General features: G+C 35.0%; 50 protein-coding genes and 4 pseudogenes (1 of these 54 cut by a window edge). 35 read left to right on the top strand and 19 right to left on the bottom strand.

All coding sequences use genetic code 11. The features are described 5' to 3' along the window. Positions 1 to 447 precede the first annotated feature (447 nt). Both ACQKMI_RS11830 and ACQKMI_RS11825 read right to left on the bottom strand, forming a co-directional pair. On the bottom strand, positions 448 to 2001 hold the full coding sequence (locus tag ACQKMI_RS11830; protein ID WP_427489072.1) for a solute symporter family protein: 1554 nt from the start codon (positions 1999 to 2001) through the stop codon (positions 448 to 450). After that, positions 2002 to 2337, bottom strand: a complete 336-nt coding sequence (locus tag ACQKMI_RS11825; protein ID WP_427489070.1) for a DUF485 domain-containing protein — start codon at positions 2335 to 2337, stop codon at positions 2002 to 2004. A gap of 591 nt (positions 2338 to 2928) precedes the next feature. Between ACQKMI_RS11825 and ACQKMI_RS11820 the strand changes: the two genes are divergently transcribed. Beyond that, positions 2929 to 3516, top strand: coding sequence for an SCO family protein (locus ACQKMI_RS11820; RefSeq protein WP_427489068.1), 588 nt, complete (start codon positions 2929 to 2931; stop codon positions 3514 to 3516). 93 nt (positions 3517 to 3609) lie between these two features. Here the strand turns inward: ACQKMI_RS11820 and ACQKMI_RS11815 are convergent, their stop codons facing one another. Then, entirely contained in the window at positions 3610 to 4455 is an 846-nt protein-coding gene (locus ACQKMI_RS11815) for an MBL fold metallo-hydrolase (RefSeq protein WP_427489066.1), read from the bottom strand. A gap of 1325 nt (positions 4456 to 5780) precedes the next feature. Between ACQKMI_RS11815 and ACQKMI_RS11810 the strand changes: the two genes are divergently transcribed. The 7 genes from ACQKMI_RS11810 to ACQKMI_RS11780 all read left to right on the top strand — a co-directional run bounded on the left by ACQKMI_RS11810 (position 5781) and on the right by ACQKMI_RS11780 (position 12318). Continuing rightward, positions 5781 to 6740 (top strand): 2-hydroxyacid dehydrogenase, encoded by a 960-nt coding sequence (locus ACQKMI_RS11810; protein ID WP_427489064.1) that lies wholly within the window; start codon positions 5781 to 5783, stop codon positions 6738 to 6740. Between the two features lie 109 nt (positions 6741 to 6849). Then, the gene (locus ACQKMI_RS11805) at positions 6850 to 7224 is read left to right on the top strand and encodes a cupin domain-containing protein (RefSeq protein WP_427489063.1); all 375 of its coding nucleotides are present in this window, start codon (positions 6850 to 6852) and stop codon (positions 7222 to 7224) included. A 476-nt stretch (positions 7225 to 7700) separates the two neighbouring features. After that, positions 7701 to 8957, top strand: coding sequence for an MFS transporter (locus ACQKMI_RS11800; protein WP_427489061.1), 1257 nt, complete (start codon positions 7701 to 7703; stop codon positions 8955 to 8957). Between the two features lie 474 nt (positions 8958 to 9431). Then, entirely contained in the window at positions 9432 to 10640 is a 1209-nt protein-coding gene (locus ACQKMI_RS11795) for an MFS transporter (RefSeq protein WP_427489059.1), read from the top strand. Positions 10641 to 11037: 397 nt separating this feature from the next. After that, complete coding sequence (locus ACQKMI_RS11790; protein ID WP_427489057.1) at positions 11038 to 11385, top strand: hypothetical protein; 348 nt, start codon at positions 11038 to 11040, stop codon at positions 11383 to 11385. Between the two features lie 35 nt (positions 11386 to 11420). Then, entirely contained in the window at positions 11421 to 11651 is a 231-nt protein-coding gene (locus tag ACQKMI_RS11785; RefSeq protein WP_427489055.1) for an alpha/beta fold hydrolase, read from the top strand. Between the two features lie 19 nt (positions 11652 to 11670). Next, on the top strand, positions 11671 to 12318 hold the full coding sequence (locus ACQKMI_RS11780) for an alpha/beta fold hydrolase (protein WP_427489053.1): 648 nt from the start codon (positions 11671 to 11673) through the stop codon (positions 12316 to 12318). Positions 12319 to 12669: 351 nt separating this feature from the next. On the opposite strand, the gene ACQKMI_RS11775 is transcribed toward ACQKMI_RS11780, so the two are convergent. Next, entirely contained in the window at positions 12670 to 14283 is a 1614-nt protein-coding gene (locus ACQKMI_RS11775) for a PucR family transcriptional regulator (protein WP_427489051.1), read from the bottom strand. Between the two features lie 308 nt (positions 14284 to 14591). Here ACQKMI_RS11775 and ACQKMI_RS11770 point away from each other — a divergent pair, with 308 nt between their 5' ends. From ACQKMI_RS11770 to ACQKMI_RS11720, 11 genes are all read left to right on the top strand, one after another. Continuing rightward, positions 14592 to 16214, top strand: a complete 1623-nt coding sequence (locus ACQKMI_RS11770; RefSeq protein WP_427489330.1) for a lactate permease LctP family transporter — start codon at positions 14592 to 14594, stop codon at positions 16212 to 16214. Between the two features lie 282 nt (positions 16215 to 16496). Then, the gene (allC, locus tag ACQKMI_RS11765) at positions 16497 to 17726 is read left to right on the top strand and encodes an allantoate deiminase (RefSeq protein WP_427489049.1); all 1230 of its coding nucleotides are present in this window, start codon (positions 16497 to 16499) and stop codon (positions 17724 to 17726) included. 25 nt (positions 17727 to 17751) lie between these two features. After that, complete coding sequence (gene allE, locus ACQKMI_RS11760) at positions 17752 to 18555, top strand: (S)-ureidoglycine aminohydrolase (RefSeq protein WP_427489047.1); 804 nt, start codon at positions 17752 to 17754, stop codon at positions 18553 to 18555. 124 nt (positions 18556 to 18679) lie between these two features. Further along, a complete protein-coding gene (gene allD, locus ACQKMI_RS11755) occupies positions 18680 to 19729 on the top strand; it encodes an ureidoglycolate dehydrogenase (RefSeq protein ID WP_427489044.1) in 1050 nt (349 codons plus the stop codon). Positions 19730 to 19746: 17 nt separating this feature from the next. Next, positions 19747 to 21504, top strand: a complete 1758-nt coding sequence (locus ACQKMI_RS11750; RefSeq protein WP_427489042.1) for an acyl-CoA synthetase FdrA — start codon at positions 19747 to 19749, stop codon at positions 21502 to 21504. Next, a complete protein-coding gene (locus ACQKMI_RS11745) occupies positions 21504 to 22769 on the top strand; it encodes a DUF1116 domain-containing protein (RefSeq protein WP_427489040.1) in 1266 nt (421 codons plus the stop codon). The genes ACQKMI_RS11750 and ACQKMI_RS11745 overlap by 1 nt, the downstream gene beginning before the upstream one ends. Continuing rightward, complete coding sequence (locus ACQKMI_RS11740) at positions 22766 to 23536, top strand: DUF2877 domain-containing protein (RefSeq protein WP_427489038.1); 771 nt, start codon at positions 22766 to 22768, stop codon at positions 23534 to 23536. The genes ACQKMI_RS11745 and ACQKMI_RS11740 overlap by 4 nt, the downstream gene beginning before the upstream one ends. Positions 23537 to 23541: 5 nt before the next feature. Next, positions 23542 to 24474 (top strand): carbamate kinase, encoded by a 933-nt coding sequence (gene arcC, locus ACQKMI_RS11735; RefSeq protein ID WP_427489036.1) that lies wholly within the window; start codon positions 23542 to 23544, stop codon positions 24472 to 24474. A gap of 892 nt (positions 24475 to 25366) precedes the next feature. Beyond that, on the top strand, positions 25367 to 26290 hold the full coding sequence (locus ACQKMI_RS11730; protein WP_427489034.1) for an alpha/beta hydrolase fold domain-containing protein: 924 nt from the start codon (positions 25367 to 25369) through the stop codon (positions 26288 to 26290). 144 nt (positions 26291 to 26434) lie between these two features. Beyond that, positions 26435 to 26905, top strand: a complete 471-nt coding sequence (locus tag ACQKMI_RS11725) for a DinB family protein (protein ID WP_427489032.1) — start codon at positions 26435 to 26437, stop codon at positions 26903 to 26905. Positions 26906 to 27174: 269 nt separating this feature from the next. Beyond that, positions 27175 to 27693 (top strand): GNAT family N-acetyltransferase, encoded by a 519-nt coding sequence (locus tag ACQKMI_RS11720; protein ID WP_427489030.1) that lies wholly within the window; start codon positions 27175 to 27177, stop codon positions 27691 to 27693. A gap of 45 nt (positions 27694 to 27738) precedes the next feature. On the opposite strand, the gene ACQKMI_RS11715 is transcribed toward ACQKMI_RS11720, so the two are convergent. After that, positions 27739 to 28353, bottom strand: coding sequence for an FMN-binding negative transcriptional regulator (locus tag ACQKMI_RS11715; RefSeq protein WP_427489028.1), 615 nt, complete (start codon positions 28351 to 28353; stop codon positions 27739 to 27741). A gap of 169 nt (positions 28354 to 28522) precedes the next feature. Here ACQKMI_RS11715 and ACQKMI_RS11710 point away from each other — a divergent pair, with 169 nt between their 5' ends. The 8 genes and pseudogenes from ACQKMI_RS11710 (at position 28523) to ACQKMI_RS11675 (ending at position 34331) form a co-directional block, all read left to right on the top strand. Next, positions 28523 to 29923 (top strand): PLP-dependent aminotransferase family protein, encoded by a 1401-nt coding sequence (locus ACQKMI_RS11710; RefSeq protein ID WP_427489026.1) that lies wholly within the window; start codon positions 28523 to 28525, stop codon positions 29921 to 29923. A 454-nt stretch (positions 29924 to 30377) separates the two neighbouring features. After that, positions 30378 to 30524 carry a hypothetical protein gene (locus ACQKMI_RS11705; protein ID WP_427489024.1) on the top strand — a complete coding sequence of 49 codons (147 nt, stop codon included), beginning with the start codon at positions 30378 to 30380 and terminating at the stop codon, positions 30522 to 30524. 878 nt (positions 30525 to 31402) lie between these two features. Continuing rightward, positions 31403 to 31652: pseudogene (locus ACQKMI_RS11700) on the top strand (FadR/GntR family transcriptional regulator); the annotation flags it as partial. 221 nt (positions 31653 to 31873) lie between these two features. Continuing rightward, on the top strand, positions 31874 to 32023 hold the full coding sequence (locus tag ACQKMI_RS11695; RefSeq protein WP_245639454.1) for a hypothetical protein: 150 nt from the start codon (positions 31874 to 31876) through the stop codon (positions 32021 to 32023). Continuing rightward, entirely contained in the window at positions 31999 to 32079 is an 81-nt protein-coding gene (locus ACQKMI_RS11690; RefSeq protein ID WP_409351173.1) for a hypothetical protein, read from the top strand. Before ACQKMI_RS11695 ends, ACQKMI_RS11690 begins: the two co-directional genes overlap by 25 nt. A 214-nt stretch (positions 32080 to 32293) precedes the next feature. Next, complete coding sequence (locus tag ACQKMI_RS11685) at positions 32294 to 32521, top strand: hypothetical protein (protein WP_427489022.1); 228 nt, start codon at positions 32294 to 32296, stop codon at positions 32519 to 32521. Positions 32522 to 32533: 12 nt separating this feature from the next. Then, positions 32534 to 33382, top strand: coding sequence for an acetyl-CoA carboxylase, carboxyltransferase subunit beta (accD, locus tag ACQKMI_RS11680; RefSeq protein WP_427489020.1), 849 nt, complete (start codon positions 32534 to 32536; stop codon positions 33380 to 33382). Further along, positions 33375 to 34331, top strand: a complete 957-nt coding sequence (locus tag ACQKMI_RS11675) for an acetyl-CoA carboxylase carboxyltransferase subunit alpha (RefSeq protein WP_427489018.1) — start codon at positions 33375 to 33377, stop codon at positions 34329 to 34331. The genes accD and ACQKMI_RS11675 overlap by 8 nt, the downstream gene beginning before the upstream one ends. Before the next feature lie 648 nt (positions 34332 to 34979). Here the strand turns inward: ACQKMI_RS11675 and ACQKMI_RS11670 are convergent. Both ACQKMI_RS11670 and ACQKMI_RS11665 read right to left on the bottom strand, forming a co-directional pair. After that, on the bottom strand, positions 34980 to 37790 hold the full coding sequence (locus tag ACQKMI_RS11670) for a heavy metal translocating P-type ATPase (RefSeq protein WP_427489016.1): 2811 nt from the start codon (positions 37788 to 37790) through the stop codon (positions 34980 to 34982). A gap of 10 nt (positions 37791 to 37800) precedes the next feature. Then, positions 37801 to 38121, bottom strand: a complete 321-nt coding sequence (locus ACQKMI_RS11665; RefSeq protein WP_427489014.1) for an ArsR/SmtB family transcription factor — start codon at positions 38119 to 38121, stop codon at positions 37801 to 37803. Between the two features lie 78 nt (positions 38122 to 38199). Here ACQKMI_RS11665 and ACQKMI_RS11660 point away from each other — a divergent pair, with 78 nt between their 5' ends. The 6 genes and pseudogenes from ACQKMI_RS11660 (at position 38200) to ACQKMI_RS11635 (ending at position 42380) form a co-directional block, all read left to right on the top strand. After that, positions 38200 to 38745, top strand: a complete 546-nt coding sequence (locus ACQKMI_RS11660) for a copper resistance CopC family protein (protein ID WP_427489012.1) — start codon at positions 38200 to 38202, stop codon at positions 38743 to 38745. Between the two features lie 71 nt (positions 38746 to 38816). Next, positions 38817 to 39845: a copper resistance D family protein gene (locus tag ACQKMI_RS11655; protein ID WP_427489010.1), complete on the top strand. Its 1029-nt coding sequence runs from the start codon at positions 38817 to 38819 to the stop codon at positions 39843 to 39845. Positions 39846 to 39869: 24 nt separating this feature from the next. Then, positions 39870 to 40553, top strand: coding sequence for a DsbA family protein (locus ACQKMI_RS11650; protein ID WP_427489008.1), 684 nt, complete (start codon positions 39870 to 39872; stop codon positions 40551 to 40553). Then, positions 40546 to 40989, top strand: a complete 444-nt coding sequence (locus ACQKMI_RS11645; protein WP_427489007.1) for a disulfide oxidoreductase — start codon at positions 40546 to 40548, stop codon at positions 40987 to 40989. Before ACQKMI_RS11650 ends, ACQKMI_RS11645 begins: the two co-directional genes overlap by 8 nt. A 3-nt stretch (positions 40990 to 40992) precedes the next feature. Next, a pseudogene (locus ACQKMI_RS11640) lies at positions 40993 to 41703 on the top strand (cytochrome c biogenesis CcdA family protein). 47 nt (positions 41704 to 41750) lie between these two features. Further along, positions 41751 to 42380, top strand: a complete 630-nt coding sequence (locus ACQKMI_RS11635; RefSeq protein ID WP_427489005.1) for a class I SAM-dependent methyltransferase — start codon at positions 41751 to 41753, stop codon at positions 42378 to 42380. 97 nt (positions 42381 to 42477) lie between these two features. Here ACQKMI_RS11635 and ACQKMI_RS11630 read toward each other — a convergent pair whose 3' ends face one another. The 8 genes and pseudogenes from ACQKMI_RS11630 to ACQKMI_RS11595 form a co-directional block, all read right to left on the bottom strand. Next, on the bottom strand, positions 42478 to 42966 hold the full coding sequence (locus tag ACQKMI_RS11630) for an N-acetyltransferase family protein (RefSeq protein WP_427489004.1): 489 nt from the start codon (positions 42964 to 42966) through the stop codon (positions 42478 to 42480). Positions 42967 to 43024: 58 nt separating this feature from the next. Further along, a complete protein-coding gene (locus ACQKMI_RS11625; RefSeq protein ID WP_427489328.1) occupies positions 43025 to 44356 on the bottom strand; it encodes an NAD(P)-binding domain-containing protein in 1332 nt (443 codons plus the stop codon). A gap of 101 nt (positions 44357 to 44457) precedes the next feature. Then, positions 44458 to 44679 carry a hypothetical protein gene (locus ACQKMI_RS11620; RefSeq protein ID WP_427489002.1) on the bottom strand — a complete coding sequence of 74 codons (222 nt, stop codon included), beginning with the start codon at positions 44677 to 44679 and terminating at the stop codon, positions 44458 to 44460. A 34-nt stretch (positions 44680 to 44713) separates the two neighbouring features. After that, a pseudogene (locus ACQKMI_RS11615) lies at positions 44714 to 45083 on the bottom strand (arsenate reductase). Positions 45084 to 45094: 11 nt separating this feature from the next. Next, entirely contained in the window at positions 45095 to 46150 is a 1056-nt protein-coding gene (gene arsB / locus ACQKMI_RS11610) for an ACR3 family arsenite efflux transporter (RefSeq protein ID WP_427489000.1), read from the bottom strand. Further along, positions 46143 to 46469, bottom strand: coding sequence for an ArsR/SmtB family transcription factor (locus ACQKMI_RS11605; RefSeq protein ID WP_427488998.1), 327 nt, complete (start codon positions 46467 to 46469; stop codon positions 46143 to 46145). The genes arsB and ACQKMI_RS11605 overlap by 8 nt, the downstream gene beginning before the upstream one ends. Positions 46470 to 46950: 481 nt before the next feature. Further along, positions 46951 to 49980, bottom strand: a complete 3030-nt coding sequence (locus ACQKMI_RS11600) for a DEAD/DEAH box helicase (RefSeq protein WP_427488996.1) — start codon at positions 49978 to 49980, stop codon at positions 46951 to 46953. Positions 49981 to 50530: 550 nt separating this feature from the next. Then, entirely contained in the window at positions 50531 to 51076 is a 546-nt protein-coding gene (locus ACQKMI_RS11595) for a TetR/AcrR family transcriptional regulator (protein WP_107951667.1), read from the bottom strand. Between the two features lie 240 nt (positions 51077 to 51316). Between ACQKMI_RS11595 and ACQKMI_RS11590 the strand changes: the two genes are divergently transcribed. Beyond that, positions 51317 to 53503, top strand: a complete 2187-nt coding sequence (locus ACQKMI_RS11590; protein ID WP_427488994.1) for an MMPL family transporter — start codon at positions 51317 to 51319, stop codon at positions 53501 to 53503. Positions 53504 to 53853: 350 nt separating this feature from the next. On the opposite strand, the gene ACQKMI_RS11585 is transcribed toward ACQKMI_RS11590, so the two are convergent. From ACQKMI_RS11585 to ACQKMI_RS11575, 3 genes and pseudogenes are all read right to left on the bottom strand, one after another. Then, on the bottom strand, positions 53854 to 54558 hold the full coding sequence (locus ACQKMI_RS11585) for a hypothetical protein (protein ID WP_427488992.1): 705 nt from the start codon (positions 54556 to 54558) through the stop codon (positions 53854 to 53856). A gap of 140 nt (positions 54559 to 54698) precedes the next feature. Continuing rightward, positions 54699 to 55469 carry a hypothetical protein gene (locus ACQKMI_RS11580; RefSeq protein WP_427488991.1) on the bottom strand — a complete coding sequence of 257 codons (771 nt, stop codon included), beginning with the start codon at positions 55467 to 55469 and terminating at the stop codon, positions 54699 to 54701. A 336-nt stretch (positions 55470 to 55805) separates the two neighbouring features. Beyond that, a pseudogene (locus tag ACQKMI_RS11575) lies at positions 55806 to 56373 on the bottom strand (GNAT family N-acetyltransferase). Positions 56374 to 56520: 147 nt separating this feature from the next. Between ACQKMI_RS11575 and ACQKMI_RS11570 the strand changes: the two are divergent. Next, on the top strand, positions 56521 to 56775 hold the full coding sequence (locus ACQKMI_RS11570; protein WP_390008114.1) for a hypothetical protein: 255 nt from the start codon (positions 56521 to 56523) through the stop codon (positions 56773 to 56775). Between the two features lie 409 nt (positions 56776 to 57184). On the opposite strand, the gene ACQKMI_RS11565 is transcribed toward ACQKMI_RS11570, so the two are convergent. Then, positions 57185 to 57671 carry the 3' portion of a hypothetical protein gene (locus ACQKMI_RS11565; protein WP_427488989.1) on the bottom strand. The gene runs 17 nt beyond the window's last position, so only the last 487 of its 504 coding nucleotides appear in the window; its start codon lies beyond the right edge, outside the window; it ends in the stop codon at positions 57185 to 57187.

The raw sequence follows: 57671 nt of genomic DNA, 5'->3' as shown, positions 1-57671 counted from the left end.
GATTAGTGAATTCACATCTTCATTTTATGAGACAGTTCGCGAAATTGCAATACTTTTCAGAAAAATTATGAAAAAATAATTTTCGGAAAAAATAGTCTTGAAAGAGAATATGCATGACAAAACCAAGAAATAAAGGTGTTTTGGGAAATTCAGATAAGTATATGAGGGTAGGTCAATTCTAGATTTCTGAGCGGGGAAAATGGAAAAAAATCAAAAAAATAAATGGTTTTTTGTAAAAAATAAACACTATTTACTCAGTGGAAATCAGGTTTTTTTTTCATTTTTTTGAAAGAGAATAGTATTGTTCGATAAGTAAATTGGTGAATATTTCAAGATAAAAAGTTAAAAAACCCGATGGAAAATCGGGTTCTTTAACGTGATATTTTTATTAATATAGATAGGGTGATTGATAGATATTTTTTCAATAATTTGAATGGAAAGAAGCGATCAATGTGAGATATCAGAAACGGATACACCAGTGTTTGCTTTAACGCGAATTTCCTTGTAAATACGTTCTGCTTCTTCCTGTGGTACTTTACTAGAAGATAGTACAGAGCCTAAATAACCTGCGATAAAGCCAAGTGGAATCGTAATGATCGCTGGAACTGCTAAAGGTACGATAGGATTACCAACAAAGATTGCCGCACCTTCAACAGGACTCCATACATTTGGTCCCATGGCACCTAAAACTAGACATGATACTAAACCAGTTACCATCGCTGTAATAGCACCTGTTGAATTGAATTTCTTCCAGTAAATTGTGTAAAGAATAACTGGTAAGTTTGCTGAAGCACCGATACAAAATGCAAAGGATACTAAGAATGATACATTCAAGTTTTGTGCAAATAACGCAAGGATAATGGATACGATGGCAATAGAAATCGAGCCAGTACGTGCTGCTACAACTTGTTGCTTTTCTGTTAATTTACCACCTTTAATGATTTCTCCATAAATATCGTGGGAAATGGCAGAAGCTCCTGTTAAAACTAAGCCCGAAACAACGGCTAAAATGGTTGCGAATGCTACTGCACCGATAAATGCCATTAACACATCACCACCTAAGTAATTAGCAAGAAGTGGGGCTGCAGTGTTACCAGCTTTACTTTCAGCAAGAATTGTATCAATCCCTACAAAGTTTAATGCGCCAAAGCCTAAGAAAATAGTTAATGAGAAGAAAATAGCTGTAATCCAAGTTGTCCATGAAATAGAAGAACGGGCAGTTTTAGCATCTTTTACTGTGAAGAAGCGCATTAAAATATGCGGTAATCCAGATGTGCCTAAAACAAGCGCCATCATCATCGAAACTGAATCAATTGAGCTTGTATATTTAATTCCTGGCACAAGGAATTTTTCACCATGATCCGTGGCAATCGTATCAAACATTTTCATAAGAGAGAAGTCGAATTTAATTAATACTAATGTAGCTAATACGCCTGTCCCAAATAAAAGAAGGCTAGCTTTAATAATTTGCACCCAAGACGTAGCTGTCATTCCGCCGAATAAAACATAAGTAGTCATCATAACACCTACGATTAAAACCGCAATCCAATACTCAATACCAAATAATAGTTTAATAAGGGCACCTGCACCTACTAATTGTGCAATCATATAAAGGATGACGATGATAATTGTTCCTGACGCCGCAACGCCACGAATGCGTTTTTCATTAAAACGGGCAGTAAGCATATCTGCTAAAGTATATCGACCTAAGTTACGCATAGGTTCTGCAATTACATAAAGAAGAACTAAGTTGGCTACTACATAGCCTACAGAGAAGAAGAAGCCATCGAAACCAGTTAATGCAATCGCACCGGACACCCCTAGAAATGCGGCTGCAGATAAATAGTCACCAGCGATCGCAAAGCCGTTTTGCCAACCTTTAAGACCACCGCCCGCTGTATAGAAATCAGCCGCAGAAGACGTACGTTTTGCTGCGATAAATGTTACTACAAGAGTTAAACCAACGATTGCTAAAAAGAAACCAACGGATACGAAGTTCATCTATTTTCCACCTTTCGCCTGATATTCAGCAAGTACTGCTGCGGCCGCTTTATCGAATGAAGCTGCTTTTTTTACATACACTGTACAAAGAACAATAGTCATAATGAATAATCCAGCTGAATAAACCCAAACACCCGTAATATTTCCGAAGACTTTTTGTTGTAGTACAGGCTGAAAAGCGAGGATTGGTAACAAAATATAAAGTGTTAAAAAGACTGCTGTGATCGAGAAAAGAAAGGTATTTTTCTTTTTTACGAACATGTTGAACGATTCCATAGCTTCAATTGCATTATAATCAATTGATTCTACATTTTTGTGCCCAGAAATGTTTGCCATTATTATTCCCCCTAAAGTGATATATTTCTGTTTTAGACGACATATTTCTTTTCTGTTCGTCGTTATATTCACTTATTCTATGGGGTAGATTCTTATAATGCAATACTAAATTTTGAGTTTTTATAATTTTTAATCACTTTCAGATTGTGGAAATAACATAGAAATAATAAGGATTTAGTAGAAATAAACCGTATGAAAGAGAATGAGGTTTTCTATAAGAATAATATTCCAGTAATAGTTTAATCATAATAATTTTGAATGTGACAGAAGATTTAAGTATGAAAGAGAATTTTTGAGAGGTTTAATAGAGCGTAGTCCGATGTGAGGGGACCTAAAAAGCAATAAATCTTTGTTATATAACAAACAGTTGGCCCCTTTGGGAAATAACCGAAATAGTAAAAAAACAGCTTTGAAAAATTATTAAAAAAGTGTGAATTGTCTGGAATATAGGTGGTGTTAATTATACTAAAATTTTACAACATTCATGTAATGGACATAAAAAAATGAAAGAATAAACTCATATCTTGTATTCAATAACTATAATTTATACAATAAACAATGATGGTAAATTGAAGGGAAGTGGGCAATAAAATGAAAAAGAAAAGTGTCATGCTCGTTTTGATACTAACATTAAGTACCATACTTACCGCTTGCGGAAGCTATAAATTTGAGCCAGAAATGAACATAGAAGTACAGGAATTTTCGGTTACAAATCAAAAAAATGAACCAGTTAGCCTGAATGATTTAAAAGGCAAGCCATGGTTAGCGATGTTCATCTTTACTAATTGTAATTCCATTTGTCCACCAATGACGTATAACATGACAGAGGTGCAAAAGGCACTTCAGGATAAAGGTGTGGAAGACTATGAAATTGTAGCCTTTAGTGTGGATCCTCAAGTTGATAAGCCAGAAGTGTTAACAAATTATTTAAAAACGTATTCCGTGCCCGATGCAAGTAAATGGCAACTACTAACTGGCTATGATCAAAAGTATATTGAACAGTTTGCTAAGAAATCGTTTAATTCATTAGTCATGAATGATCCGAATTCTGATCAAGTCACACATATGGCAAGTTATTACTTAGTGAATGCTGATGGTATAGTTGTGAAGGATTATAACGGTACTACAGATGTACCAGTTGAGACGATAGTGGCAGATATGAAGGCTTTAACTAAATAAAAAAAATAACTCAGGGGTTCGAAGGAACTTCTGAGTTATTTTTTAGCCACGTCATTTTATTTAAATGAAATGACTACTAATTTTATAGAATCATTATGATTGCACTATATGATCATTAACAAATGCCTGTATGAAAAATAATTCATTATCATTAGGGTCCCTTTTATTTTCTACCTTAAAACACTCAATAGCATTTTCTAGTGAGGTGGATTTTACAGCTCGACTTGCGGTTGTTAACTCTTCCCAATAAATATTCATTTCATCAGAATCACAGATTGATTCATGACCAAGCAGGAACATTTCAGCATCATATTTTTGACTGTCTTTTATCATAGGCAATAACATTGATTGCTTGAAATGAAAAAGAGAATTGGTGGTTGTACCATAGGCAGCATCACCTAAAAAAACAACCTTTTCATCAGGAATATAAATAATTGTAGAGTCGTCTGTATGAGTACTTTTGATTCTTTCAATTATACAAACTTTATTACCTAAATCGATGGTTAATGCATTTTCAAAGATTACATTTGGAGAGTTCAATTTAAAACTATCTCTATTTGGTATTTCAGTTTGTATAATCTCCATACACTTAGCACTCATCTGATTAGTATTCACATACTTCTGAAGGGAATTATCATCGAACCTAAAACTTTGCCATTTTTTTAATTGCTTGTTTGTTTGACTATTAACGATAACAGTTGCATCAAATTCATTCATACCAAGAAAGTGATCCCAATGTGCATGGGTAATGACCAAATACTTGATAGGTGGTACATTTAGTTTCTTGATTTCTTGTAAAAAATCTTTAGCATGTTGAGTTGAATTGCCAGAATCTATAATTAGACTAAAATGCTCACCACACACCAATCCTAATGTTGGTCGTTCTCTATCATCTTGATTTGATAAATAATAAATAGTATCACTTAATTTATTTAACATGTTATTTCTCCTCTACTTTAGATATTCATGCTATGAAAGAGAAAATCTACATGTGTATTTTAAAAAATATAAAATAATTTGAGATTTTCCCATTTTATTTTTTTACCATTGGACTTGTGCCTCCTTTCTTAATAAGGAAAAGTATACCATATTGTTAATTGAATTAACTGTTTTTTGCAAAAATTACAATAGTCTTCTTCGTGTATGATAGTTGTACGAATTGAAGAAAAGTAAACCGCTTCGTGTGACGTAACTAATCGCAATTGGAGTGGCTTTTTTTATGGATAATTTAAAGAAAGAACAGGTAGAACAAGTAAACTGCTTTTAAGACTTTAGGTAAGCTGGTGATGAAAAAGCCACCAACATCGCTCATACATACCTTTTTATATGATAATTTTATTATGTAAACTAAAAAAGAAACGATATAAAGCTTCAATGTAAAAAGTAGGATTTAAAATGTATTTTTTTTCAAACATGTATATATTTGATTCTATCGACTTATATATTATTAGAAAGATGTAACTGCTCTCGGCCGATTTTGGACAAAATTATGCCGAGATATAACGGTATTAATCGCAATGGAAACATCTTTAAGTCGATCATGTTCATCACAAGTGCCATCATACTGTCCTTTGGCGCCATCTATACGATATCTTCCATAAACATCTATGAAAGGAATCGTGAGCTTGCAACGCTTAAGAAGATAACTCACGTCGAATTGCGATCATAATTAGACTTTAAGACTGTAGATACAAACCCCACTCTTATTTTTGAAAGTGGGGTTCTTACTATTTCCTCTCAGGATCGATCTCGTCCAACTCATATCATCAATACTATATTAGCTGAAAGTATGGTGGATATATAAATCTTCATATTGATTTTCTCGAAACTTTAGCACTCCTTTATAGATCGAATCAGTCCGTTAACCTTACAGGTAGGTGGGCTTTTTTATTGTATGTACATACAATAATACCGCGCAGAGAGCGGAAAGAGAAAATACTCATAAGGTAGATAAAGCATGATTTCATCGTTCATTTACTTATTAGCTTTTGTCAAAAATATGTAATGTTGTTTCTGATTTTGTTGAAAGTGAACAATGTTATTTAATAGCACATATTCTACAATTGCATTAAGGAATTACCGTAAAAAAATAAGAAAAAACAGGAGTGTGATAAATGAAAATACCGCATTTTATTGTGCAAAACATACAAAACAATAAACTGAGGTTACATCCGCTTCTTCTTGTGTGAATCTTTCTTTTTTAAAACTATGGAAACTAGTTAATCAACAGACGTATTACAAAATAATAGGAAGGAAATGATTACATGTTAGTAAAATTATTAGAACCATTAAATGTTTCGGATTCGATCATTGAAAAATTAGCGAAACCAATTAAACAGGGCGGTCATGAATTTGTTTATTACAACGAGAAAACAACGGATTGGGCAGAATTAGCAAGACGTAGTGAAGGTGCAGATGTTATTATGATTGCTAATAATCCTTATCCTACAGAAGTCATTGATCAAAATGACCTTGTAAAATTAATCAATGTTGCCTTTACTGGTGTTGATCATGTAGGGATTGCTCAAGCTAAAAACCAGGATATCATGATATGTAATGCTGCTGGATATGCAAATCAAGCAGTTGCTGAATTAACAATTGGTTTAGTATTAGATGTGTATCGTCATATCACTCAGGGAGATAAAGAGATTCGTGTCGCTAATTTCCCAGGAGCATTCCAAGGTAGTGAAATTAAAGGGAAAACAGTTGGTTTAATTGGTACAGGTAAAATTGGCATGATGACGGCTCATTTGTTTAAAGCATTCGGCGCAAAAATAGTGGCTGCAGACCAATCCCGAAGAAATCCAGAAGCTGAAGCTTTAGGCATCGAATATATGGAATTAGATGAGGTATTAACACAATCTGATATTGTGTCATTACATATTCCGTTACTACCAAGCACAAAGGGATTAATCTCTAAAGAAAAATTAGAATTAATGAAGGAATCAGCTATTTTAATCAACTGCGCACGAGGCCCGATTGTTGATAATGATGCATTAGCGGATGCATTAAATGAAGGGCGAATTGCAGGAGCGGGTATTGACGTATTTGATATGGAACCACCTATCCCTGAAGACTACAAACTATTACACGCTAAAAATGTAATTTTATCACCACACGTAGGTTTCCTTACTAATGAAGCGATGGAATTGCGTGCTAGAATTGCATTCGATAACACGATTGCATTTTTAGAGGGTAAACCTCAAAATATTATTAAAAGATAATTCCTTGATATTTTTCTTGCAAATCCGATAAGTTTTTATTCGTTGTCTGATACACGCTAAATCATTTGGGTATGGTAATGTTTGAAATTTGAAACAAGGAGAAAATACAATGACATTAAAAAAAATAGCAAGAAATGATTTGAAAAACCGTATTTTCCATTGGCCAGATATTCAAGAGTTTAGAGAAGAAGAAGCGACAAAACATATTTTCTATGAAACACCTAATACTGTAGGAGCTGTTTGGTGTATGCGTCCAGGACAAGATTTGCCAATTCACTCGCACAAGAAAGCTGATGATATTTGGATTGTTGTAGAAGGAACAGCAGATTTTTATCCAGAGTGTGGTGAAATGGTTCAAATTAAAGCTGGTGATGTTGTTGTTGCACGTGCGGGTGAAAAGCACGGAATGACTAATAATTCTGATAAAGATTTTGTTATGTTAGGGATTGCAGGTCCAACACCAATCGGCTTTATCCCGCATTAACATCATTAAGTTAAATAGCACGTCTGTTGATTAACTAGTTTTCATATTAAAAAAAGAAAGAATCCCCCTTGTAGAAGACATACCTACAAAGGGGAATCTTTCGTGGGATCATTAATAAAGATTGTCACACCTCAGAAAAACTTTATATTACATTAAATAGAATTTGAGATAATGTGTTGCACTGTAGATATAGGTCAGTCCGATAACCTTAAGGGTGTCGGGCTTATTTTTGTTTTTTTGCACCTTCCTTGCTATACAGAGAGTTTTCGAAGGTGCAAAAGTACTAGGTAGAGATCGGCTAGCGAGAATATCATAAGTCATACTTTTATAAATAGTTTAAGTATAAGCTTTTGTCCAAAATGTGCAAATCTGTTTCTGTTTTTGTTAAAAGTGAACAATGTTATTTACTTACTCATAACCTAAAATTAACTTAAGCAATACATAAGTAAAAAAACGAAAAATAGGAGTGTCATATTATGGGACAAACAGTTAAAAATGACCCGAATTATTACAAAAAAATAATTGTTGCACTGTGTTTAGGTTGGGTAGTTATTTGGATTTATCGTACAATACTTACGCCCATATATCCACAAATTCAAGAATCGTTAGGGAATATTAGTGATACACAAGTAGGACTTGTTGCTTCTATTTATTTCTTTGCCTATACAGGTATGCAAATTCCATCAGGAATACTCGTTGATAAATTTGGTCAAAAGCGAGTATTAATCCCTGCGTTTATCATTTTTGCGATAGCAGCATTCGTCATTGGGACAAGCTCGACAATCACTCAAGTTTATATAGGCGCCTTATTGGCAGGTCTTTCGACTGGTTCATACTATGGTGCAGCGTTCTCCTTATCAGCTAAACATATGCCTAAAGATAAGAAAAGCTTTTCAAATGCGATCATCAACAGTGGTGCAGCATTAGGTATGGTCATTGGTCTAGTAGGCTCATCTGTTTTAGTAGGTGGTCTTGAAATCAAATGGAATTACATGCTGTATATTACTTCTGTCTTAATAGTAGCTGTAACATTTGTGTTTGTGTTATTTGTTAAACAAGATAAAAAAACAGCTACAAATGAAACAGCTGAAGATCAGAAAACTACAACGCAAGACACAAAATCTCAAGGCATAGATTTATTCTCGCCAAAAAAATTAGTTGTTTATTTTGTCTATTTTGCAACATGTTATGGTTATTACATGATTGTGACATGGTTACCTTCTTTCCTTGTCGCAGAAAAAGGATTTGAGCAAGGCTCAGTAGGATATGTAGCTGCTTTAGTGGCAGTCACAGCAGTACCTGGTGCATTGATCTTTTCTAAGTATATTGACAATAATGCACATATGCGTCTGAAACTGATTTTCTTCTTATTAATCGGTGCAGCCGTAACCATTAGTTTAACTGTCTTTGCACCTAACCCAGCTGTGCTATATGTTGCACTCATCTTATATGGCTTATTAGGTAAACTTGCCATTGATCCAGTTTTAATCACATATGTAACTGATTCAGTTTCTTCCGACAAAGTTGCTAAAGCACTAGGTTTCTTTAACTTCTTTGGAATGAGTTCATCCGTTGTTGCGCCAACTCTTACTGGTTATATTGGTGATATTACTGGCTCGAAAGTATTAGCATTCTATATTGCAGCAGTACTTCTTGCAGTAGCAGCGATATTATTCTTCCTTGTCGTGATGTTGAAAGAGAAGAAAACAATCAATCCCCTAACTAATGAATAAAGTAAATGGCTACCTATCTGTAGGGATTTAATACATCTCTCGCTGATAGGTAGTTTTGTAATTGCTGTCTAAAGACAGCGGAATTATCGAGGTCTTACACATGAAGAAGCTAATGCTCTAGATTTATATAAAACATGAATTGTACACCCCCTTGCAATCCGAGTTCGATATAACAACTGGATTAGGCAATAGTAACAAGGAACAAATCCTCGTCACTTATTTTCAGAAGAAACTGAATGAAAATAATAGAATCGTAAGGGAAATAATAAATGGATAATAATTACAATGGAAGTGTGATATTTTGAAAAAAATGCTATAATTCAAATAAATATTTATGGATGATACAAAACTTGTGATAAATCTATATCCCCCAGATTTGTCCGATATACGATAGGAGGCAAATTTTTCATGAATAGTCCAATCTGATATTCCCCCATTAAGCCAAAATTCGAATGAAATATCGGGGGATATATAATGAAATTGAATAGAAATTTTTCTATATTACTATTGGGTCAGTCACTCGCTAATATAGGCGATGTATTATATATAGTCAGTGTTATAAGTACAATTTTTTTGTTAACAGGTTCTGCAACTGCTTCATCGTTTGTACCATTTACGATTGCTTCTTCCATGTTTATATCTAGTCTGCTGACACCTCTTTTGGTTGAGAAATTAAATCTTAAATGGTTACTTGCGGGGTCACAAATTGTAAAGACGATTTTACTCTTTATTCTAGGGTTTATGTTAATTGGTTTAACAGCAGCTAATTATTATATTATCTTTTTAATAATAGGATTGATTGCTTTTTTTGACGGATGTGCAAATCCAATAAGACAGACATTGACTCCATACTATGTTAAACCTGAACATCTAATTCAAGCTAATGGCATTTCAGAAACTGTTACGCAGGTCATACAAGCAGGTATGTGGTTCGTAGGAAGTTCATTGCTAATTATTATGAGTTCTCAACAACTTATTTGGTTAGTTGGATGTTTATTTGTAATTGCAAGCATTATACTTTGCCTTTTAGAAAGTGTAAACCATGAAACAACCGAGTTAAAAGGGAAACTAGAAAAGATTAAAGAGGGTTGGAAAACCTTATCTAACACGCCAGTATTAAAAAAGATTGCTTGGATAGAATTTTTGGAAACAATTGCAGCAACTGTTTGGATAGCTGCTATTTTATATGTGTTTGTCAACGATGCATTGAACGTTGATGAAAAATGGTGGGGATTTATCAATGGAGCTAACTTTTTAGGTCTGATTTTAGGAAGTGCTTATTGTATTAAATTTTCGTCTTTTGTTGAAAAGAAAATAGGAACCTTTATTTTTGTCGGTTCTTTCGCAAGTTTCTTATTCACAATATTATTTAGCATCAACAGCATTCCAATGATTTCCTTACTTTTATCATTTTGTGTAGGGCTTTTTGGACAAATTAAAACCATTCCTCAACAAACAGTTATACAAACTAGTGTGTCGAAAGAACAGTTGTCAACTGTTTATACTTCATTAGGTGCTATCGGAACTGGGATTTTTGGCGTTGGTTCTCTTGTTATGGGAGTATTAGCAGATTTGTTAGGGGTTAGAATTGTATTTGTTATTTCGGGGCTATTGCTTGCGATAGTAAGTACAATTGCTCATAAAAATAAGCACTTGTTTGTTCGAAATATTATGGGACAATAAAATTCGTATTATATAGTTCAGCCAGAACTTTCTGGTTGAACTTTTTTATTTAGATTTAATCTATCAGTAGCCAGGGGAGAACGTAAGGGGTGGGACATTGAGCCCGTCACCTAAACTGTTCACCCCCTACTTGTAAAATATGTTTGAGGCTGGTTGGGACTTAGATCTCGTATAACAAGCGAAGCTATAAAACTACTTGGAGGTAATAGGGGTTATTGATGTATTCAATTACATTTTAGCTAGCTTTATAAATTTTATTTTCTCGTTTCTAAGCGATTGAATTTGTTTCAATTGCTTTTTTGCATCACCGCGTCGTTTTAGAAAAAATAAACGTAAATTAAAAACGTTTGATTATTAACAAACGTAATAATATAATGTTTGTTATAGATTGGTAGTTTTGAAATGGATACTATCCGTTTATAATGACAGCGATGACAAGAAACTTGCCGATTACACAGCCCATTCTGAGCTAACGCCGGAGGTCCCAACTAATGGTGCCGAAGCTTTCAACTGCTATATTGAGCACACCTTCCATTTCTGGCGTGAATGCCGAGGTGAAGTGATGTTTCTTGGCGATGTTGGTGAGTATCTTATTGGACCCGAAGACGAAAGATGGGATCTTGTCATGATGATTATTCGCCAGAGCGGCGCGCAGTTGCTTCTTGTTTTTTTAGTCATCAGGATTACATGGCGGGTATCGGTCATCGTACTGCAGCGATTGAAGATTCACGCCGTATGCCTATGACAGAACTTAAGATATCAAAATAAAAGGAGGAGATCATGATTATGAAAATTCTAAAAGTTAACGACGTCGATTTGGCCTATGACAGTTTCGGTAACGAAAATGACGAGGCTATTATTCTAATCGCCGGGCTGGGAACCCAGATGATTCGATGGACGGATTCGTTTTGTCGGATATTAGCGGCGCGGGGCTTTCGCGTAATCCGCTTTGACAATCGCGACGTAGGTTGCTCAACGCACTTTAGCCATTATCCGACGTTGGATTTTTGACGCACTAGCCACTTCTCTCATGTCTGGCCAGCAACCGGACATCCCTTACACTCTCGATGACATGTCCAACGACGCTATCGGACTACTTGACGCCCTGTCAATTGACCAGGCACATTTCGTTGGCAGGTCAATGGGCGGAATGATCGCCCAGATTGCAGCTAGTGAGTACCCTGAACGAGTATTATCGCTCACATCCATTATGTCCAGTTCCGGTAATCCCGCCCTTCCGCCAACTGCCCCAGATGTCATGGCGATGATGACTAAACCGGCGCCGAACCCATTTGAGGATGAAGCAGGATTTTTGACGCACAGTCTATCTTTTGCCAAACGTATCGCCGGCACCGGCTATCCGTTTGAAGAGGATACTTATCGGGCGCTCATACTGGAGGAAGTCCAGCGAGCCTACGATCCAGGTAGTGCCGGACGACAAATTGCTGCTATGGCTGTCTCCGGTGACCGTCGTCCGCGCCTGGCGACCATAAAAGTACCAGTACTTGTCATTCATGGGGTGGAGGATCCTCTGTTCGTCCAGGCATGTGGCGAGGACGCTGCTTCTGCCATCCCGGGCGCCGAGCTTATGTTGGTTGATGGCATGGGGCACGACCTGCCGCACCAACTGTACAAAGTGATCGTTGATGGCATAGAGCGTACGGCTCGTCGAAATTGACACGCGCTTACTGAATGGCAACCAGCCGGAGTCATGCGCATCAGATGGGGCTAAGTAGGCTCAGGTGCGCAGCGCTATCAATTTGCACGACCTGGGTGGAAGCGGTGATGCTTTTGGAACGGTTGTTAAAGCAGCTCCATTTCATCAATTAAAGGGGTTCCTAACAGAGAATTCATTTAAACGTATATGTGGATTCAATCGAATAAGCGCCGGTTTCATGATAACATCGTGAGTAGGACCTACACCATTTGCTTGCTCATAATTGAGGTGGGAAGCAAGTGTTCCGATAAAATAGGCAAAAAGAATCCCGCTAAAAGCATGCATAACAGCTTTTTAGCGGGATTTTTTAGTTTAAAAATTTACTTTCTCTGATGCAAATAATGCTAATCGTAAATCCAGTGAAATGTCAGGCGCTTCGATAGGCTGACCTAAAATCTCTTCACATTTTTTAATCCGATATTTGACCGTATTCCGATGAATAAATATATCCTCTGAAGTTTTCGTAAGATCACAATGGTTCGCCAAATAAATTTTCAATGTATGTTTTAGTTCTTTTTCCTTCGTCGTTTTCGGATAGGCTAATGAACCTAGCGTATACGTGATAAACGGCTTTAATTTATTGGCAGGAATAAGTTGTAATAATTCTTCTACACTTTTAGATTTATAGAGTTCTATAAATTCAACTTTCCCACCTTCTGACTTATGATCAAAAGCTTCATTCGCTTCGAAATAAGAGAGTGGTAACTGTGAGAATTCAGTGACTTCATTCCCTATACCGAAAGAAAGAGTACTATTAAAAAGTTTTTGATACTCTTTTTGGATATATTTGCAGTAATCTAAATAATGTTGATGTTTCGTTTGTAAGAGTATCGTAAACCGATGATTTCCTGGAGACATATAGACACTGATAGAAGGGTCTATATCCGTCAACTTATGCGTTAGCCATTCAAAGGTCATTTGATAGCGTTCATTCAAATAAATATTATTTTCCACATCTCTTTCTTGATCAATCGCACAAACGATCACTTGATAGAAATTGGATGGTTGGATTAGGTGCTTTTTTAAAAACTCAGGGTGCTGCTTGACAGAAATAAGATTATCAGGATGTTCAGACATCAGTGTTTCGAAAAATCGGTTTACATCTTGTTGTTCCGCTTCTTTGATTTTACTATTTTTATAAATGGCGAGACTGAGTGTATTTACAGCTTGTTCTATGGCAAGCAAACTAAATGGATAAGTAAGCGTATTGACATTTGAGACCATCAAATAATACGGAAAATATTTAAATGCTGGAACTTCAAAAATAATATGTTCTTCTTGGAAAGATGCTTTATTATTAGGTGTAATTTGGTTGGAATTAACACATCTTTTGAAGTAACTAAGATTTTTTTGAACTTGCTCTGAGTGTTCGTGGAAGTGATGGCTCATCGATTTAATTTGATGGAAAGGATTTAAGAGCATCACCGGGACTCTGAGGAGTCTGCTCATACGTTCAATCATCATTTCCAAGCTCAAACCTCTCATAAGCATTGTATTTAATTCTTGTTGGATATCTAATGCAAAATATAACTTTTCAGTTTCTTCATCCAATATATAGGATGATATATGATGCGTAATAGATCCAAGATTCCAACTATCTGGGATTCTAATAATTGGAAATTTCAACTCATTTGCAAATTCTATTACTTCATCGTCGATCTTTTCTAAAAAGCGCGATAACTTAACTCCTATGCCGGCTACTTGTATCTCATTTAATTCTCGAATGAGATCTATTAATCCTGATTGGTCGTGTTGATAACACATACCCGTCGTGACGATAAATGAGTGTGGTGCTGTGAAATTTTTAATATCAGGCGTTTCCGTAATATCGACCATTTCTACTTCTCTTTCTAAATCGCCCTCATCATTTAACAATATTAAATCAGAAAATTGTTGGACAGACATAATTTCTTTTAATGTTGTCACAAGAATCATCTCCTTTATCTTTGTTAGAAAAAGCCAAAATATAAATTAAATATGTAAGATGCTACAAGGATAAGCTATCCCCCTGATTGTATACTATTTTAGAAGGTTATTATACGTATAATCCTTTATTTCGAAATAGTAAAGGAGATTCATATGCTTGAACTAGTTCAAAATATTCTATGTAAAGCTTTGTTTTTGAAAAGCGGTTTACAACAAGGATAGCATGCTAAAGTAGCTTGAACAAAGAAATTCACCTTTGCTCCACTAAACCATGATAGAAATAACTACTTTTGAAAGAAGTGACAACGATGTGGGATCAACAATACAATCCACTTGGAAACGAAATAGTGAGTGGGATCATTGCCTTTCTTCCTATACTCCTATTTCTACTTAGTTTAACAATTTTTAAATTAAAAGGGATTTATGCAGCAGCCTTAACTTTAGGTGCTACCATTATTATTACAGTCGGAGTCTTCGATATGCCGATTACTAAAGCGTTTGGAGCCATTCTTCTCGGAACAGGCAAAGCGCTGTGGCCTATTGGTTATATCGTCATTATGGCTGTTTGGTTGTACAAAATTTCTGTGCAAACCGGAAAATTTGAGATCGTACGTGGTAGTATAGCGAATATTACCGAGGATCAACGACTTCAATTATTGCTCATTGGCTTCTGTTTTAATGCCTTCTTGGAAGGAGCGGCAGGATTAGGTGTTCCAATCGCTATATGCGCAGCCTTACTTGTGACGCTTGGTTTTAAACCGATTAAAGCTGCTGGACTTTGTCTTATCGCCAATGCCTCTACAGGTGCATTTGGTACAGTTGGAATTCCAGTCATTACTGGTGCTGAAGTAGGTGGGTTGGAAACGTTAGAACTGTCAAGAATGACAGCCTATCTTTTACCTTTGATTTCATTTGTCGTACCTTTTCTCCTCATCTTTATTTTAGATGGTATCAAAGGAATAAAAGAAATATTCCCAGCTATTTTTGTCGTCAGTAGTGTCTATTCAGTGCTTCATCTTCTGACGATTGCTACGATTGGGCCGGAGCTTGCGAATATTATTCCTTCTTTAGTTAGTATGGTGGTTTTAGCCTTATTCTTAAGGAAGTGGCAACCGAAAACGATTTACCATGAACCTGGGGTAGAACTAACAGGGAAATTAAAAAACTATTCGATGAAAGAGATTTTGGTAGCATGGTCACCATTTTATATACTCACTGGTGTTATTGCCGTTTGGAGCTTGCCTGCATTTAAACAATTATTTGTAGATGGTGGTGCACTTGATTTTACGACTGTCGCTTTGAAAATTCCGGGATTACATGAGCAAATCATGCGTACACCACCAATCGTAACAGAAGCAAATTCGATACAAGCTATCTTAAATATTAATTTTGTTTCGGCAACGGGAACGGCGATTTTATTGGCCATCATTTTAACAAGTGTGCTGTTTCCTGCGTTAAACATTAAACAATCCGTTCATTTGTTAGGTGACACGATTAAAGAACTATGGTTACCGATTTTTACGATTGTACTTGTAATGGCTTTTGCTAATCTTTCTGACTTCTCTGGGCTTAGTACTTCTCTAGGACTTGCGCTTGCCAAAACGGGTGAATTCTTCCCATTTGTTAGTCCAGTATTAGGATGGATCGGTGTCTTTCTCACGGGATCTGTTGTGAATAATAACGCACTATTTGGCAGCTTGCAGGTAGTTACCGGCTCGCAAATCGGAATCTCGCCATCATTGTTAATGGCAGCTAATACGGCTGGAGGAAGCGTAGCAAAATTGATTTCACCACAATCTATCGCGATTGCAGCGGCAGCTGTTAATCAAACCGGTAATGAATCAAAAATCTTTCAATATACAATACGATACAGTTTAGGCTTGCTCCTTCTCGTATGTATCATGACACTCGGGTTATCGTTTATCCTCTAAAGACGTAAATAATGAATATACCACATAGTAAATCTACGCTTTTACATAGATTTACTATGTGGTTTTTGTTTTTCCGTAAACTTTACTCCGCTCAAACGCCTTTTTAGTCCCTTTACATAATCGACAACAAACAGGATTCTTTTTTACCTCACGGCTACTTGCTACTTACTAAATTTTTGTCTAAAGTGCATAAAACGACCCTCCATTATTGTTCGTTGTGTCAATGAATGGTTATGAGGAAGGACCTATAATAAAAGTGTAGAAGGAAGGAGTGAAAGAGGTATGGATATTCAATCGACTTTTGAGTTGTTAGATAAAAAATTCACAAGTTTTGGTGGTTTAGAACAAGGTGGAATTACACGTCTCTTATATTCCCAAGAATGGAATGATGCCGTTCGTGAGCTGGAAACAACATTCAAAGAAGAAGGGTTCGAAGCACGTTTCGACGATATCGGTAACTTATCTGGGCGTCTTGTTGGCAGTAAATATCCGGAAGAAACCATTTTATCGGGATCACATATCGACACAGTAGTTGAAGGTGGTCATCTAGATGGACAATTCGGCATCTTATCTGCACTTGTAGCTGTGAAATATTTAAAAGAAAAGCACGGTCAACCTTTACGATCATTAGAAGTATTATCGCTTGCAGAAGAAGAAGGTAGCCGATTCCCTTACGCATTTTGGGGCAGTAAAAACTTCTTTAACTTAGCGGAAAAATCAGATGTTGACACAATTGAAGATGCAGAAGGTATCAAGTTCGAAGATGCGATGCGTCAATCAGGCTTTGATTATCGTAAAACTACTGACGTACGCAAAGACATCAAAGCATTTGTTGAAATGCATATCGAACAAGGGAAAGTGTTAGAGACAGAAAACAAAACAATCGGTGTTGTCAATGGAATCGTCGGTCAAAAACGCTACACGATCAACTTAAAAGGGGAAGCAAACCATGCCGGCACAACACCAATGGCATTACGTCACGATACAGTTGTTGCCTATAGTGAAATTGTCACTGATTTAACAAAGCGTGCAAGAGAAATTGGAGAACCACTTGTGTTAACGTTCGGCCATGTTGTACCTGTACCAAACACAGTAAATGTAGTTCCTGGTGACATTACATTTTCAATAGACTGTCGTCATATCGATCAGCAACTATTAAATGATTTTGCAACAGAAATCGAAGAGAAAATTAAACAAGTCGCTGAAGCCAATAGCATGACTTATGATATTCATTTATGGATGGATGAAGCGCCAACTTTGATGGATCAACAAATTGTTCAAATTATTGAACAAGCAGCAAAAAACAATGTAGGTGATCAATATAAAGTGATGCCATCTGGTGCAGGACATGACTCACAAATCTTCGCGCAATATATTCCAACGGCGATGTTGTTTGTACCTTCTATTGGTGGAATTAGTCACAATACCACGGAAGAGACGAAGATAGAAGACCTTGTGAAAGGTATTGAAGTATTAGCAGATGTACTTTATGAACTGGCTTATAAAGAATAAACATTGAAAAGGAGCGGACTTACTTATGGGTTACTTAAATCTTAATCAAGGATACAGAGAAGGTTTATTAGAAACACGTTCTGTCATTAAAAAAGATAATTACGCATTAATCACACCAGACGGTTTAGTGAATAATGTTGTTCCTGGCTTTCAAGATTGTGACGTAACAATCTTAGGATCACCACGTTTAGGCGCAAGATTCGTAGATTACTTAGTAACGGTTAAAAACGAAGGTGGAAATAAAACTGGTTTCGCTGGTGATGGTATTCAATCGTTTGTATACGTTATTTATGGCACAATCAACGCTTATGCAGCTGGTGAAAAATACGAATTAACGGCAGGTGGATACTTATATGTACCGCCACACTTACAGTTAACTTTTGAAAATAATAATAACGGTGAAGATAGCCGCTTATTTTTATATAAAAAACGTTATCAACCACTAAAAGGGCATCCACTTAAAGGACATACACCTGATGTAGTGACAGGTAATGTGAACGACATTAAACAAGAAGCTTATGAAGGTATGAAAGAAGTATTAATCCAAGATTTATTACCAAAAGAGATCGGATATGACATGAATATTCATATTCTTTCATTCAAACCAGGTGCTTCACATGGTTACATTGAAACACATGTTCAAGAACACGGTGCGTACGTTTTAAGTGGGCGAGGAATGTATAACTTAGATAACGAATGGATGCCAGTTGATAAAGGCGACTATATCTTTATGGGCGCTTATGTACCACAAGCCACTTATGCAATTGGTTTAGATGAACCATTCTCATACATTTATTCTAAAGATGCAAACCGAGACATTGACCTATAAAGAGGAGGCCTAATGACTCTTTGAAGCTATCGAAAGATTCATTATGTATCTCCGTTACAAAAGAAATTCACTTATGTAGAATCTGACAAAATATTTTAGTGATGTAAGAGAAGGGGCTGACAATATGCGTGTATCGAAGGAAGAACTATTTAATTTAATGAAACAAAAGTTTATAAAAGCAGGATTAAATGAAGGAGCGGCACATGATGTTTCAGATGTTTTAACATTCGCTGATCATAGAGGCATTCACTCACATGGTGCCGTACGTGTTGAATACTATTCTGAACGAATCGCAAAAGGCGGTATTACAGCAAATCCAAATTACACATTTGAACAAACAGGTCCATGCTCTGCTGTTTTTGGTGGAGATAATGGCCCAGGTCACCAAGTGGCGAAACAAGCAATGGAAAAAGCGATTGACATGGCAAAACAATCGGGCGTTGCCGTTGTTGGTATGAAAAATATCTCACATAGTGGTGCGTTAGGTTATTTTGTTGAGATGGCAGCAGAACAAGATATGGTTGCTATTAGTATGTGTCAATCAGATCCTATGGCCGTGCCATTTGGCGGAACTGAACCTTATTTTGGGACAAACCCAATTGCATTTAGTGCACCATCTGCAGATGATCGTATCATTACATTTGATATGGCGACAACTGTCCAGGCTTGGGGCAAAATCCTAGACGCAAGAAGTAAAAATGAATCGATTCCAGACACATGGGCGGTAGATGAAACTGGTGCATCAACTACGAATGCAAGAGATGTTCATGCACTCTTACCAATTTCGGGTGCAAAAGGGTATGGCTTAATGATGATGGTGGATATTTTATCAGGTAGTTTACTAGGAGTCCCTCATGGTATGCATGTGTCTTCCATGTATCAAGACTTAACAAAAGGGCGCGACTTAGGTCAACTTCATATTGTTATTAACCCTGCCTATTTCACAAATTTAGATGCTTTCAAACGACAAATTTCCACGATGCTCGATGAATTAAAGGGGCAACCAGCTGCAGAGGGCTATGGAGAAATTTATTATCCAGGTGAACGCGGTAAATTAAGAAGTGCGAAATATGATAAAGAAGGTATTGAAATCGTAGACGATATTTATAACTACCTTGTGTCAGACGATGTTCATTTCGATCGTTATCACGGAAAAAATAGATTTGCAGAATAATAAATTGGAGGATCATCATGTTATACACAATTATAAAAGAAAACACTTATAAAGACTCCATCGTGTTAATGCTTTTATCCAACAAGTTGTCTGCAATTGATGGTGTAAACAAAGTATCAATCATGATGGGAACACCAGCGAACAAAGACATTTTTAAATCTTCTGGCTTAGGCACGGATGAATTAGAAAAAGCTAAGCCAAATGATATTGTCATCGTTGTAGATACAGATCAAGAAGAAAAAGTAGACGAAGTGAAAGAAGAAGTAGAGATTGCTTTAAAAGGTGAATCAGATTCACAAAATACGTCTAAAGATCAAGAAGCACATAACTGGAAACGTGCAATGGAGCTTGCTAACAATCCGAACTTAGCGTTAATTTCAATTCCTGGTCAATATGCAGCGATGGAAGCGGAAAACGCATTGAACGAAGGCTTACATGTATTCATGTTCAGTGACAATGTTTCGAAAGAAGACGAAGTGAAATTGAAACAAAAAGCGCATGAAAAAGGGTTATTAGTGATGGGTCCAGACTGTGGTACTGCACTTATTCACGGCGTCCCTCTTGCCTTTACAAATAACGTAAACGAAGGCGATATTGGTATTGTTGGGGCATCAGGTACAGGGATCCAAGAAGTAACAACAATTATTGACCGTTATGGTAAAGGTGTGATGAACGCGCTTGGTACAGGTGGACGTGATTTATCGACAGAAGTTGGTGCTATCACGATGTTAGATAGCATTAAAGCGTTAAATCAAGATCCAAAAGTAAAAGTAATTACAGTGATCTCCAAACCACCTGCAGAGGAAGTACAACGTAAAGTATTAAACTTATTAAGAAATATTGATAAACCGATTGTTACACTATTTTTAGGTGACAAACCATCCTATCAAGAAGAGAACATCTATCATGCTTATACACTAGAAGAAGCTGCAGTTGTAGCTGTCCAATTATCAAATGGGGACAAACCGAATTTCGAACCGACAACAGCTGAACATGTAAACGTTTTATTAAAAGAATCACAAGTTGGTATTAAAGGTTATTACTCAGGCGGTACATTAGCATCTGAAGCAGCGATGCTAGTAAGAGATGCTTTCAAAGATACATTAACGGAAGAACAGAACGATAGCTATGTGTTAAAAACAAAAAATCATGAAATTATCGATTTAGGTGATGATGTTTATACAAAAGGTAAACCACACCCGATGATTGATCCTGAAAAACGTATCGAAATGCTTGAAAAATCCGTCAATGACCCTGAAACAGCGGTCATTATGATTGATAACGTGATCGGTAACGGTGGGCATGAAGATATGGCCAGTGAACTAGCACCAACAATTAAACGTATTTTGGATAGTGCACGTCAAGATAGTCGTCAACTAGCAGTGCTTGCAACGGTTGTAGGTACAGCACAGGACATCCAAGGTTATGAGAAACAAATTGAGATCTTAAAAGAGAGCGGTGCAATTATTTGTAAGACAAACGACCAAATGGTTCGCACAGCTATCCAACTTGTAGGCGGTACAGTGGAACAACCAATCGTTGATGTACAAAAATTTGATTATACAGAAGAAAACTTGGCAGTCGATGAGAAAATTATGTCCTTCATTAATATGAAACCAAGTGTCATCAATATTGGGCTAAAAAGCTTTACGGAAGCTGTTCAAAACAGTGGCTCTGAGTGTGTTCAATTTAACTGGCGTCCAATTGCTGGTGGCGATGAGAAGTTAATGAAAGTACTTCAATTCTTAAACTATTATGAAGGAGGTACAATCTAATGGGTTACAAAACAATAAATGAAGCGAACGAAGCCGTTATCCAGAAGATCATAGCAGCGGCACCATTTTTAACGGATGTTGTACCTGCTAAATCTGTGATTCCTGAATTAGAAGAGTACGTGTTATTACATGCTGGACCTCCAATTAAATATGAAAACATGACAGATCCTATGCAAGGTTCCTGTGTTGGCGCTATCCTTTTTGAAGGTTGGGCGAAAAACGAAAAGGATGCACGTGAATTACTTGAAAACGATAAGATTACATTCATTCCATGTCACCATGTGAATGCAGTTGGACCAATGGGTGGTATTACGTCACCTAACATGCCAGTACTTGTCGTTATTAACAAAGAAAGTGGTAACGAAGCGTACTGTCAAATGAACGAAGGGATAGGAGCAGTGTTACGCTTTGGCGCTTACAATGGGCAAGTCATCAATCGTTTACACTGGATGAAAGATGTATTAGGTCCAGTATTAAGTAAAGCCTTAAAAACATTTGATGGAGGCTTGAACGTCAACGTATTGATTGCTAAAGCTATTGCAATGGGTGATGAGTTCCACCAGCGTAATATTGCAGCGTCTCTTGCATTTTTAAAAGAACTATCTCCAGTCATTGCATCATTAGAAGACGTTGAAAAAGATCAACGTACAGAAGTAATCCAATTCTTAGCTGACACAGACCAATTTTTCTTAAATATTGCTATGGCGACTGGCAAAGCGATGATGGATGCAGCACGTACAATCGAACACGGTACAGTTGTTACCGCAATGTGCCGAAACGGTGAAAACTTTGGTATCCGTATTGCGGGCATGGGAAACGAATGGTTTACTGGTCCTGTTAATACCCCTCAAGGATTATATTTCACTGGTTACTCAGCAGAAGATGCAAACACAGATATCGGTGATTCAGCGATTACAGAAACAATCGGTGTCGGAGGTATGGCGATGATTGCAGCACCTGCAGTAACACGCTTTGTTGGTTCGGGCGGTTTTAATGATGCGCTTGAAACAAGTAATCAAATGACAGAAATTTGTATTAGCGAAAACCCGAACTTTGTCATCCCAACTTGGGACTTTAAAGGCGCATGTTTAGGCATTGATGCACGGAAAGTTGTTGAAACAGGGATCACTCCAGTCATTAACACAGGTATTGCGCACAAAATTGCGGGTTACGGACAAATTGGTGCCGGTACAGTCCATCCGCCAATCGAATGTTTTGAGAAAGCTATCACAGCATATGCTGAAAAGCTAGGCTTTAAAGGATGATTTTACAAGCAAGTGCGGTTGGTTCAATCGCACTTCAATTATTGAATGAAGAAAAAACCTTTACCGTGCACAGTATGTTTGAAAAAGGTTTAAATATGGTTGATCAAGATGGAGAATTGATATTTGCTGGTACCGATGAAAATGGGACATTTCCGTTTGGTATATTGCTTGATCCACAAACGAAACAAATGTTAAAGACCAATATTCAAGTAGGAGATACGTTAACAGTTCGTCATAATCGTCTTTCTCATAAGCATTTTGACATGCTATTGAATTCTAAAACACTCCCTTTAAATATGGATTTTGAACGTGCAAATATCACTCAATTAAAAGAAAATCTTCAATACATTTCATTTGAATCCTATGAATCAACAGATTTTCAACGTGCACGTATGTTGTCTTTGATCAATCGTTTACATGATCCAACCCAAAATCTTGAGAAGACATTTCGTTATTTTATTGGACGTGGACAAGGTTTGACACCAACTGGTGACGATATACTGGTCGGCATATTGTACGGACATTTTATTAATCATTTTATAGAACATAAACATCTCGAAACGTTAAAAGCTTTAATGGAGGAACCGTTAACAACCATTGTTAGTAAGCGTTTTATAACATGTGCTTTAGATGGTCTATTTAGTTCGAAGATTACAGCTTTGCAGCATGATCCATCTTCAGAAAGCATGAACAGGCTTATTGATGTAGGATCATCATCCGGGATGGATACGTTATATGGCATTTACATGTCATTAACTAAGGAGTGAAAGAAATGGGGAAAAGTGTAGTTATTGCTTTGGGTGGTAATGCCATTTTACAGCCAAAACAAGAAGCAACTTATGATAATCAATTCAAAAACGTAGTGTCGGCAACAGGCCATATGGTGGAAATTCGAGAAGCGGGTCATAACATCGTCATTACACACGGCAATGGTCCGCAAGTAGGAAATATCATTGCCCAAAATGAAGCAGCTAAAAATGTTATAGAACCACTACCAATCCATGTTTGTAACGCAGAATCACAAGGTTTCATTGGTTATATGATGGAGACAGCTTTAAAAAACCATATGAAAGAACGAGGCATTGCTACAAATGTGGTGACATTGCTAACAATGGTTGAAGTGGACAAGGGAGATCAAGCTTTTAAAAATCCGACTAAACCAATCGGTGTATTTTTCTCGGAAGAAGAAGCGCAACGTTTAGAAGAACAAGGCTTTACTATGGCAGAAGATGCAGGTCGGGGATATAGACGCGTTGTCCCTTCACCAGAACCAAAAGTGATTCATGGTATAGATGAAATTAAACGTTTAATTGATGAAACGATTGTTATTTCATCTGGTGGTGGCGGTATACCTGTATATCGTGAAGACAGTGGTCAACTACAAGGTATTGAAGCAGTCATTGATAAAGATCGTTCAGGATTAAAACTTGCGCAACAAGTGAATGCGGATGTTTTCATGATGTTAACAGATGTACCAAATGTCTATATTAATTTTGGGAAAGAAAATGAGCAAAAGCTAAGCCACATTACAGTAGCAGAAGCTGAACAGTATGTTGCAGAAGGACAATTCCCAGCAGGTAGTATGTTACCAAAAATGCAAGCAGCTATAGAATTTGCAAAATTAGGGAAAGAGTCAATCATTTGTTCAATCGATCAAGCAGTAGCTGCATTAGACGGAAAAGCAGGTACACGTATAACACAATAAGTTTAAAATATGGTTCAAGGATCGTCATCCGTTAAGTTTGCAACGTCATGAAGTGAGTAATCACAGACTATAGACGTTGCAAACTTTTTGACGTTACTTTTGTTATAGTTCATAAATCTGCTTGTTTATAGCGGAAGATAAGACATTAGGGCATAAATGAAACAATAAATCGAGGCTATCATTATAAAAACGGATAATCGTTTTGAGTAGATGGTTAGAGGCGAAGAAATTCGTCTCTTTTTTTATTGTACACTCGGCATACGTAATAACTATAGGGGGGAAGCTTCAGAAGCGATGAGACAGAAGCATTGGTTAGCTGATAGCAAAGGCGTCTGTGGTACTTGGAATCAGAAGGAAAAGCACAGGCCTTAAGAACATGAATCTCGGTATGATGAGGGGAGTGCGCACACACTTTCTGTACAAAAAGTAACTTAGCACGTTGTCTTTTTAAAATGTTTTCAAGAAAAATGCTAATTCCACGAGCAAAGAACGTATGTTCTCTACTTAAACTTTATAAAAATTCGAGCTAAAGGGGAAGTAAGTCGATTACATACAGGAACGTAAAGAATTTGAGCAACTACTATAAAAAGAAGCATAGCAATCAAGTATTTAATAGGAAGGTTTTGGTAAATCATCTGTTATAATAATTGAAATGGAAGCCCATGTTCACTTTTTTTATGAGATAGAAAAGGTTTTTTATTTTGACCTTGAAACATCATTCAACCTTTATTCTGTAAATATAGATGCAGTATTAACGCCTACGTTCAATGAAGACATTCTATCCAACCTGTTAAAGACTTTTAATAAAGCGATATAAGGCTATTTTAAATCATACCATGTTATGAAAGAACAAGATGAACAATAAAAATGTTATAAGGAGAGAACATTAAAAATGAGTCTAGACATTTATAACGGAGAACGTTCTGAAGAAAGTGTTCAATTTGAAAAATGGTTAACTTCCGAAAGTAATAAAAAGAGTTTTTCTAGTATTGAAAACACTAAACAGTTTGTTGAGTTAATGGGAACTGAAAATAGTAAGCCATATGTTATAGGGGAAGATGTTCAATTTTTAAGTGATGTTAAGGAGGAGGCATTCGAGGACATACAGGTTTTCACATTAAATGACCAAGAGTCTCCGAAACAAAAAGTTATTCTTTATCTACATGGTGGCGCTTGGACTAATCAACCTTTAAATTTTCACTGGTGGTTCTTGGATAAAATGGCGCAATCATTGAATGCGAAAATAATTGCTCCTATTTATCCTAAAGTACCTCATTTTAACTGTAAAGATACGTATCCAAAAATGCTAAACCTCTATAAAGAAATGCTTGCAACTGTTGAAAATTCGAATCAATTAACGATTATGGGAGATTCGGCAGGCGGTAATATAGCACTTGGCCTAGCTCATCTGTTAAAAATGAACAATTTACCTCAACCGAAAGATATTATTTTATTATCAGCATGTGTAGATTTGAGTTTTGAAAATCCTCTTATAGCTGAATATGAAGAAAAGGATCCGATGTTAGCTAGTGAAGGAATGGAAGTCATTACAAAGATTTGGGCAGCTGATAAAGATTTAAAAGACTCATTGATCAGTCCAATATACGGTGACTTTAAAGGACTGGGGAAGATTACTCATTTTATTGGAACGCACGAATGTTTATATCCAGATGCAATAAGACTGGATGAAAAACTGACAGAACAGAAAATTGAAATCAATACCTTTGTATATCCTAAAATGAATCATGTGTTTGTTGTTATGCCAATTCCTGAAGCTCAAGATGCTCAACAGAAAATTATTAATATACTAAGTTAATTTAAAGAAATGGAGCTTAACTGTACCTGAAGCGGCCACCAAGAGGGAAATCTTCAGTTAAATAGCTTCTATAATACGCCGCAATTGAATATTGACCCAAAAGGATTTTCAATAATAAAAGGATAAAATTGGAGGGAATAGTAAATGGATGTAAAGACACTTTTGTTACAACAATGGGCTAGCTGCTTAGATGAAGAAGACTGGTTTCCGCCACTTGAAAAAGTGCTAGAGGACATTACGTTTGAACAGGCAATTTGGAAACCAGCTGAGGGGGCAATGAATTCCATTTGGGAATTAGTTTGTCATTTAATTTTTTATAAAAAGAGACTTTTGATGCGATTTCTTGGTGAAACAGCGAATGAGCCACAAGCAGAAAATAATGAATCTACATTTCGAATACCAACTGTGACGTTTCAAAATTGGAAGGAAACAAAACAAGAATACATTTATGTTCACCGTGAACTTGAAAAAATACTAGCAAAATCAGAACAAGTAGATTTGTATAGACAGATTCCTGGCGAAAGATCATTAGTGCTTGAACTGAAGAGCTTAGCAATGCACGACGCATATCATATAGGGCAAATAGTATTCCTAAGAAAAATGCAAGGAGCTTAGGCTGATAAACGCAGCATTTAAAGAAGCTTTATTAGTTTTACGGAAAAAGAACGGGAACGTCCGAATCGGGCGTTCCTATATGGATACCCAAAATGTAAAAGGACACCAAAGAGATACGATTAAAATGCCTACCACAGTAAATACATATATCATATTTAAGTCTTTTTTTATTGTAAATACAACAAAAATAAGTTAAATTAAATACAAGTTTTTATGTTGCATTTGCAATATAAAATTTATAGAGAGTTAACTATAAAGGAGTGTAATCAATGACAGTAAAGTTAGGTAAGATTAGAATAGGAGATTTAATAAAACTACAAGAAATCAGTATCGAAACATTTAATGACACATTTAAAGATCAGAATTCACCTGAAAATATGAAAACTTATTTGGAGAAAGCATTTAATACTACACAGCTGGAGAAAGAATTGACCAATCCAAATTCGGAATTTTATTTCATCTATTACGATGAAGAGACTGCTGGCTATTTAAAGGTAAATATCAATGAGGCTCAATCTGAACATATGGGGGATGACTTAATAGAAATTGAAAGAATTTACATTAGAGATAAATATCAAGGAAAAGGACTTGGAAAACATTTAATCAACAAAGCGATGGAAATAGCTGTAGCACAGAACAAAAAAAGCATCTGGTTAGGTGTTTGGGAAAAGAATGATAATGCCATAGGTTTTTACAAGAAAATAGGTTTTATCCAAACTGGAGCTCACTCTTTTTATATGGGTGATGAAGAACAAATTGATATCATCATGACAAAAAATCTTATATAAAAAAGAAGGCAGAAACGTTGATATAACAACATTTCTGCCTTTTAGTCATTTTCTATTTTTCTTCATGGCTTCTGCTATAGCAGAAGCATTAGGATCTTCTTCTTTAGAAAGCTCACTAATAATATTTGCGTAATCCGTAGCATTACGATTTTGACTTAATTTATAGGCAGCTTGAACTTCTTTTATTTTAATTCTAAATCCTTTTATTCCTTTTATCTCTTGTTGTAACATTTCAGGAGAAAGTTTATCCCATAATACAGGATTTTCACGGGATTTCTCATATTTTTCAAGTAAATTAGTTAAATTCTGTTCTAACTCACTTCCTTCCATGAGACTTGCTTTTCCATAAACATGAATTGATTGATAATTCCAGGTTGGCACATTTTCTTTTTCATACCAAGAAGAAGAAATATACGCATGTGGACCATTAAATATAACTAATATTTCATCTATATCCTCAAAAGTCCTCCAAAGAGGATTTCCATATGCAAAGTGACCTGTGAGGTAATATTCATCCTTAATTTTATTCAATAATAATGGTACATGGGATGCTATTGGTTTTCCTTTTCTTATTGAAACAATTGTTGCAAAGGAATTGTCCTTAATAAAATCTTTAATTTCCTCTAAATCATTTATTTTGTAATACTTAGGAATATACATGCAAAATCTCTCCTTTTTTATTAGAAATTATTGCGGGTTTTTAGAATAAACAAAAAATTATTGTTGGATGTGTTTACATTTTCTCTGCCACAATGTAGATTTTATTATAATAACCCTCTGGTACTATTAAAAGTGCCAAGAATGTTATTTCTTAAGGAGCCAAAAATATATGCTAGAAATTACACCAATATTAAATAATGAAGAACCACTATATTTTCAATTATATAAATACATTAAAGTTGAAATTCAAAATGGAAACATTTTAGCTAAAACCAAATTACCATCCCAACGAAGCTTAGCTAAACATTTAAACATTAGTCGCAACACAGTTGATGCTGCATATCAACAGCTCCTTGCAGAAGGGTATGTCGTAAGTAGAGAAAGAGAAGGGATATATGTTGTAGAATTTGAAAAGGATTATTTTCAAATAAATAGTGTAAAATTTGATAATACAATATTAAAGTCTAACCAAGAAAAAGATCCTACTGTAATCGAGTTTGATTTTAATTATGGGGATATAAATTTAAAAGATTTTCCCTATAAAATATGGCGTAAATTGAGTATGCAAAGTCTTAATGAAGAACAAGATCATCTTTTTTTATATGGGGATGCACAAGGTGAGCTTAAATTAAGAGGTTATATTGCAAAATATCTTTATGAAGCAAGAGGGGTTAAATGTTCTGCAGACCAAATTGTAATAGGGGCAGGTTTGCAATATCTTACAGGAATAGTATGTAACTTAATTGGGCGAGAAAAGCTTTTTGGTATGGAAGATCCAGGATATTATAGAGTTCGCTACCTTTTTAAAGATAATGGTATAAGGATAAAACCAATACATCTTGATGATTATGGAATTAGTATCGCCCATTTAAGAAATAGCAAGGTTAAAGCCGTATATGTGACTCCATCTCATCAATTTCCAATAGGAACTGTAATGCCTATCTCAAGAAGACTAGAATTATTAGAGTGGGCAAATAAAGAAAACGCTTATATCATAGAGGACGATTATGATGGTGAGTTTAGATATGCTGGGAAACCAATACCGGCTCTACAAGGATTAGATTCGTATGATAATGTTATTTATATGGGGACATTTTCAAAATCGTTGATTCCTTCCATAAAATTAAGCTATATGGTTTTACCAAGAAAACTAATTAATTTATATATCGAGAACAGCTATTATGTTCAAACTGTGTCGAGATTCCATCAACATACTTTACAATTATTTATGGAAAGTGGTCATTGGGAGAGACATCTGAGTAAATCAAGAAATAGCTATAAAAAGAGGTATGAGGCTTTATTAAAAGCCATTAATCAAATCTTGGGAAGTAAAGTGAAAATATATGGTGCTAGTGGTGGTTTACATATTCTAGTGGAACCAAATAATAGTATGTCCGAAGATGAACTAATAGAAACAGCCAAAATGAAAGGTGTAAAGGTTTATCCAGTATCAATTTTTTATGCGAATCCTCCAGAAAAACAAACGGCAAAAGTTTTGCTTGGATTTGCTAATATAGATGAAGAAAAGATTTATAAGGGAATTGAGCTTTTGAAAAATGCATGGTTTTAATGAACTAATATTATTATTTTACTAGTTAGTAGACCTTGTTTGTTCTTAATAAAGAATATGACAAGATAAACAATTAAAAGAAGACACCAAAGTCTAAACTTTACTTCAACCTTTCAACTTTAAGAGTTACGATTATTATTCTCAAATATTTCCTTATTTCCACTATGAAGATAAATTTCAATCCGATTTTCAATATTTTTATAGAAAGGTGCATTCTTATAGTTTATTAACGAATATTTTTAGTAAATTGTTATTTAGTTATCTTTATGCAAGTTTTCTAGAACTTTATAATGATTATTCTGAGCATAATATCTTAATTAATCCATGTGTGTTTATTATTACAGAAAAGGAAGGAACAGTGAAAAGTATTAAATTTATTTGTGATTACCCTAAAATTAGATGAAAATTTTTAGCTGTAATACCCAAGATTTATGCCTTTTCACTTAAAGTAAAGATGGTGTTTTCGATAGAAGAAGATAAGAATGTGGAAAACATTAAGGACGAACAAGTAGTTGAATTTGTTGATGAAATAGTCGAGGAAATTACGTCTCTTATTTATCGATTATACGATAAGACATTAAGAGATTTAGTTAAACGCTAAAATTTTCTCTACCTTTATTTTCTAGTAGAAAAAAATGGTTTTGAAGTTCTAACAAGAATTACAGGGACAAAGAACTTCCAGATATTCATTTGATAAAGGTGGTAAGCGTATAAAACAGTGAAAAATGGTAACACGAAACTGACAGTTTAGATATTATATGGATTTTTTATATGAAAATTATTTTCAAACAAGCTAGGTTTTTAACCCTGCTTGTTTTTTAATACGGATAGTTTGTTCATATTTATTGGTTTTTTTCGCGATATATACACCTATACTGAAACTCTTGATTTAGTAAAGTGGCGACAATTATAAAAAAGTTACGATTAATAACCCTGGATATTGGCTCAGTGGGCCACGTCCGAACGATGCCAGGTACGTGCTTTCCTTGTAAGTCGCCGTTTACAAATGGCCTTTATTAGCTTCAGGATGAGTTTGGAAGGGTATCTGTAACCTTATTCCCGAAAGTTTCTCATCTTGTTCAAGAGCTGTTACTAGAAGATGAATTGCTTTACAGTGAGAGAACGCTTGAAAAGCGCTTTGGTAGACCTCAAGTGAAAGTAAAACATGCACAAACGACGAAAAGAATATGAAATTGAAGTAATTTTAGAAATTGCATAAATTTTTATACAGTTTCTTCTTTACTTTTAAATAATTTTTTTGTAAGATAAAGCCAACTTCAAAAGTGGCCAGACCACTTTTGAATTCATTCAGTAAGAGACGCCATCATCTGAAGGTGGTGGATTTTGTTTCTTTATAGTAGGTATCCAAACACCTACTGAATGAAGATAAAGCCTTTGGATGCATTGTTTATCTGCGCGAAAGGAAAGCGACAGCGATAATTATTCCAAGGCGAATAGATTGACCGAGGAGTTGATCGTATGGATAAAAAAACCGAACAAAAGAAAGTGTTTTTAGATATCGTCCAACAATTACGACAACTTATTAAAATAGAAAAAATACAGGCTGGTGAAAAGTTACCTTCCGAAAGAGTCCTTTCAGAACGTCTAGGTGTCGGGCGATCCTCTGTGAGAGAGGCATTGCGAAGTTTAGAGTTATTAGGTCTTATTGAAACGAGACATGGGGAAGGTACGTTTCTAGCTTCTACAAAAGCATCAGCTCGTAGAAATTTAGTAAGATAAAGCCAACTTCAAAAGTGGCCAGACCACTTTTGAATTCATTCAGTAAGAGACGCCATCATCTGAAGGTGGTGGATTTTGTTTCTTTATAGTAGGTATCCAAACACCTACTGAATGAAGATAAAGCCTTTGGATGCATTGTTTATCTGCGCGAAAGGAAAGCGACAGCAATAATTATTCCAAGGCGAATAGATTGACCGAGGAGTTGATCGTATGGATAAAAAAACCGAACAAAAGAAAGTGTTTTTAGATATCGTCCAACAATTACGACAACTTATAAAAATGGAAAAAATACAGGCTGGTGAAAAGTACCTTCCGAACGAGCCCTTTCAGAACGTCTGGGTGTCGGGCGATCCTCTGTGAGAGAGGCATTGCGAAGTTTAGAGTTGTTAGGTCTTATTAAAACGAGACATAGGTGAGGTACGTTTCTAGCTTCTACACAAAAGCATCAGCTCGTAGAAATTTTGTCGATGTTTATATTAGAAGATTAAAAAAATCAAAAAAAGGATGTCGAATTAACGCGACAAATTCATGAAATGGAAGCCATTCGCGTTATAAGTTGTACAGTGACTCTGCGAACACTACCTATGTGGGACAGTTTTTTTGTAAAGCTAGAGATAGAGGTACGATTAATTGTCTGGATGTTTTACGAGAAATAGTCATCACGTCAGAAATCGTTTTTTACTAAAAGTCTGGTTTCAATTAGCAGTTTATGCCGGTGACCGTTTAAATCGAAACTCAACAGAAGAAGAAAAATTAATCATTCAAACTATGTTGAAATCGATGCAGCTTGGCTATGAAAAAGAAGCATTAAAAGCTCTTACGAACCAAATGCTGAACAAGGCATTTAGACAAACATAGGGGGAGTAAAACATGGCAATACGTAGCTTATTTAGTAAAAAGAAAGAGGACGGACAGGAAAAGGGATTTCCGGAAGGACTTATGACAAAATGTCCAGAATGCCGTCACATTCAGTTAACAAAGGAATTAGAAAAAAATCATAAAGTGTGTACAAAATGCGACCATCATTTCAAAATGACTGCACAGGAGCGCGTAGCATATTTCTTAGATGAAGGTTCATTTGTTTCAATGGATGATCATTTACAAACAAGTAATCCACTTAATTTCCCTGATTATGTAGAAAAAATTTCAGTGGCTAAACAACAAACGGGATTAAGCGAAGCTGTACTGACTGGGGTAGGTACTCTTGATGGAGAAGAAATTGTTGTAGCAATTATGGATTCTCATTTCCGTATGGGCTCAATGGGCTCCGTTGTAGGAGAAAAAATCACACGTGCCGTTGAAAAAGCTATTGAATTACGTGTACCGGTTATTATCTTTACTGCTAGTGGTGGAGCGCGCATGCAAGAAGGTATTCTATCATTAATGCAAATGGTAAAAACGAGTGTGGCATTAAAACGTCATAGTGAAGAAGGACTATTATTTATTTCGATCATGACGCACCCTACATACGGTGGCGTTTCAGCAAGCTTTGCTTCTGTTGGAGATATTAATATTGCAGAACCGCAAGCATTGATTGGCTTTGCTGGTCGCCGTGTAATCGAAGAAACATTAAGAGAGAAATTACCAAATGATTTCCAAAAGTCAGAGTTTTTACTAGCGCATGGTCAGCTTGATGCAGTTTTCCATAGGAAGGATTTACGAAACCAAGTAGCAATACTTGTAAAAATGCATACAAAAGGCGGTGTGCAACATGTCTAAAAATTTAGCTTTTGAAGAACCAGTAGTACAATTACGAGAAAAAATTGATGAATTAAAAACGATTGCTACAGAGGCAAATGTAGACATGACAGGCGAAATCGAAAAGCTTGAAACACGTCTAACACAGCTAGAACAATCTATTTATGCCAATATGAAGCCATGGGATCGTGTACAGGTTGCTAGACATCCAGAACGACCAACAACTTTACAATATATAGAAGCTATGTGTGAAAACTTTATTGAGTTACATGGAGATCGTAAATTTGGTGATGATGCAGCTATTCTTGGAGGAATTGCTCTCTTTGAAGGACAGCCCGTAACAATTGTTGGACATCAGCGCGGAAAATCAACTAAAGAAAATATTCGACGAAATTTTGGTATGCCACACCCTGAAGGATATCGTAAGGCATTACGCTTAATGAAGCAAGCTGAGAAATTTAAGCGCCCAATTATTTGTTTTATTGATACAAAAGGAGCCTATCCGGGTAAGGCAGCCGAGGAACGCGGCCCAAGTGAAGCCATTGCTAGAACTCTCTCTGAAATGGCGATTCTAACAGTACCAGTTATTAGTATTGTTATTGGGGAAGGCGGAAGTGGGGGTGCAATTGCATTAGGGGTAGCTAATCGCGTCTTTATGTTAGAGAACTCAACGTATTCGGTTATCTCGCCTGAAGGGGCTGCATCGATCTTATGGCGAGATGGTAGCCTAGGGAAGCAAGCTGCAGAAGCAATGCGGATAACAGCACCTGACTTAAAAGAGCTTGACGTTATTGATGGAATAATCCCTGAAATAACGGGTGGAGCACACCGCAATGTTGTGAAGCAAGCATTTTATATAAAAGAATGTATAAGCGTCACACTAAAAGCATTGAATTCCCTAAATGGCGAACAATTAATTGAAGATCGCTATAAGAAATTCAGAAAGATTGGACAATATACAGAAGCTTAAATTCATTTTTAGGTTTTTGGACATGTGAATTTGTTCGTAAAGAGAGAAAAATTGTTTCTTAAATAAATTAATATCCCAATGAAAGAAGACACCAAAATCTAAACTTATTTGACAATTAAGTAAAGTTTAGATTTTGGTGTCTTTGTACACCTGTTTCGTCTCACTATTATTAGTATACTTTTCATTGATACGTAACTTCCTATAATTTATATTATGTAAACTAAAATTATTTGGCGTGGAGGAGGGCTTGGATACGTCAACTCCCCATATGTACAAGTGTATATGGACAAGAACTTTTAGACAAATTGGACAAGAACTTTTAGACATTGCCACAAACTCACCTCCTTTTCACGAGGATTTCAAAGCATTTTGATTTTTTGGACAAGAACTTTTGGACACTTTATTTTTTAAGAGGACAAGAACTTTTAGACATTTAAATCTTTGTGATCAAGAATATATAGGACTTTTTTAAATTTGTGGACAAGAACCTTTAGACACTTTATTTTTTTATGGGACAAGAACTTTTAGACATTTTATTTTAAGTACAGATGGCGATCTACATGGACATCAAATTTTATACTATAAAGAAAGACACCAAAGTTTAATACATTTTAAACTTTGGTGTCTTATGTGATTTCTCAAATAGAATTATTTTATACGAAGTAAGCGTAGAGAGTTTAGAATAACAATTAATGCAGCCCCAGTATCGCTTAAAACTGCTAGCCATAGAGTAAGCCATCCAGGGAAAATCAACACTAGCGCAATAACCTTAATGATAATTGAAAAGATAATGTTTTGTTTGATAATCATTAAAGCTTTCTTACTTAGTTTAATCGTATGTGGTAATTTATCAAGGTTATCGGCCATTAATACAATATCTGCGGTTTCCATTGCTGTATCGGTACCTGCACCACCCATTGCAATGCCTATATTGGCTGTCGCAAGAGCTGGGGCATCATTTATACCGTCTCCTACCATTGCGACCGTGTAGCCTTCATTTTGGAGCTTCTGAATGGCGCTCACTTTATCTTCAGGTAATAGATTTGCAAAATAACGACCAACATTTGCTTCAGCAGCTATCATTTTAGCAGCACCATCATTATCACCAGTTAACATTACTGTTTGATTAACACTGTTTTGTTTTAATAAATTTAAGGTTAAAACAGTTGAGGATCGTATCTTATCTGATACTGAAATCAAGCCTAAAATCTGTTTTTCGGTACCTATGATAACAACTGTTTTACCGTGGTTTTGCATTTCATATATATTTTGCACTAAATTATTTAATGGAACATCAAGTTCCTCAAAAAGTTTCACGTTCCCAGCATAGTAAATCGTATCGCCTATTTTTGCTTGAACGCCCTTGCCTACAATATTTTTGAAATCTTTACCTAGTTTTTTCTTAATATTGCGATCCACTACGTAATTTGTAATAGCTTTAGCAATAGGATGAGTGGAATATTCCTCTAATGTTAGTGCGATGGATAGTAATTCTACTTCAGAGATCTCTTCGACTTGAACATCTGATACTGTAGGTTTCCCTTCTGTTAATGTTCCGGTTTTATCAAAAGCAACGGCATCGATCTTTCCGGCAATCTCCAGGAATGTACCACCTTTGATAAGAACGCCATTTTTAGCTGCATTTCCGATAGCTGAGACTATGGCTACCGGTGTTGAGATAACTAATGCGCAAGGACAAGCAACCACTAATAGTTCTAGTCCTTTATAAAACCACTCTCCTGCTGTTCCAAAGCCAAGTATAGGTGGAATAATAATCAATGCTAATGCAGAGATAAACACTATAGGTGTATAGATACTTGCAAATTTATCAACAAATGCTTCTGTCGGTGCTTTTTTCTCTTGTGCTTCTTCTACCAGATGAATTATTTTAGCGATAGTAGTATCTGCAACTAGTTTTGTTACTTTTACTTCTAATGTGCCATGTTCATTAATCGTACCAGCATAAACAATATCACCAATTTGTTTATCTACTGGTATAGATTCACCCGTTATAGGAGCTTGATTAATACTTGACTCTCCCACTAAAATTTCACCATCTAATGGGATTTTTTCTCCTGGTTTAATAACAATGGTTTGACCAAGTGCAATTTCTTCAACAGCTTTCTTTTCAATAGTTGTACCTACTTTAACCCAAGCTTCTGGTGGAGCTAAATCCATTAAATTTGAAATTGAATCTCGAGTGCGTTCTATTGATTTTGTTTGTAGATACGTACCAATAGCAAATAGCCAAACAACCGTCGCGCCTTCAAGCCATTCTCCTATCAGCATTGCACCTATTGCTGCACCAGACATTAGAACATTCATATCGAGCGCTCGGCTTTTAATTGCATAAAACGCACTTCGCACTGGTTTGTATCCACTAATTACCAGTGCGATCCCATAAAAAAGATTACTTAGCCATTCAGGGAGAGCGGTATATGATCCAATAAGCCCTAATGCTATTAAAACTCCTGAAAAAATGATGATGTTATTTTCTGTTTTCGACTTCTTTTGTTTTGTACTTGAAGATTTATTTTCTACAAGAGAAGCTTTAAAGCCAATTTTTGAGACTTCAGAAATAATTTTATCCGATGGTCCATCGTGTTCAACTTTCATTTTTCCAGTAGAAAAATTGACGTTTGCCACTGATACTGTTTGTAAACTCATTAAGTGCTTTTCAATACTTTTAGCACAGCTACTGCAATCCATTCCAACTACATCATACGTTTTTACATGATTATGTTGTTGGATGGGCTCTGCAGTAAATCCTAATTTTTGTACAGTACGTTCAATAGGCAATAGTGCTTCGGAAGAATCAGCACTTACCTGCATTTTTGCAGTACTAAAATTTACTTGAACTGTACTAATATCAGGGAGAGTAACTAACCCTTTTTCTATGGTCTTCGCACACGCTGCACAGTCCATTCCGAAAATTCGATACGACATTTTAAATTTATCAGGTTCTTTTTGATTTGAGTTGATTGGATTTGTTGAAATATCTTCAAGTGGGATAAATGTCTGTTTTGAACCACCACTACAACATGTGTTGTTATTGTTTTCATTAGTTTTTGAAGTTGTGGTTGAATCACAACAACTCTTACCTACCTGTTCATCTTTAGCATCATGATTTTTTGAATCACAGCAACTCTTACTTACCTGTTCATCTTTAGCATCATGATTTTTTGAATCACAGCAGCTCTTACTTAGCTGTTCATCTTTAGCATCATGATTTTTTGAATCACAGCAGCTCTTACTTACCTGCTCATTTTTATCATCATGATTTTTTGAATCACAGCAGCTCTTACTTAGCTGTTCATCTTTAGCATCATGATTTTTTGAATCACAACAACTCTTACTTACCTGCTCATCATTGGCATCATGATTTGAATCACAACAGCTCTTACTTACTTTTACATCTTTAACATCATGACTATTTGAACTACAACATTTATCTGCCATATCAATCCCTCTAATCTATATGGTTTGCACAGCATGCAACATCAGTTTGAACATCTTCTAAAACAGTATCAAACATTTCAAGAAGTTCGCGGATTCGCTCATTTCTCAAGCTGTAGTAGCAATACTTCCCTTCATTACGACCAACGATAATGCCACAACCTTTTAAACAGGCTAAGTGTTGTGAGATGTTAGATTGATTGCCGTTTAATTCCTCAACGATTTGAGATACTGTTTTTTCCTTCTCTTTAATACACTCTAAAATTTGAAGTCTTACCTTATTTGAAAATCCATGAATTAATTTAATTTTTAAATCAGTATTTTTTTCTGTCACAAAATCTCCTCCAATTCATATTAGACTTTGCTAATATGTCTGTCAAAAATTTTAAAAATGTGATTATAGGAGGTCAGAATGATTAGAAAAATTTTCTTTGCGGTATTATTTATCAGCTTTTTATTTAGCGCTCAAGTGAAAGCGCATACACCAATTGAGGATTCAAATCCTAGGGATGGAGAAGTGATTACGGAAGAATTACACGAGGTTTCTTTAATGTTTGGAACTAAAATTGAACAAACGAGCAAATTTGATGTATTTAAAACAACCGGAGAAAAGATTGAACAAGCAAATTTCACCCTTCAGGATAATGTTATGAAAGCTTCTTTTTTCGAACCATTGGAAAATGGATCCTATCAAGTAAAATGGTCAATTATTGGTGAAGATGGCCATCCGATTGAGGGAATCATTGCATTTACTGTCGATCAGGCAATCACAGAACTACAGAGCGAAGAAGTAGACGAATCTAAACAGCAAGTTAACGAAAATATTGTCACAACAACAAATGAACCAAATGACAATAATCAAGTGAATACTCCTAGTTACCTACTTCCATCTATTATTGGATTATTGGCTCTCATTGCAATTGTGAGTACGTTTGTATTATTGCGGAGGAAAAAATAATAGTGCTTTCTATTTCGATTTTTAGTGAACCATTTCTATATCTATGTTTTTCAATATTAATTGGCAGCTTTTTGCTACAGCTTATACCAAGTACACATCGTCCAGGATTTTCTGTGCAAAAAGGTGTTTTAATGACTGCAACAGCAGGTATTGCAATCTTTTCATTTTTTCCTGTTTTGCAAACCATTTTATATCTTTACGAAGATATTGGCTTATTAAGCACACTCCAATCTGTCCTTTTAGGCTTTACAATAGGCAAGGCTTGGATTGTTACATATCTCGTGTCCAACGTTTTATTTATTTATATTATTTGGTTTGATTATAGAAAACGACCTATTAATTCATTGGTAGGTTTAATTTTAACCTTTATTTTAATCTTAATACTAGGTTGGTCAAGTCATGCGGCATCCATTGATGACTGGAAAGGATTTCTTATCCATTCTGCTCACTTTACAGCTATCTCTGTCTGGGTAGGTATATTAATAGTTGTAAGTTGGTTCCCTACTAACTATTCCAATTGGTTAAAGTTTTTAAAATGGTTTACACCAGTAGCTGCGGGTTGTTTTATGGTAACTATAGCAACGGGTTTATTGTTAATGAACGTTGTAATAGATTATTCCGATTATGCTAATTCATGGATACTACCATACGGTCAATCCCTATTAATAAAACATTTATTAATTATTCCCCTAATTTTATATGCATTTATCAATAGTATATTGATTAGAAGGAATATCTTAAAAGATTCTTCTTTTAATCCAATTCCTTGGACAAAAGCAGAAAACCTAGTGATCTTCTTAATTTTTTCTGCAACAGCTGTTTTAGGGCAACAGGAGCCACCACATGAGATAGAGATTACAATTGCATCTTCCGGTATATCCAGTTTATTTGACCTCTTTTATTCAGGCAATATTACGAAAGAATCTATTATTCTTTTAGGCTTTAACCTCAATGCTGTTCTTTTAAGTATATTAGGTGCGTTCTTTTTAATCCTTTCCGTTATGACATATGTTAAACGCGCACCAGCTTTTATTGGCTTTATGATGAATATATTAAGTGTGATTTCTTTCTACTTAGCTTTAATGATGAGCATTCAATAAAATCTAAAAAACGAGGTTATATTTATGAAAAAGAAAAATATAGGCGCTAAACTCGCTGTCATCCTTACATTACTTGTTTTTGTATCTGTTGCGTTGATCGTAGTATTAAATCAAAAAAATGATTCTGTTCCGGAGAAAGCTCCTACAGGACCTCCTTCCATAGAAGAGCAACCTCTATTTGGGGAATCTAATGCTCCTGTTACAATCGTTGAATTTGGTGATTTCAAATGTCCTGCATGTAAAGCTTGGGGAGATACAGTATTTCCTAAATTAATAGAGGAATATATAGAAAGTGGAGATGTAAATTTTGCTTATATTAATGTACCTTTCCATGGTCAAGAATCTATCTTAGCTGCTCTGGCTGCGGAATCTGTTTATAAACAAGACCCAAATGTATATTGGGATTTCCATAAGACGCTTTTCTCCTCTCAACCAGAAACAGCAAAGCATGATGAATTATGGGTTACAACAGAAAAACTATTAGAACTTACAAGCACTATGCCATCCATATCGCCGGAAAAATTAACACAAGACCTAGAACAAGAGTTGACAATGCCACAAGTGGAAACAGATACTGCTTTGTATAAAGAAAATGGAGTCGGTGTAACACCAACGATTATCATTGGTGATAAAAAAATAAGTGATCCATTTGATTATGAAGAAATTCGAAAAATAATTGAAGAAAAATTGAGTGCTGCAAATGAATAAAGAGATAAAAGAAAATTCCAAAGACATTTACCTACTTTACTTTGCCTGGCTTGTCTCATTAGTTGCTACTTTTGGCAGCTTATATTTTAGTGAAATTCGTGAATTTATTCCTTGTGAAAAGTGTTGGTATCAAAGGATTTTCATGTATCCACTTCTTTTTTTTCTCGGGATTGCAATGTTTCAACGTGATGTTACTGTAAGAAAATTCGTTTTACCACTTTCCATTATTGGTGGCTGCATATCATTAATACACTATCTTGAACAGAAGATTCCTGGATTCGGTGGATTTAAACCTTGTGTAAGTGGTGTACCTTGTGATATCCAATATATTAATTGGTTTGGGTTTGTAACCATCCCCTTCCTAGCATTAACAGCCTTTACACTCATATCAATTAGTATGATAGCTATGTCCAAAGCCAAACGAAAGGTGGCGTAATCTTTGCAAAATGAGATTAATTTATTACTAGTCTTCGGTGCAGGATTATTATCCTTCTTATCCCCTTGCTCATTACCGTTGTATCCAGCGTTTCTTTCGTACATAACCGGTGTATCTTTAAATGATTTAAAAGAGAACAAAGGGATTTTAAGCCGACATGCCATAAAAAACACATTATTATTTTTACTTGGTTTCTCCATCATTTTTATAGCACTTGGTCTCTCTACTTCGTTTATAGGGACATTCTTTATACAATATAAAGATTTATTAAGACAAATCGGTGCTATTATTATGGTTTTCTTTGGTCTACTAAGCGTAGGCATCCTTAAATTAGATTTTCTAATCTCTGAAAAGAAATATCAGTTTAAAAATAGGCCAAGTGGCTATATAGGTTCGATATTAATAGGGATAGCTTTTGCAGCCTGATGGACACCTTGTACAGGGCCAATCTTAGCTGGAGTAATGGCTTTAGGGTTAACAAACCCCGATAAAGGCTTATTATACACGCTCATTCTTGTACTTGGTTTTTCAATACCCTTTCTTATTATGTCGCTTTTTATTGGCAAATTACGTTTTTTCCAAAAAAGAAGCCATCAATTTATGATCATTGGCGGATGGATTATGATTTTAATGGGGGTTTTATTATATTTTGACATGATGACAAAAATCATTGCATGGGTCACTCCTATTTTCGGAGGGTTCACAGGATTCTAGAAGTTCAAATTGCTTCAATTTTAACTATTGAAAGATGGGATGACATTTTGAATAATACTTGGAACAAGCTTGTTTACAAAGTTGGCTCTTCCTTCTATGATAAGGTCTTTAATACAGGTATGTTTTTAAAGACTAGAAAAAAGATTTTTCAAGAAGTACCTTTTCAAAGCAAACAAAAAATCTTATATGTAGGTATTGGTACTGGGGTTGATTTAGAATTAATCAACTATGTTGATTATGATATTACAGCAATTGATTATTCTCCTGATATGTTAAATAAAGCTAAAAGTAAATTCGAGCGCTCTGCTATCAAATTTTTAGAAATGGATGCTCAGAAAATGGCTTTTGAAGATGAATCATTTGATTATATTGTAGCGAGTTTAATTCTCTCTGTAGTTCCTGATGAAAATAAGTGCTTTGGAGAGATGATAAGAGTTTTAAAGGAGGATGGTAAAATTCTGATCTTTGATAAATTTGCTCCTAAAAATCAAAAAATAACACTAACAAAAAAACTGTTAAGACCTTTTATAAGCATACTAGGAACCGATATTGGTCGAAGTTTTGAGGAATTGTTTAACCAAAATGAACAAAGGCTCAAAATTATAAAGGATGACCCTGTTATGTTAAGTGGAATGTATAGATATATTGAAGTAATTAAACTGAATAAACTGAAATAAAAACCAAGATGTTAATCAAAAATAGGCAAGGTAGCTTCAATAGTATATTGCCTATTTTTGATTTGATAAAAACCAAATTAAATAAAACTAATTATAATTAATTTGCACTCCTTTTTTCCATTATAACGGTATCATGCCATTTCCCATGTAACTGAGCAACTTTTTCTCTCGTACCAACAATTCTAAATCCCATCTTTTTATGTAATTTAATACTTGAGGTATTGATGGCAAAGATAGAGGATTGAAGTGTCCAAATTCCTGCCTTTTCACTGTCCTCAATTAATACTTTAAAAAGCCTTGAAGCAATACCCTTCCCTCTACTATCACTCGATATATAAACACTAACTTCTCCAACTCCAGAATAAACAGTGCGTGTAGAGACGGGTGAAATGGCAATCCAACCAACCACTTTACTCTGTTCTTCTGCTACAAAACGTAAGGTTGCATGATGTCTTTCATCCCATATCTGTGCACTTGGCACAATTATTTCAAAGGTTGCCATCCCTGTTTCGATTCCCTCTTTATAAATCCTTAATACCTCTTTTAAATCATTCTTTTCCATTTTACGAATAATTAGTGTGTCCATCCCATTTCCCCCCTTAGTATTTTAAAAGGACTGCTAGCTTTAGCTAACAGTCCAATTTTTAACAGCATGAATTTGATTGATTGGCAAGATTAATACCGCATACACCTGTTTCAGGTAACTCCAATTCCACACGTTTTGAAGCTTCTTCATCATTTGATAAATAAGCTGTTATTGAACGAACTTGTTCGTAGCCTGTTGCCATTAAAAATGTTGGTGCGCGTCCATAACTTTTAGCTCCGACTATATAGAAGTCCTTTTCGGGTTGGCGTAGTATTTCTTCTCCATGTGCTCTTACTGTGCCACAACTATGCACATTTGGGTCAATTAGTGGCGCTAATGCATGCACACTTTCTGTTGCTGAATCAATGGAAAGACGTAGTTCGCTGTTAAACGTAAGGTCTGGTCGATTCCCTGCATTGACAATAAGCTCTTCAAATCCCGTTAATACTTTTTGTTCTCCGTTAATAGTACCAACAATATGGATGTCCTCATCTTTCTTCACCTGTGAGATATAGAAAGGTGTTATTACTTCAACCTTACCTGTATCTACTAATTCGTGAATGCGAACACCGAGTGCGCCACGTGCTGCCAATGCATCTTTTTCTTCGCCACCATAGGCTTCTTCTACAGATTTTTTACGCATAATCCACACTAGCTTTGTTGTAGAATGCTCTTCTTGTAATTCCGCAAGTGCCAATAAGGTATTGATAGCTGAATGGCCACCACCAATAACTGCAATCTTTTTATTGGCATATCTCTTAGTATTCGTATTTATATCTGGGATACGATACTCAATGTGATCTGCTAATGCTTTTTCATTTTGTAGCCATACACCTGTAGAATTTGCTGGGTTTGGATTTCCCCATGTACCCGTAGCATCAATAATAGCTCTCGCCTCAATGATACGGATGTCATTCTCTTGCTCAATATAAATAGTAAAGGACTGTTCAACTCGATTTTTTGTCTTCATCTTATCATTAAATTGTCGTGAAATCCCTACTACTTTTGCGTTCAATTGAATGTTAGGCTTTATTTGTATTAACTCAGACAAAGGTTTTAAATAAAGATCAATTAATTCATGTCCTGTTGGTAACGTATCTAAATTAGGTTCTACCCAACCGGAGGCATTTAATAAAGCTTTAGCAGCTTTATTAATATTATATCGCCATGGTGAAAATAATGTAACATGCTCCCAAGTACGAATATTGTGCGCTATTTCACGCCCAGCCTCTAGTAAAATAAATGCTTGCTTTTGTTCCACTAAATGAGCAGCTGCAGCTAATCCAATGGGACCTGCGCCAATTATTACAATTGGTAAATTCAATACTTTAATATCCTTAGTAGTAGTACAACAAGATCCATTTTGGTTGATTACTTTTAGTGTTTTCATCATTAACTTCTTTCTCCTCTTTTTTATTTATATAACCATTCCCTTATATAAAATATATTTTTTACGTCTAGCAAGTTAGCTAGACGTTTTAAAATTTGTAATTAACACATTTCAATTTCACATATTGTTTTATCAATTTCTTTTATAGCTTTTTCAAATTGCACCCATGTAGAAGTGTCGTAATGATCTCTATCTCCTTTAAAAAAGAAATAAAAAGCAAACTCTTTAGCCTGTATCAATGTGTATTCTCTACTATTCATAATTAACTTTAAATAAGCAATAAAATAATCTTTAGTTAATACGCTAGCATGATTTACTGCCATTATTGAATCCTCCATTCAACTGATTGAATAATTGCTAACAGACAGTATTATCCTCAGCTACAAAATGCTCAATTCGTTTTCCAATTGCATCACGTATATTTTGGAATACAGTCCATTTTCCCCCATCTATACCTGTTGCTTTCGCAGGACTTCAAATCCTCACATAACGTAACCACTAGTGTGGCACTGTTTAATGTCTCAAAATCAATTAAATCAGATGTATGATTTGAAATATCAATTCCTACCTCTGCCATCGCTTTAATGGCATTCGGATTTACCCCGTGTGCTTCAATACCAGCACTTTTAACTGTCCAATTGGTTGGTAGTAGCTTTTTTGCCCATCCTTCAGCCATCTGACTGCGGCATGAGTTCCATGTACACAAGAAATAAAGTGTATTTGTCATAATATTCCTCCCTATTTAATAGTTTTAAAGTATTTTTTCTGCCAACGTAAGGCAACCCATACAAGTCCTATGAGTACAGGTACTTCTACAAGTGGACCAATAACAGCGGCGAATGCCACTCCACTGTGAAGGCCAAACACGCCAACTGCCACGGCAATCGCTAACTCAAAGTTGTTACTTGCAGCCGTAAAAGAAAGTGCTGCTGTGACAGGATAAGATGCGCCAGCTTTACGTGAAGAGAAGAATGAAACAACAAACATGATTACAAAGTAAATAAATAATGGAATAGCAATTCGTACTACATCGAATGGTAGTTCAACTAATTGCTCACCTTTTAAGGCAAACATCATCACAATCGTGAACAGCAGTGCAATTAGAGTCAGTGGTGAAATTTTTGGTAAGAACTTTTCCTCATACCACTGTTTCCCTTTTGTTTTAATCCCTATCCAACGTGTGAGGAACCCTGCAGCAAACGGGATACCTAAGTATATAAGTACGCTCCTAGTAATCTCCCACATAGAAATGGATACATGGAAATTCTCTAAACCAAACCAACCTGGTAATACATTTAAGAAAAAGTAAGCAAAAATTGAATAAGTCACGATTTGAAAGATGGAGTTAAACGCAACTAAACCAGCTACATATTCACGGTCTCCACGTGCTAAATCGTTCCATACAATCACCATTGCAATACAACGAGCTAAACCTATCATAATCAGTCCAGCCATATATTCTGGATAATCGTGCAGGAAGATGATGGCTAAAAAGAACATTAAGAACGGTCCGAGTAACCAGTTTTGAAAAAGAGATAGTAAAAGCACTTTCCAATCCTTAAACACACGCCACATCTCTTCATACTTTACTTTCGCTAATGGTGGGTACATCATGACAATTAACCCTATAGCAATCGGTATGGATGTTGTGCCAATAGACATGGCCTCTAATGCTTCTCCAATGTTAGGCATTGTCACACTTAATAAAACACCTATTCCCATAGCAACAAATATCCATAGAGTAAGGTAACGATCTAGAAAAGAAAGCTGCTTGGTTAAAGAATCATTATTCATTATCAGTTCCTCCTACATGGCAACAATCTGTGCCACAGTTGCACCCGTTTAAAGGCTGAATTTGTTCGATGATGCCCTTCATCAATGGCGTTTGATCCTCTACTAAACGGTAATGTTTCCAAGTCCCTACTTTTCGTTGCGTAATAATGCCTGCCTCCTTTAATTTTCGTAAATGTTGACTAACAGCTGGTTGAGATATTCCGAGAACATCTACAAAATCACATACACATACCTCCCCATTCTTCATGCATGCAAGTAATTTAATCCGATTTAAATCTGCAGCTGCTTTTAATTGTTTTTCAATTTGTGTGTTTTCCATTTATCTGCGCTGCTTATATAATCATTTACTTATATATTAATTTAAATAAAATCCCCTCGATAAAGAAAGGTGAAATGATGCATATATAACTATATTCTTATATTATGATTTAATGTTTTGAATTGCAACAGATTTTTAACCAATTTGAATATTTTTTTTATGTAGCTTTGAATTTAGTTTGATCGAAAATATCTTACGAACCAGCATTTTTATAGACAAAAGAGATATTTATTGACCGGTTCTACAAAAAAAGACCAACTTTTTGTTGGTCTTCATCTACGAATTAGTCGTAGTGGGCTAACTGCTATTCTAAAATATAAAAACAAATTATCTTCTATTTACTCAAAAGGGAACTCTGTGAAATAGCTAAGTGCTGCTTTTAACGGGCGTTTCCATTAATAATTGGAGTCCCTTTTTTAATTCGCTAAAGAGTAATAATAGAAATACATATAGATTAGAACAAAGAGTGTAGACTATCCACTTAATTGCTAAAATAACATGTTAAGCGTAAGCCATAAGTATCTTTTAAATAAGCATCAGTTGCCAGGATAATTTGTTTCATTGAATTTGAGAGCTCCAGTATCGATACGCCAGGTTGAACAATTGAAATTCCAAATTCAGTTTCAAAACCAGATTTAACCATCTTTTTCAACATATATAAGGTTTGTAAGTCTCCCTTCTCAAACCTTGTTTCATCAAATTTTTTCTGTCTTGTATTTTCTCGTACAATCATTCTTTGAACAATTTCTAAGATATTATCATTCCACATAATTGACTTTTCTGCTTGACCACATACTTCATATAGGTCCGAAACACGAGCACCGGGGCGCTCTCCTTGAGAATATTTACAATGGTACAGATGAAATACGATTTTTTGACGTTCTGTATCAATTTTGACCGAAACGACATCTGCAATTTCTCCAGATCCATCGTCATCAAAAATAATATCTGATGTCTGATCTACAATATTATGTATCGTAGCATATTGAATTGAATTAGTCTTTCTTTCCCTTCCTTGTGATTCGGATTTAATATCGACTCCTAATTCATTCCAGTCGATAGCATAAAAAGAATCTGGTGGCAATTCAATGTCACTTTTGGGTTTGATAACTGTTTTTAAATTTTCTTGGACTATAATAATAGTTCCATCACTTTGTATGAACGAAATTTCTGGTGAATTTTCGTACAAAAATTCAGTCATTTTAACAGTTTTTTGTCCTGATTTCACTATTAGCTCTTCACCCTCGATTTGTTTGAAACCATATGATATCTCATTAATAAACTGCTCAAAGACAAATTTTCTTTCATTTATCCAAAATTCAAAGCGAAGTTTATCTTTAACTAAACTGGGATTCTTTAAATCTGTTTGAAAGAACGGAAATTCTTTTTGTTCTTTAGAAATATACAACTGCTTTGTAGAAGAATTGGAAACTTCAATTATTTCAGGTAACAATATTTTATAAGGCACACCCTCTGGAAATTCCTTAATAACTTCCAAAGCGAGTGAATTATTTAAAATATTATTCGTATCAATAGAGTGATCCATTACCTTTTCCCCTATTTTTTTACACCAATCTGTCCAAAAGTTTATTCGTTCTACCCAACGCATCCAAACTTTCCCTTTATACGAACAACCAATACTAATTTTTCCACCATCTTGATAGCCATATCCGAACAGATTTGATTTAGTTGAACCAGATGCAATAGCTTCATTTATACCAGACTTAATATCAGTCCCAGCAAACATTCTAAAGCTAATTCTTCCACTAGGCTGCTGCTTCAATCCCAAAGTTCCTAGCATCAATCTATTAATTCCATCTAAGCTTCGATATATTGAATCTCCCTTGATTGCTAACGCTTCCGGAAACATACTTTCCACAAGTCGATTTCCTTTTCCAGCATCGGTTTCGTTAATATGAATGATTCCATTCTCTTTATCAAAAAACAATACAAAAAAATCATAATCATATTGCACTATATCCTTTTGATCAGACCAGACTACTTTTGTTTCAATTTCCTCAATGAAAATGTAAACAGAATCCATTTCATTTATTAATGTAGTAGTTCTATCTTGATCCAAGACTTGTTTCCATCCTTCTACAAAAGTCCTTTTTGAAAGATATCGAAACATTCTTGTACTTATTTTCATCTTTAATTGGGATAAATCTATTTCTTTCACATGGCCTTTTTCAAAATTACCAATGAATTCACTGAGTTCAACTTCTTTATCAATAGCTTGATGTGAATGAATGTTAAGAAGTTGATTCCAATCAGAATCTTGATGATATAATTCTTCAATTGATTCCTTCAAATCGTCCATTGCCACATTTGTAATGAGCTTTGCATTACCCACATTATTGCTACTTGTTCGAGCGAATCGTCCAATGAATTGAAGTGTAATAGGAAGCGACTTATATTTATCGTGAATTGCTGCAATTTTCAGTGTTGGAATATCAATGCCTTCCCCAAACATATCTACACAAACCACAATTTTCGAATTACCATTTTTAACTTGCTTTAAGTATTCGTTTCTCTTCGCTGCTGGAATACCCGTGTGAATTACAACTGGATTATACTTTTTATATTGAGAATATATGTTTTCATATAACTCATCAGCACGCTTATGGGTCTTTGCTCTCGCAAGAAGTACATGCTCGTATCCTTGTTCCACATCTTCCACTAAATGCTGAATTGCAACTTTTGCGATTTCTTCATCAGATTTTTTTTCGTCAAATTCTTGAATTGGATAAAAGTCAATTGGCTTGAAATATCCAGCTTTTTGTGCGAGCGCCAAACCATAATTGAAAATTATTTTACCATCAACTTTTCTGCCATCATTTCTAAATGGAGTTGCAGTAAATTGTAGTATCTTCTTTCCTAAAAATCTTTCTTTTACTGTTCTCCAGTCAGGAGCTGCAAGATGATGCGCTTCATCAAAAATTACAACTTCTACCCTTTCAAATAGTTTATCTAAAACATTTGCAGGCATTTTTTTTATCATACCTGGTGTTGAAACAACTATATTAGCCTCCTCAAGTGCCGCAATCACAGCTATTTCATCTTTATCTTCTACTTTTGATTTATAAAGAAAAGTAGTTGGATAAATAACATTATTAGAAATCATTTTTAATTTTGGAAGTATACCGAAATTCCTAGCACCTTCAAATATCTGTTCCCTCAAGAGATTAGACGGTACAATGATTAGTGTGGAAGATATTCTTTCGGAAATAATCGTAGCATACATTGTTTCAGACTTTCCTGTTCCAGTTGGTAAGACAATTGTTGCTGGAGAATTTGAGATCGCCCAATGTGCACGAATTGCAGAAAGAGCCCCAAATTGAGGCAAACGTAATCCAATCTCACTTTTGTCTCGAGATACTCTCTCCTGGTACGATAATTTCCAACTATCAACAATTTCTTCTCGACTGAAGAGTTTACCATCAGCGTCCGTACAGCGACTTAACTTATTCCCACGACCAATTGTTGAAATTATGTTTTTATATGTTGCCAAACAATCCCTTCTTTCTGCTATGAAATTAATAAGGAAATTTTACTAATTTTATTATAACAGATACAGGAAAAAACTTTCTGGTCCTTACATGAAAACAGTCGTATTTCCTAGAGTAACGCGCACATGTCTCATGACTCACTACATCATAATCTGTTAGCTGTCCCAAGAGAATAATCACATTTTATTAATGTTGCTTTGAAATAAAGTTTGAGCAAAAATGCCTCGCAAACCCCTTATTTTACGTTAAATAAGAAGAATCCCTTTTGAAAAAAGATTGATCAAAAGGGATTCTTCTTTAGCAGTTTTAAGTTAGGTTTTATAAAAAAGTTTGGTTATTTTCTACCTGTGTTGCTCCACAATCGCGCCCGATTGTTGAAGATCGTTATTGAACTAAAGCCCTCCGTTAGTTTAAGTGAAACTCTTCACATTCCCTTGAAAAGTTTACCATCTCTTAAGCTAACTCGATATAGAATAAATTTACGCAAATTATAACTTTTTTATAGAAAATCTCTGAACATATTAATGATAATTATTCAAAATAACAAATCGTTTATTGAGATGACATGACGTTCATACTTTCTAAGATTTGTACAACTTCTTCAGTTGGAATATTCATATCATCATTTATCCATTTTCGAATTACTTTAATGATCCCACCTGTCGAATAAGTGAAAAAATATTCTAAATGAGTCTCATTAGCATTTGGTAACTTTTTTTTAATTTCTGCAATTGTTATATCATGAGCAGAATTCAAAACTGTATTTAGTACATGAGAGCTATTTTTTTCATTAAAAATGATTTTACAGAGATCCTTATTTATAAGTATCAATTTTAAAAGTTCATTTAGTATATTTTCTTCTCCCGAAATATTAATAGTACTCATCATTTTCTCTATCAATTCTTCTTCAATACTCCTCATTAAATCAAAGGGATCATTATAATAAGAATAAAAAGTTCCGCGATTAATATCTGCTACTTTACAAATATTCGTAACAGTAATTTTATTTAAGTTTTTTTCTTGTAGCAGCAGTAAAAAAGCCTCTATAATTACCTTTTTACTATACAGTGTTCTTCGGTTTCCTGGTGTACCAACCACGTTTTTCTCCTCCCTTAGTAACCAATTCACTTTAATATGTTTTTAAACGGACAAAAAATTAATAAATGATTATTTAATAACATCTGTTTTTATTTTGCTTATTGTTACCTTCAATTAGCCTTAATATACTATGTCTATGCCATTAAATCAACAAGGTGTTTAATTAATAACTTTTTGTTTAAGCAATAACTAGTTGTTTTAATGTGTTGTATGTAAAATTAGGATGAAAGGAAGCTGTTAATGGCAAAGTATCTTTATAAATTAGGAAAATTGGCGGCAAACAATAGTAAAAAAATAATTGGAGGCTCAATATTAATTCTCCTTGTGATAGCAATTATTGCAATGAACCTGGGGTCAAATTTCTCTGAGGACATGTCTATACCTGGATCAGAATCAGAAAAAGCCCTTCACCTCATTAAAAAGGAATTCCCCTCTAGTACAAGTCAAGTACAGTTAGTATTTAATGCACCTGAAAATAAAACCCTAGATTCTGAAGAGATTAATAATGTAATTACGGATACATTGAAAGTGATAAAAGAAAAAGATAGTTATATTGTTTCTGTAGCAAGCCCATTAGAGTTAGGGAATATAAATAAAGATAAGAATATTGGTTATGCAATTGTTACTTATAATGTAGCAGCAGACAAGGTATCGGAAAAATCAAAGAAAAATATTATAGAAAACATCGAAAATATACGTGATGCTGGCATTCAAACAGAACTTTCTGGTGATGTTTCATTTTCTGAAATGGAAATTGGAGGAATAACAGAAGTAATTGGGGTAATTGTTGCTTTCGTTATATTGGCAATTACTTTTATTTCCTTATTAGCGGCTGGATTGCCAATTATTACGGCGGTTATTGGACTAGCTACAGGAATTTTTTTAATTATGATTGGAACAAATTATTTGGATATTACCTCAGTTTCAATAACGTTAGCAGCAATGTTGGGACTGGCAGTAGGCATTGATTATGCTCTCTTTATTATGACTCGTTTTAGACAACAAAGGAAAGAAGGATATTCTGTCCAAGAGTCTGTAGCAATTGCAAATGGAACAGCCGGTAGTGCTGTAGTGTTTGCTGGTATAACAGTCATCATTGCGCTCTTAGGTTTATCTGTTGCAAAAATACCATTTTTAACAATGATGGGTCTATCTGCTGCCCTTTGCGTATTATTCGCAATATTTATTGCAATAATTGTGGTTCCAGCTTTTTTAGGTCTGCTGGGACATAAAGTGGGACCAGATAGAAAGAATAGTTTTTTAAGCAAAATTATTAAACGTGATAAAAAACAAACCACTTCCGATAGATGGGGAAATTTCGTAGCAAAACGCCCGTGGGAGGTGGCGATTATTGGAATTACACTTCTATCTATAATTGCTATCCCTATTTCCCATATGGAACTCGCATTACCAGATAACGGTTCGAAAAGTGAAGAGACAACAGAAAGAAGAGCATATGACTTACTTACCAAAGCTTATGGCCCTGGCCATCTTTCAACATTAATTGTAGCTGCTAAAACCTCAAGCGAAACAACCAATCCACAAGTAGCATTAAGCGATATTATAGAAGAGCTAAGTGGGTTAACAAATGTAAAAAATGTTAGTCCAGCAATTCCTGGACCTTCAGGAGAATTGTATCTTATTTCTATAACTCCAGATACAGGAGCTGCCGATTCAGAAACAAAAAATCTTGTAAACGATATTAGAGAAAAGGCAAAGACCTTGGAAAAATCCAATCATATAAAATTAATGGTTACAGGTACTACGGCGGTAAACATTGATATATCACAAAAACTGAGTGATGCATTACCAATATTCGCCTTGTTAATTATTGGATTTTCATTCATCTTATTAGTACTAGTATTCAGGTCTATTCTAGTTCCATTAAAAGCAGTACTAGGATTTGTACTGTCTTTAGGTGCAACATTAGGATTCACTGTATTTGTTATACAAGATGGAAATTTAATTGATTTATTTGGATTCCCCATTGCCTATCCTATATTAAGCTTCTTACCAGTCATTGTGATAGGGATTTTATTTGGGTTAGCAATGGACTATGAGGTTTTTCTAGTTAGTAGAATGCGTGAAGTATTTACACATACCGGTGATGCACGTAAAGCTGTTTTAGCTGGAATGAAAGATAGTGGTGGAGTAGTAACAGCTGCAGGGTTGATTATGATTTCAGTATTTACTGGATTCATGTTAGCTCCAGATCCTATAATTAAAGCAATGGGCTTTTCACTCACATTTGGCGTTATATTTGATGCTTTTGTAGTAAGAATGGCTATTGTACCAGCAATAATGATCTTAATGGGAAAAGCTTCTTGGTACTTGCCAAAGTGGTTAGATAAATTACTACCAAATTTAGATATTGAGGGAGAATCATTTATGAAAGAAAAGAAAGAAATAGAAAGAAAAAGGAATTAAAAGGAGAAAGACGTTAAGTTCGAATAATGCATAATGTTTTTAATTAATGGTGCTTCTTATTTTTTATAAAAAGTTCATCGGTCGTATTAAATAAGAGGGTGTTTTGATCAATCTTTTTTCAAAGCATCCTCTTTCTGTTTGTTCATTTATCAAGGTTATTAATATTAATTTGATCAAACTTTAATCTAAAACAACATCTTCAAATTCCATAAAAACTACATCGCTAAATATGGATATTAAAATACGCTTTAAATTTTGTATAGCTATTTTCTTATTGAACTAAACTGCTTCGTTAGTGAAAAAACAACTGTTCTATTGAAAACAATCGCTTTCGTTAGTTTAACAACACATTATTCATTTGGTTTAAATTCAATTGATTTTGCCTGATACATTTTATCCTTAAACATATACGTAATTTGAATATCACCTATACTTCCACCTGCTGGAGAAATTTGACCTCCGATTTTCGCAATAAGTTGATTGTCGTTTATTTCGAAGTGGATTAGATTGCCAAAGTATATATCAGGAAGTAAATGTTCAGGCTCAATTTTTAAAGGTTTGGTATCAATTGCATATTTCTTTTCGCCAATACTAATATTTGCTTCGTTAGGTAATAACTCGGTCTTTACATTTTTTAACACTATTGCAATTGGGTCATCAACAAGCACTTCAACTGGTACTTCAACAAGCTCCTTATTTATTCTTTGATTTTGGATTTGGAGAACGTGAACTTCTTGTTCTAATATTCCAGTACCAGTACCCTTGGTCAAAATTATGATTAACTCATTTTTTCTATCTTTATTGATGTCCTCATAGATAATTTGAGGGGACCAAATAGGACTTGTTGTATTTATCCAATAAGGTCTTGTAAGGACACCACCTTGAAAATCAATTTTAAAATCTATATATACTCCATTCATCTTTTTAGCATAAAGTGTAGCATCCGCATTATCAGACTTTGCAATTTCATCATATTCATTTATTATTGCCTTAGTTTTTGTTAAAACAGCAAAAAAAGAAATGGCAATAATTAATATAAGAATAATTTTTTTCATATGAAAACACCTCATATTAAGTGTTCTCTATAACTGACTGTTTATTCCACTAAACTGCCTCGCTAGTTGAGGAAGAAAAAAATGGGATTCCACAGGAATCCCATCTTGAAGTAAAGCCCCCGTTAGTTGAAAAAAATCCTTTAACTCTCCCGCCTACATTGTATAGTGCTTTCTTTTTCAGAAATACCCTTTTGTATTGTAACTTTATTTATTTTAACACCATTTTCTGGAGTATCAGTCAACGTGATATGGATTCTATCAAAGGGAGCGTCACCATGATGTGCACTATAATTTAACGCACTTGCATGAACTATATGTCTTCTTGTATCTCCATCCATTCTTTCAACTTTATCTATTTTTGGACACATGATAAAATCTGAATAAGTTTCAGCGAGATAGGAAAAATATCTGGTATATAAAGTTTCTTCAAGCAACTCATCTTTTGGTGCCCCAACACTTTCATATTTCCAGCCAACTAAGAGCCAATCATAAAGGTCTAGTGATTTCAATCGAACCTTTTTGTTATTTCGAGTATATATAACCTCACCATCTGCTATCGTGCATGTTTTTACATGGTTTTCGGACACACAATTATATGCAGGTTCAATAACTGCAACGTCCCCATCTTTCATTTTTATTTTCATTATCGAGACTACGGGAGTTTTATTTAACTCAATTACTCCTTCGGAAGGACTTGCCGTGTCTATCCAGTTAACAACCTTACTGATAATCACTTCCTCATATCCATCATTTTCTTTAAATAAACGAGTTTCCCCATTTAAACGGTTTACTTGAATAAATGAAACAGCCTCTTTTTCTAATTTTGGTTGAAAACTCGCTTTTACTAATAGTAATTGCATCGAGAAAAATAATTCAAAAATCACCGTGACTAGTATGACTAACTTTCTCAAGAATTATCGCCACCTCTATTGTGAATTTTGTAGGTATTTTCCCCTTATATTAAAAATAAATACTTAAAGAACAAAGATGCAAATCAAACAGATTACGATACAAAAAGAAACGTCATTCAATAGCCCTTCTTGTTCAACTAACCTACCCCGTTAGCTTTAGTACACTGTTTCACAAACTCACATCAAGATTAACATAAAATCCTATTTTTAATTTAGAAGTGTTACTCAATTAAATGGCCCTTTTCATGAAGAAAGACGCTTTCCTTATTTATCAGAAAAGCGCCCGATTGTTGAATAGTATTATTGATAAATATGTCATTCATAACTTAGTAATGATTAAAATGATTTTTCAAAACAAACACATTGGTGAATACGTTTATTATTTGTAAATTGGTGAATATCTTTCCCAACGTAATGAGTAAAAGCGTTAACTAAGTATAAATTGGGCATGTTACTTTGAATTCGATGATTCATTTCATTCCCCTCAAAATAAACGTGATAATAGGAATCAACGATATTAAAATTCATTTTTTCATACCAGTTTTGAACCCATAAATCATCTCTTGTCCAAGCCTCAAAACGATTTAATTTCATTCTTCTTGCTTTAGTTTCAGCAGCATAGAGTAATTGTTGTCCTATTCCTCGTCGGGAGAAATCCGGATGAACAGCGATATGCCAAATCATTCCTCCTAACCCTTCTCCTCTGGAGCAAACTGTTCGTTCTTCTATTTCATATTCTACATCAATAAGCCCAACGATTTGACCGTCCAACTCTGCGACTAGCTCGATTCTGGATTTTCATAACGTTCTTTCTTATTTAGTACATTATCAAAATAAGCAGTCTGTAAAAACGCAAGTGTTCGGAACCAGTCTCGTCATCAACTCTATAGTCTCTAATAATCACTTTTCCCCTCCGGATTTTAGGGACCTCGTAGTTTATAGGGGATTTATACGCTCATCCCTTAAAATAGATTCATCCCCAAGGTCGAAACTTAACTACATTATTATTCGTTATATTATAAATAGTCTGAAATCAAAAAGGAGCCTAGCTATGAAACATTTATCAATTTATGTTTTAATCTTTAACTTACTTTTTTATGCACTAACCTTGTTTAATATTGATCTTGTTCCAGGTATAGTATGGCGAAGTGTATTAATTACAGGACCTATAATAGGGATTATCTTAGCTTTGTTGTATTCTAAAGGGAAATTGAAAGTAATAGGATTATCAGGAAATTTGTTCGTTTTTGTCATTGCCATACTTTTGCCGTATATTGTTACAACATTCATTTGGAACCGACCATAGCAAGTTCACTTCTACAGAGCCAATATCTAAGAGATGTGCTTAGATATTGGCTCATTTAATTTGAAATTCATTTGTGGAATATCGTTTTTCAACTATAGCCCCTGTAGTTAATATATAGGAACGATTAAAAAATGCAGGTATACAACGCCAAGAATGCAGCCTTACTCAAAATGCCACTAAACCATTACTGTTAATCGGTTTCTACTCACGTGCATAAATTGCATTCATAAGAAAAGCCAAGAAACGTTGTTTTCACAGCATTTCTTGGCTTTTTGTGTCTTCCCAAATTTTCATTTGGGAACGTTATATCTACTAAGCAATCAAAGATGATAAAAAAGCCGACAAGGTTTTAATAAAACCCATCGGCTAAGCAAGATGATTTGTGGTGTGTTTTCAAAATGAAATTTTATTATAGTTTTTCAGTTACTAATCTACTTCTCTGCTTTGCGTGCAATTTTTTCATTGCAAGTCTTGCTATAGGTTGTGCAACTAGCAACTCAATCCAAAATGCTACACCAAAGTTTCTAAACCAACTGTGAAAGAAGTTTTGGAAAGGTTCTATGCTTATTTGTTTCGTACCAACCCAAGCTCCTATTATAGTCATAAGAATAGATATGACTGTAACATTCAAAAGGGTATTTAATAGAACTCTGGCATTAAAGCCATCTGTTGGTCCTACGAATTTCGGCAGAATTTTGCCAACTAAAGGTCCTGCAACTAATCTAACTATCAAAACAAAAATAATCCACAAAAATGGAATTATTTTTAGAGTTTCTAAATAATTTTCTTTACTGAATCCTAGTTCCAGCCCCACAATTATCGGGCCGATTGTGTTTGCTGAAATAATTGAGATAATCAGTAGAAACACTATTCCTTCTTTTGGATTTTGAGGAAGT

This window comes from Lysinibacillus sp. NPDC097214 (genome assembly GCF_050277945.1).
Taxonomy (GTDB): domain Bacteria; phylum Bacillota; class Bacilli; order Bacillales_A; family Planococcaceae; genus Lysinibacillus; species Lysinibacillus xylanilyticus_B.
This window is presented reverse-complemented; position numbering and strand designations above follow the sequence as displayed.

Excerpts from the sequence above, each read along its gene's own strand:
- ACQKMI_RS11830 (WP_427489072.1), bottom strand. The coding sequence starts at position 2,001 with ATGAACTTCGTATCCGTTGGTTTCTTTTTAGCAATCGTTGGTTTAACT.
- ACQKMI_RS11825 (WP_427489070.1), bottom strand. The coding sequence starts at position 2,337 with ATGGCAAACATTTCTGGGCACAAAAATGTAGAATCAATTGATTATAAT.
- ACQKMI_RS11820 (WP_427489068.1), top strand. The coding sequence starts at position 2,929 with ATGAAAAAGAAAAGTGTCATGCTCGTTTTGATACTAACATTAAGTACC.
- ACQKMI_RS11815 (WP_427489066.1), bottom strand. The coding sequence starts at position 4,455 with ATGTTAAATAAATTAAGTGATACTATTTATTATTTATCAAATCAAGAT.
- ACQKMI_RS11810 (WP_427489064.1), top strand. The coding sequence starts at position 5,781 with ATGTTAGTAAAATTATTAGAACCATTAAATGTTTCGGATTCGATCATT.
- ACQKMI_RS11805 (WP_427489063.1), top strand. The coding sequence starts at position 6,850 with ATGACATTAAAAAAAATAGCAAGAAATGATTTGAAAAACCGTATTTTC.
- ACQKMI_RS11800 (WP_427489061.1), top strand. The coding sequence starts at position 7,701 with ATGGGACAAACAGTTAAAAATGACCCGAATTATTACAAAAAAATAATT.
- ACQKMI_RS11795 (WP_427489059.1), top strand. The coding sequence starts at position 9,432 with ATGAAATTGAATAGAAATTTTTCTATATTACTATTGGGTCAGTCACTC.
- ACQKMI_RS11785 (WP_427489055.1), top strand. The coding sequence starts at position 11,421 with ATGATTATGAAAATTCTAAAAGTTAACGACGTCGATTTGGCCTATGAC.
- ACQKMI_RS11780 (WP_427489053.1), top strand. The coding sequence starts at position 11,671 with ATGTCTGGCCAGCAACCGGACATCCCTTACACTCTCGATGACATGTCC.
- ACQKMI_RS11770 (WP_427489330.1), top strand. The coding sequence starts at position 14,592 with ATGTGGGATCAACAATACAATCCACTTGGAAACGAAATAGTGAGTGGG.
- allC (WP_427489049.1), top strand. The coding sequence starts at position 16,497 with ATGGATATTCAATCGACTTTTGAGTTGTTAGATAAAAAATTCACAAGT.
- allE (WP_427489047.1), top strand. The coding sequence starts at position 17,752 with ATGGGTTACTTAAATCTTAATCAAGGATACAGAGAAGGTTTATTAGAA.
- allD (WP_427489044.1), top strand. The coding sequence starts at position 18,680 with ATGCGTGTATCGAAGGAAGAACTATTTAATTTAATGAAACAAAAGTTT.
- ACQKMI_RS11750 (WP_427489042.1), top strand. The coding sequence starts at position 19,747 with ATGTTATACACAATTATAAAAGAAAACACTTATAAAGACTCCATCGTG.
- ACQKMI_RS11745 (WP_427489040.1), top strand. The coding sequence starts at position 21,504 with ATGGGTTACAAAACAATAAATGAAGCGAACGAAGCCGTTATCCAGAAG.
- ACQKMI_RS11740 (WP_427489038.1), top strand. The coding sequence starts at position 22,766 with ATGATTTTACAAGCAAGTGCGGTTGGTTCAATCGCACTTCAATTATTG.
- arcC (WP_427489036.1), top strand. The coding sequence starts at position 23,542 with ATGGGGAAAAGTGTAGTTATTGCTTTGGGTGGTAATGCCATTTTACAG.
- ACQKMI_RS11730 (WP_427489034.1), top strand. The coding sequence starts at position 25,367 with ATGAGTCTAGACATTTATAACGGAGAACGTTCTGAAGAAAGTGTTCAA.
- ACQKMI_RS11725 (WP_427489032.1), top strand. The coding sequence starts at position 26,435 with ATGGATGTAAAGACACTTTTGTTACAACAATGGGCTAGCTGCTTAGAT.
- ACQKMI_RS11720 (WP_427489030.1), top strand. The coding sequence starts at position 27,175 with ATGACAGTAAAGTTAGGTAAGATTAGAATAGGAGATTTAATAAAACTA.
- ACQKMI_RS11715 (WP_427489028.1), bottom strand. The coding sequence starts at position 28,353 with ATGTATATTCCTAAGTATTACAAAATAAATGATTTAGAGGAAATTAAA.
- ACQKMI_RS11710 (WP_427489026.1), top strand. The coding sequence starts at position 28,523 with ATGCTAGAAATTACACCAATATTAAATAATGAAGAACCACTATATTTT.
- ACQKMI_RS11705 (WP_427489024.1), top strand. The coding sequence starts at position 30,378 with ATGGTGTTTTCGATAGAAGAAGATAAGAATGTGGAAAACATTAAGGAC.
- ACQKMI_RS11695 (WP_245639454.1), top strand. The coding sequence starts at position 31,874 with ATGGATAAAAAAACCGAACAAAAGAAAGTGTTTTTAGATATCGTCCAA.
- accD (WP_427489020.1), top strand. The coding sequence starts at position 32,534 with ATGGCAATACGTAGCTTATTTAGTAAAAAGAAAGAGGACGGACAGGAA.
- ACQKMI_RS11675 (WP_427489018.1), top strand. The coding sequence starts at position 33,375 with ATGTCTAAAAATTTAGCTTTTGAAGAACCAGTAGTACAATTACGAGAA.
- ACQKMI_RS11670 (WP_427489016.1), bottom strand. The coding sequence starts at position 37,790 with ATGGCAGATAAATGTTGTAGTTCAAATAGTCATGATGTTAAAGATGTA.
- ACQKMI_RS11660 (WP_427489012.1), top strand. The coding sequence starts at position 38,200 with ATGATTAGAAAAATTTTCTTTGCGGTATTATTTATCAGCTTTTTATTT.
- ACQKMI_RS11650 (WP_427489008.1), top strand. The coding sequence starts at position 39,870 with ATGAAAAAGAAAAATATAGGCGCTAAACTCGCTGTCATCCTTACATTA.
- ACQKMI_RS11645 (WP_427489007.1), top strand. The coding sequence starts at position 40,546 with ATGAATAAAGAGATAAAAGAAAATTCCAAAGACATTTACCTACTTTAC.
- ACQKMI_RS11630 (WP_427489004.1), bottom strand. The coding sequence starts at position 42,966 with ATGGACACACTAATTATTCGTAAAATGGAAAAGAATGATTTAAAAGAG.
- ACQKMI_RS11625 (WP_427489328.1), bottom strand. The coding sequence starts at position 44,356 with ATGAAAACACTAAAAGTAATCAACCAAAATGGATCTTGTTGTACTACT.
- ACQKMI_RS11620 (WP_427489002.1), bottom strand. The coding sequence starts at position 44,679 with ATGGCAGTAAATCATGCTAGCGTATTAACTAAAGATTATTTTATTGCT.
- arsB (WP_427489000.1), bottom strand. The coding sequence starts at position 46,150 with ATGAATAATGATTCTTTAACCAAGCAGCTTTCTTTTCTAGATCGTTAC.
- ACQKMI_RS11605 (WP_427488998.1), bottom strand. The coding sequence starts at position 46,469 with ATGGAAAACACACAAATTGAAAAACAATTAAAAGCAGCTGCAGATTTA.
- ACQKMI_RS11590 (WP_427488994.1), top strand. The coding sequence starts at position 51,317 with ATGGCAAAGTATCTTTATAAATTAGGAAAATTGGCGGCAAACAATAGT.
- ACQKMI_RS11585 (WP_427488992.1), bottom strand. The coding sequence starts at position 54,558 with ATGAAAAAAATTATTCTTATATTAATTATTGCCATTTCTTTTTTTGCT.
- ACQKMI_RS11570 (WP_390008114.1), top strand. The coding sequence starts at position 56,521 with ATGAAACATTTATCAATTTATGTTTTAATCTTTAACTTACTTTTTTAT.